The 57,671-nt window shown below is 49.6% G+C and carries 46 protein-coding genes and 1 riboswitch (2 of these 47 cut by a window edge); of the genes, 5 read left to right on the plus strand and 41 right to left on the minus strand.

Annotated elements, in window-relative coordinates; all coding sequences use genetic code 11:
* The 34 genes from pilM to KTH90_RS05445 form a co-directional block, all read right to left on the minus strand.
* Positions 1 to 82 carry the beginning of a type IV pilus biogenesis protein PilM gene (gene pilM / locus KTH90_RS05280; RefSeq protein WP_238726389.1) on the minus strand. It extends 848 nt beyond the left edge of the window, so the window shows 82 of its 930 coding nt (coding positions 1–82); the start codon lies at positions 80 to 82; the stop codon falls past the left edge of the window.
* Positions 83 to 137: 55 nt separating this feature from the next.
* Entirely contained in the window at positions 138 to 1,340 is a 1,203-nt protein-coding gene (locus tag KTH90_RS05285; RefSeq protein ID WP_158350829.1) for a type II secretion system F family protein, read from the minus strand.
* 167 nt (positions 1,341 to 1,507) lie between these two features.
* Positions 1,508 to 2,296, minus strand: a complete 789-nt coding sequence (locus tag KTH90_RS05290; RefSeq protein WP_238726390.1) for a prepilin peptidase — start codon at positions 2,294 to 2,296, stop codon at positions 1,508 to 1,510.
* A gap of 116 nt (positions 2,297 to 2,412) precedes the next feature.
* A complete protein-coding gene (locus KTH90_RS05295; protein WP_238726391.1) occupies positions 2,413 to 2,574 on the minus strand; it encodes a hypothetical protein in 162 nt (53 codons plus the stop codon).
* Between the two features lie 42 nt (positions 2,575 to 2,616).
* Positions 2,617 to 2,886: a prepilin-type N-terminal cleavage/methylation domain-containing protein gene (locus KTH90_RS05300; RefSeq protein ID WP_158350826.1), complete on the minus strand. Its 270-nt coding sequence runs from the start codon at positions 2,884 to 2,886 to the stop codon at positions 2,617 to 2,619.
* 242 nt (positions 2,887 to 3,128) lie between these two features.
* Positions 3,129 to 3,590 (minus strand): type II secretion system protein, encoded by a 462-nt coding sequence (locus tag KTH90_RS05305; RefSeq protein ID WP_158350824.1) that lies wholly within the window; start codon positions 3,588 to 3,590, stop codon positions 3,129 to 3,131.
* Between the two features lie 63 nt (positions 3,591 to 3,653).
* Positions 3,654 to 4,118, minus strand: coding sequence for a prepilin-type N-terminal cleavage/methylation domain-containing protein (locus KTH90_RS05310; protein ID WP_158350822.1), 465 nt, complete (start codon positions 4,116 to 4,118; stop codon positions 3,654 to 3,656).
* Between the two features lie 183 nt (positions 4,119 to 4,301).
* Positions 4,302 to 4,880: a pilus assembly FimT family protein gene (locus KTH90_RS05315; protein ID WP_238726392.1), complete on the minus strand. Its 579-nt coding sequence runs from the start codon at positions 4,878 to 4,880 to the stop codon at positions 4,302 to 4,304.
* A gap of 34 nt (positions 4,881 to 4,914) precedes the next feature.
* Positions 4,915 to 5,211, minus strand: coding sequence for a prepilin-type N-terminal cleavage/methylation domain-containing protein (locus KTH90_RS05320; RefSeq protein ID WP_238726393.1), 297 nt, complete (start codon positions 5,209 to 5,211; stop codon positions 4,915 to 4,917).
* Between the two features lie 2 nt (positions 5,212 to 5,213).
* Complete coding sequence (locus KTH90_RS05325) at positions 5,214 to 5,819, minus strand: hypothetical protein (protein WP_158350816.1); 606 nt, start codon at positions 5,817 to 5,819, stop codon at positions 5,214 to 5,216.
* On the minus strand, positions 5,812 to 14,838 hold the full coding sequence (locus tag KTH90_RS05330) for a type II secretion system protein (RefSeq protein ID WP_158350814.1): 9,027 nt from the start codon (positions 14,836 to 14,838) through the stop codon (positions 5,812 to 5,814). Before KTH90_RS05330 ends, KTH90_RS05325 begins: the two co-directional genes overlap by 8 nt.
* 354 nt (positions 14,839 to 15,192) lie before the next feature.
* A riboswitch (cyclic di-GMP riboswitch) is annotated at positions 15,193 to 15,279 on the minus strand.
* Positions 15,280 to 15,426: 147 nt separating this feature from the next.
* Complete coding sequence (locus tag KTH90_RS05335) at positions 15,427 to 16,491, minus strand: ABC transporter substrate-binding protein (RefSeq protein WP_238726394.1); 1,065 nt, start codon at positions 16,489 to 16,491, stop codon at positions 15,427 to 15,429.
* Between the two features lie 229 nt (positions 16,492 to 16,720).
* Complete coding sequence (locus tag KTH90_RS05340; RefSeq protein WP_238726395.1) at positions 16,721 to 17,728, minus strand: GntR family transcriptional regulator; 1,008 nt, start codon at positions 17,726 to 17,728, stop codon at positions 16,721 to 16,723.
* Between the two features lie 146 nt (positions 17,729 to 17,874).
* Positions 17,875 to 20,307: a pyruvate formate lyase family protein gene (locus KTH90_RS05345; protein ID WP_238726396.1), complete on the minus strand. Its 2,433-nt coding sequence runs from the start codon at positions 20,305 to 20,307 to the stop codon at positions 17,875 to 17,877.
* Between the two features lie 20 nt (positions 20,308 to 20,327).
* Positions 20,328 to 21,197, minus strand: a complete 870-nt coding sequence (locus KTH90_RS05350; RefSeq protein ID WP_238726397.1) for a glycyl-radical enzyme activating protein — start codon at positions 21,195 to 21,197, stop codon at positions 20,328 to 20,330.
* Positions 21,198 to 21,599: 402 nt separating this feature from the next.
* Entirely contained in the window at positions 21,600 to 22,040 is a 441-nt protein-coding gene (locus KTH90_RS05355) for an RbsD/FucU family protein (RefSeq protein WP_158350809.1), read from the minus strand.
* Positions 22,041 to 22,214: 174 nt separating this feature from the next.
* On the minus strand, positions 22,215 to 23,429 hold the full coding sequence (locus KTH90_RS05360; protein ID WP_158350807.1) for an ABC transporter substrate-binding protein: 1,215 nt from the start codon (positions 23,427 to 23,429) through the stop codon (positions 22,215 to 22,217).
* A 101-nt stretch (positions 23,430 to 23,530) separates the two neighbouring features.
* The gene (locus KTH90_RS05365) at positions 23,531 to 24,529 is read right to left on the minus strand and encodes an ABC transporter permease (protein ID WP_158350805.1); all 999 of its coding nucleotides are present in this window, start codon (positions 24,527 to 24,529) and stop codon (positions 23,531 to 23,533) included.
* 14 nt (positions 24,530 to 24,543) lie between these two features.
* Positions 24,544 to 26,037 carry a sugar ABC transporter ATP-binding protein gene (locus tag KTH90_RS05370; protein WP_158350803.1) on the minus strand — a complete coding sequence of 498 codons (1,494 nt, stop codon included), beginning with the start codon at positions 26,035 to 26,037 and terminating at the stop codon, positions 24,544 to 24,546.
* Positions 26,038 to 26,494: 457 nt separating this feature from the next.
* Complete coding sequence (locus KTH90_RS05375) at positions 26,495 to 27,487, minus strand: substrate-binding domain-containing protein (RefSeq protein ID WP_238726398.1); 993 nt, start codon at positions 27,485 to 27,487, stop codon at positions 26,495 to 26,497.
* Positions 27,471 to 29,288 (minus strand): cache domain-containing sensor histidine kinase, encoded by a 1,818-nt coding sequence (locus tag KTH90_RS05380; RefSeq protein WP_238726399.1) that lies wholly within the window; start codon positions 29,286 to 29,288, stop codon positions 27,471 to 27,473. Before KTH90_RS05380 ends, KTH90_RS05375 begins: the two co-directional genes overlap by 17 nt.
* A complete protein-coding gene (locus tag KTH90_RS05385; RefSeq protein ID WP_158350797.1) occupies positions 29,278 to 30,900 on the minus strand; it encodes a response regulator in 1,623 nt (540 codons plus the stop codon). Before KTH90_RS05385 ends, KTH90_RS05380 begins: the two co-directional genes overlap by 11 nt.
* 229 nt (positions 30,901 to 31,129) lie before the next feature.
* Entirely contained in the window at positions 31,130 to 32,056 is a 927-nt protein-coding gene (gene pfkB / locus KTH90_RS05390; RefSeq protein WP_158350795.1) for a 1-phosphofructokinase, read from the minus strand.
* Between the two features lie 8 nt (positions 32,057 to 32,064).
* A complete protein-coding gene (locus KTH90_RS05395; protein WP_238726400.1) occupies positions 32,065 to 33,114 on the minus strand; it encodes an aldo/keto reductase family protein in 1,050 nt (349 codons plus the stop codon).
* Between the two features lie 77 nt (positions 33,115 to 33,191).
* On the minus strand, positions 33,192 to 34,241 hold the full coding sequence (locus KTH90_RS05400) for a galactitol-1-phosphate 5-dehydrogenase (RefSeq protein WP_158350793.1): 1,050 nt from the start codon (positions 34,239 to 34,241) through the stop codon (positions 33,192 to 33,194).
* A gap of 90 nt (positions 34,242 to 34,331) precedes the next feature.
* On the minus strand, positions 34,332 to 35,816 hold the full coding sequence (locus KTH90_RS05405; protein WP_158350792.1) for a xylulokinase: 1,485 nt from the start codon (positions 35,814 to 35,816) through the stop codon (positions 34,332 to 34,334).
* Between the two features lie 27 nt (positions 35,817 to 35,843).
* Positions 35,844 to 36,692 carry a tagatose-bisphosphate aldolase subunit GatY gene (gene gatY / locus KTH90_RS05410; protein ID WP_238726401.1) on the minus strand — a complete coding sequence of 283 codons (849 nt, stop codon included), beginning with the start codon at positions 36,690 to 36,692 and terminating at the stop codon, positions 35,844 to 35,846.
* 228 nt (positions 36,693 to 36,920) lie between these two features.
* Positions 36,921 to 37,925: a LacI family DNA-binding transcriptional regulator gene (locus tag KTH90_RS05415; RefSeq protein ID WP_238726402.1), complete on the minus strand. Its 1,005-nt coding sequence runs from the start codon at positions 37,923 to 37,925 to the stop codon at positions 36,921 to 36,923.
* A 276-nt stretch (positions 37,926 to 38,201) separates the two neighbouring features.
* Positions 38,202 to 38,858 carry a helix-turn-helix transcriptional regulator gene (locus tag KTH90_RS05420; RefSeq protein WP_158350788.1) on the minus strand — a complete coding sequence of 219 codons (657 nt, stop codon included), beginning with the start codon at positions 38,856 to 38,858 and terminating at the stop codon, positions 38,202 to 38,204.
* 291 nt (positions 38,859 to 39,149) lie between these two features.
* Complete coding sequence (locus KTH90_RS05425) at positions 39,150 to 40,169, minus strand: succinylglutamate desuccinylase/aspartoacylase family protein (RefSeq protein WP_158350786.1); 1,020 nt, start codon at positions 40,167 to 40,169, stop codon at positions 39,150 to 39,152.
* Positions 40,170 to 40,212: 43 nt separating this feature from the next.
* A complete protein-coding gene (locus tag KTH90_RS05430) occupies positions 40,213 to 41,424 on the minus strand; it encodes a DUF819 family protein (RefSeq protein WP_158350784.1) in 1,212 nt (403 codons plus the stop codon).
* Between the two features lie 22 nt (positions 41,425 to 41,446).
* The gene (locus KTH90_RS05435) at positions 41,447 to 42,685 is read right to left on the minus strand and encodes a pyridoxal phosphate-dependent aminotransferase (RefSeq protein ID WP_238726403.1); all 1,239 of its coding nucleotides are present in this window, start codon (positions 42,683 to 42,685) and stop codon (positions 41,447 to 41,449) included.
* Positions 42,686 to 42,694: 9 nt separating this feature from the next.
* On the minus strand, positions 42,695 to 43,072 hold the full coding sequence (locus KTH90_RS05440) for a Rid family detoxifying hydrolase (RefSeq protein WP_158350780.1): 378 nt from the start codon (positions 43,070 to 43,072) through the stop codon (positions 42,695 to 42,697).
* A gap of 402 nt (positions 43,073 to 43,474) precedes the next feature.
* Entirely contained in the window at positions 43,475 to 45,277 is a 1,803-nt protein-coding gene (locus KTH90_RS05445; protein ID WP_158350778.1) for an L-fucose isomerase, read from the minus strand.
* A 228-nt stretch (positions 45,278 to 45,505) separates the two neighbouring features.
* Here KTH90_RS05445 and KTH90_RS05450 point away from each other — a divergent pair, with 228 nt between their 5' ends.
* The 3 genes from KTH90_RS05450 to KTH90_RS05460 all read left to right on the plus strand — a co-directional run bounded on the left by KTH90_RS05450 (position 45,506) and on the right by KTH90_RS05460 (position 48,043).
* Entirely contained in the window at positions 45,506 to 46,438 is a 933-nt protein-coding gene (locus KTH90_RS05450; protein WP_238726404.1) for an AraC family transcriptional regulator, read from the plus strand.
* A gap of 9 nt (positions 46,439 to 46,447) precedes the next feature.
* Positions 46,448 to 46,933, plus strand: a complete 486-nt coding sequence (locus KTH90_RS05455; RefSeq protein WP_238726405.1) for a DUF402 domain-containing protein — start codon at positions 46,448 to 46,450, stop codon at positions 46,931 to 46,933.
* Between the two features lie 171 nt (positions 46,934 to 47,104).
* Complete coding sequence (locus tag KTH90_RS05460; RefSeq protein WP_158350774.1) at positions 47,105 to 48,043, plus strand: homocysteine S-methyltransferase family protein; 939 nt, start codon at positions 47,105 to 47,107, stop codon at positions 48,041 to 48,043.
* A 435-nt stretch (positions 48,044 to 48,478) separates the two neighbouring features.
* On the opposite strand, the gene KTH90_RS05465 is transcribed toward KTH90_RS05460, so the two are convergent.
* The 7 genes from KTH90_RS05465 to KTH90_RS05495 all read right to left on the minus strand — a co-directional run bounded on the left by KTH90_RS05465 (position 48,479) and on the right by KTH90_RS05495 (position 55,752).
* Positions 48,479 to 48,964, minus strand: a complete 486-nt coding sequence (locus KTH90_RS05465) for a deoxycytidylate deaminase (protein WP_158350772.1) — start codon at positions 48,962 to 48,964, stop codon at positions 48,479 to 48,481.
* Between the two features lie 46 nt (positions 48,965 to 49,010).
* Positions 49,011 to 49,640: a uracil phosphoribosyltransferase gene (upp, locus tag KTH90_RS05470; protein WP_158350770.1), complete on the minus strand. Its 630-nt coding sequence runs from the start codon at positions 49,638 to 49,640 to the stop codon at positions 49,011 to 49,013.
* Between the two features lie 50 nt (positions 49,641 to 49,690).
* Positions 49,691 to 50,122, minus strand: a complete 432-nt coding sequence (gene rpiB / locus KTH90_RS05475) for a ribose 5-phosphate isomerase B (protein WP_158350768.1) — start codon at positions 50,120 to 50,122, stop codon at positions 49,691 to 49,693.
* Complete coding sequence (locus tag KTH90_RS05480; protein WP_158350766.1) at positions 50,122 to 51,633, minus strand: L-threonylcarbamoyladenylate synthase; 1,512 nt, start codon at positions 51,631 to 51,633, stop codon at positions 50,122 to 50,124. Before KTH90_RS05480 ends, rpiB begins: the two co-directional genes overlap by 1 nt.
* Positions 51,634 to 52,088: 455 nt before the next feature.
* The gene (locus KTH90_RS05485) at positions 52,089 to 53,687 is read right to left on the minus strand and encodes an ABC transporter substrate-binding protein (RefSeq protein ID WP_158350764.1); all 1,599 of its coding nucleotides are present in this window, start codon (positions 53,685 to 53,687) and stop codon (positions 52,089 to 52,091) included.
* Between the two features lie 63 nt (positions 53,688 to 53,750).
* Complete coding sequence (locus KTH90_RS05490) at positions 53,751 to 54,668, minus strand: carbohydrate ABC transporter permease (protein ID WP_158350762.1); 918 nt, start codon at positions 54,666 to 54,668, stop codon at positions 53,751 to 53,753.
* Positions 54,669 to 54,831: 163 nt separating this feature from the next.
* The gene (locus KTH90_RS05495) at positions 54,832 to 55,752 is read right to left on the minus strand and encodes an ABC transporter permease (RefSeq protein ID WP_158350760.1); all 921 of its coding nucleotides are present in this window, start codon (positions 55,750 to 55,752) and stop codon (positions 54,832 to 54,834) included.
* Positions 55,753 to 55,944: 192 nt separating this feature from the next.
* Between KTH90_RS05495 and KTH90_RS05500 the strand changes: the two genes are divergently transcribed.
* Both KTH90_RS05500 and KTH90_RS05505 read left to right on the plus strand, forming a co-directional pair.
* Positions 55,945 to 57,048 (plus strand): response regulator, encoded by a 1,104-nt coding sequence (locus KTH90_RS05500; protein WP_158350758.1) that lies wholly within the window; start codon positions 55,945 to 55,947, stop codon positions 57,046 to 57,048.
* A protein-coding gene (locus KTH90_RS05505) for a cache domain-containing sensor histidine kinase (protein ID WP_238726406.1) crosses the window boundary here: on the plus strand, positions 57,038 to 57,671 show its beginning. The gene runs 1,151 nt beyond the window's last position; 634 of the gene's 1,785 nt are visible here — the first part of the coding sequence; its start codon is at positions 57,038 to 57,040; the stop codon falls past the right edge of the window. The genes KTH90_RS05500 and KTH90_RS05505 overlap by 11 nt, the downstream gene beginning before the upstream one ends.

A 57,671-nucleotide genomic window follows, 5' to 3' on the forward strand; every position in this document is an offset into this window, starting at 1 on the left:
TTTTCACGGATACCTTTGAACGGCTGCCGGAACCGGTCAGGATCTGTATGTTTTGATTTGATAAATAGATGGACGTATTCACGTTATATTACCTCCTGTAGACGGCATAGCTGCTCCACAAGATATGCCATGCTGTACTATGCTCCATAAGTTTCGATAGCGTTGTAGGACTGGAAGATGGGCAGCAGCACCGCGATCATGACAAATCCAATGACCAGGCCCATGATGATGATCAGGACCGGTTCCATCATGGTAACCATCTTGCTCAAAGCCTGATCTGCGTCGAATTCCAGCGACTCCGCGATGGAGTTCAGCATATTTTCCAGGCTTCCCGTCTCTTCTCCCACGAGAATTGTGGAGGACAGCTTAAGTTCCAGCCCGTCCACCTCCCGCAGTGCCTTCGAAAGAGGCTCGCCCCGGCGCACCTGGTCGATCACGGCGTCAAACTGGGCCTCGATGTATCTATTTCCTACCGTCCTGCGTCCGATCTGCAGCGACAGCAGCATAGGAATCCCGCTGCCATACAGGGAGCTTAAAGTTCTGGCAAAGCGGGCGGTATAGATTACCCGCAGCAGTTTACCGACCTTCGGCAGCTTTAGCTTTAACGCATCCCAGCCGTACCGCACCTTCGGCAGGCGAAGAAGCAGATGAACGGCGAATGCTGCTATCACGATAACAGCCACAATCACTGCCCAGCGGTTGATGAACGCATCGCTGCAGGCCAGCACGATTCTGGTGATGAACGGCACCTCATCCAGCATATCGAAGATCGGCTTAAACTGGGGAATGATGTATACCATGACGAAGATCATCACCACCACCAGCAGGAACAGCAGGATAGCCGGGTAAATCATGGCGTTTTTGACTTTACCGTTCATCCGGTGCTCTTTATCATAATGATCGGCCATACGAAGCGCCGTCTGATCGATGCTTCCGCTCTCTTCCGCGGAACGCATCATATGTACCAGCAGGTCGGGAAATACATTTCCCTGGGCTTCCATGGCTTCTGATAACGGAATGCCCTGGCGGATCTGGCGCAGGATCTCGTTGTAGACCTTCTTTATCTTGGGATTCAGGCCTTCCTCCTGGGCGATGATATTTAACGTCCGGACAAGCGTAACTCCGGCGTTAAGAAGCGTGCCCAGCTGCCGGCAGAAATCCGCCAGCACATCGGCTTTCATTCTTCGCTCGCTGTGTTCCCTGGTTACCTCATCACAGGAAACCAGGTATTTATTTCCTTCCCGCAGCTGTTCGTACAGCTCGTCTTCCCCGGGGGCCTCGGCCTCTCCCCGGATTGTTTTGCCGTCCAGGTCCTTGGCCGTATACTTATACCTCGGCATGTTCTCACCTATTTTCTATTTGGATTCGTGGTTTTTCATACTATTCAAATTATTATTTACAGCCTTCTGGGAGGGGACTGGCATCTTTCGGCAGTAAAGCCAAATCTTCAAGTAACTGCGTGGAGAAAGGGGCCTGTCCCCAGATGTTGACTGGAGCAGTAAAGACTCTATAAAAACTGCAGATACCAGTCAATCAGCATCTGGCCGCAAAACATGGCAAATACAACTCCCACACACAGAAACGGTCCAAATGCGAAATGATCCTTCCGGCCCTTTTTTTTGGAAAGCAGAAGATAAGCTCCGTAAGCTCCTCCTGTCAAAACTGCAGCTACAAAGGCCGTCAGGCAGAGCTTCCAGCCCAGGCAGAGGCCGCAGGCGGCCATAAACTTAATGTCCCCGCCGCCGAAGGCTCCGGGAACCAACAGCGTAATCAGGAGCAAAGGCACACTGACCGCGAATATACCGATCAGCCGCTCCAGCCAGCCTGTTTCCGGAAATACAAAAAAAGAAACGAGACCGCAGACGGCAGCAGCCAGGACAAATCCGTTGGGAATCTCCATCGTGTCCCAGTCCACAAATGCTACCACGGTCAGGACCGCCAGCAAGGCAAACGCGGTCAAAAACCGCAGGAATCCCATCCACAGATTCCCTTCCCAGTCAATATATACCGCCATGCACAGCAGGGAGGCCAATCCTCCCAGGATTTCCACAATGGGATAGCGCAGGGAAATGTGCGACTTGCAGTACCGGCATCTTCCACGCAGGAACAGGTAACTGAGTATCGGGAACATGTCCGGAGCGCCAAGCGTATGTCTGCAGTCCGGGCAGAAACTGCGGCCACCCACAAAGGATATTTTCCGCGGTACCCGGTAGATCACAACGTTCAGGAAGGAAAACAATGATGCTCCGAAGAGAAATATTAAAATGGCAATGATTGTCTGTAGTAGTAGTATCATAGGGCCTCTTTCGCAGTTAATGTCACAGGAATATCAGGGTATGGGATTTGTATTGTTGTATTGTATCGATGTATTGTTGTATTTTCATTCGGACGGATTTTCCTGTCAGTTATAATCTACCAGATAAACTCTCCATTTTTAATGGTCCAGCCCTCATTCTCTCCCTCAGGGACATGGCCCTGGGCATAATAGAATGCAGCTTTATTTCCGGACTGGTAGATTAGGCTCTCGATCTGATTCTTCTCGATCTCCAGCTCCGCCAGGGAGTCCGTTTTCATTTCCGCCAGGGCTACGATCTCTTTTGCCAGATCCGTATCTTTTTATGGATCATTGACGCGGAATTTGGAGACGGAGACGTCCTCTTCGTTTCCATAGTGCTCTGCCAGGATGGTTCTGGTCGCAGTCAGGACCATTTGACCCTCGGCCATGACACTTTTTTCCTTCGCTTTGTCGATATAGCCGGTGAGGGTCAGGACCAGGAGCGCGATCAGGATCACGATGATGACCAGAACTACGATCATCTCGGTCAGGGTGAATCCCTTCCGGGAATGGGCAGACATGCCTTTTGTTCTTATCTTGTGGTTGGGCATTTGATTATGCCTCCCTTCAAATCTGGCAGTTGTATGTTAACTTCTGATAATGGTATACCATTTCTGGCGCCCCGTAATATCAGTAATTCATGAACTATGGCGGGGGCGCAGCATAGTTGCTCTATTAGGTATACATACTGGACCTGACTGCTAGATTTTATACTTATATACAAATTCTATGGATAAAACTCTATTTTGTAATTATCTGTAGAAATTATTTTCACTTTTAGATATCATTAGCATTAGCTGCCGTTGATGAGATGATTGAGTTTCGATACATCCCATTGGTTTTCGTTGTTTACTTTCTGGTAGGTTACCATATAGCCGTTTTCTATGTAGAAAAACTGCTCGGGCTGACAGGTGTCGGCGTCCCATTTCAATAGGTAGATATCCCCCTGGCAGTCGGCTGTGGTTTTGACTTCGTTCATAATACCGGGGGCAAAACCGTAGGTTCCGTTTCCATCCTGGAATGGGGTGTTGGTGGCACGGCAGTCCAGGCCTACGGAGTACATGGAGAGTTTAACATTTTTGGCTTCCGCCAGGATGGACCTGGCGGAGGCCTTGTTGGTGTAGTGCAGGGTTATTGGGATAAGCACTGCGATTAGAACCAGGGTTACCATGAGAATGATTAACAATTCTACCAGGGTGAAGCCTTTGGTTGTGGAATTATTTAGTTTTTTTATTAGTTGTGATTTTATTCTCATAGGATCACCATTTTAACTTAGATCAAATAATATGCTTATAAATAATGCAATATACAGACTTCATTAGGGCGTAGCCGTCTTTGCAACTGTCCAGCCCGCAGAGGTATAGGTGGCTGTTTTTCCACCATTAGAATATTCAATGCTCTTTACTTTATACTCTACTATCTCTAATTTAACTATTTTACCTTTTGCTGGCATTTCCGCTAATTTAGCAATTGCGCCTTGATCTCCTCCCGTAACACTGTTATCCACATTTGTATAAGTAACTGTTCCTGGAGCTGCATCTGTAGCATCCGTTAATCCCTTACTCTCGCCGTATCTCTCAGAAGCGACAGTCTGAGCCGCAGTCAACACCATCTTCCCTTCTGCCATCACACTTTTCTCTTTTGCTTTATCAATATACCCAACCAAAGTAGGTACCAGTAAAGCGATGAGAATAACGATAATAACCAGTACAACAATCATTTCTGTTAACGTGAATCCTTTTTTGTTCTCCCTTGCATTGCGCATTTTTTGAATCATTTTCATTTGAAAATCCTCCTTAAAATAATTTTTTTAGTAATTTATTATAAAAGTGATTACTTTTTGTTACCTACTCCGATGAAGATTCCATACACACCGTAACTCCCATTCTCATCTTTACCCTTCACAAAACGCAACCACTGAACATCCTCGAACCTGTCCTGCCACACCTTCCGGCTATCCTCCGGCCTACTTCGTACCAACCGTAATCTTATCCGCCGTCAGATCCAGGCATTCCAGATACCCGGTCACAGTCCGGGAATAATAAGGGCTTGTAACAGTTAAAGTATACTTTATTTTATTGTCATTGTCTGCCCACTTTTCAAATTTCAGTTCCTTCACTTCATTCTTCTTATAGAAACCTTCCCCATAATACCAGGTAGTCGGTTCATACAGGTAATCCTCTGAGTTGGGATACTTGATCCCCTCGTAGTCGATGATCAGCCCTTTCTCTTTATCCGCCCGGAGTGTGGCCGGATTGCCGCTCTTATCGCTGTACTTAATCTGTGAAAATCCTGCCAGATCCGGGTCCTCCAGAATATACAGCCCGCCGGTATCATAACCGGCAGCGTAGGTCAGTTCATTCACGATTGTCTCCGATACGATTCTGACTTCATCTTCCACCCGGTTCATGGCGTTCAGTCTCAGATAGATCTTCGTGTAAGGCGAGATCAGCGCGGTAGCGGCAGCCATGAAGATGGCCGACAGCGCGAAGGCCACGATGACTTCCACCATGGTAACGCCCCTGTTATTCTGCTTTTTCTTCATTCCGCCACCTCCTTCGCACGCTTCGCAATGTCCGCTAATCATTTATATAATAGATCTGTCTGTCCGCGGGCTGATCTGTTTTGGTCACCCCCAGATCAGCTTCACCCATGTCCTCACCGAACATATTGACACGGACCGTCTGATGCATCCCGTCCTGCCCTGTATAATAGGCGTTGGAAGCTGCCTCCGTCTTTTTCCAGATCTCCTCGGCCTTCTGAGAGAGTTTCCCTGAGAACACCACCGACTGCCACATCATAGCCATGCAGAGCATCAGTATGGAGAAGGACACCAGGACCTCCACTAAAGTAGATCCCTCCTGATTTTTCCTCATATTCATTCCCTCCCCGACGGGCTCCATGTACCAAGCCAGTCATCCTTCGTCACAGTCTGGCCCTGTTCCGCAGCCCGGTATGTCTTCTCATATCTGCCGGTGATGCTGTATTGCTGGTCATCCACCTCGCACTTTACGATAATGACCAGTTCACAGTGCAGTTTATCCGGATCGCTGCGGTCAGTGGTCTCCCAATAAATCTGGGTTGATATATTTCCAAACTTCTCATTTACCGGGAAAGCGGGATCGTTCGGCTGCAATACCACATCCGTTTTCTTGATCGTCTCCGACGCCCCGTGTCCCACTGTCCCCGGGTCATAATCCAGCCAGGCCGGATCCTCCATCTGCTGATTGATCTTCGCGCAGAACTGACTGACCGCCGGATCTGTACCCAGCTGTTCCTTCAGCCATTCACTGAAAGTTATCGCCGAGATCCGGCTCTGTTCCTGGGCGAAGGACTGATTCGCCCTGCTGACTATCAGGGTGGCAGACAGCAGGATCGAAAGGGACAGGGCCACGAACAGGCACATCAGACACATCACCACGATCATGGTATACCCTTTTTGACTCTCCTCCCTCCCCTTTCTGTTCTTCCGCTGATTAACCATTTTCATCACCTCCGGCTTCCGCAGATCTGCTCGAAGGGACCGGCTCGTTTATGATATCATAGCCGTCGCCGGTTTTGATCCAGGTACTTCTTTCTAATACATCATACCGGCCGGCATCGTCAGGAACAGCCTGAAGTACAGCCTTCAAAGTCGGCGCGTAAGCCTGCGTATTCTCGTGAATACCGTCTTTTTCATTTCCTGAGGCATCCACCTCCCTGCCGTCCGGCAGCTGCATCTGATAGCTAATGTTCCCGGTGCTGTCCGTGGTAATATAGAGCAGCGCCTGCAGTTTTAATGTATATCGGTAAGTTCCCTGTACTGCGGTATCCGTTCCTGTCAGAGTATTTTCATACAGGCTGAATACCTGGGTCTGGGGTGCGTCGGGCTTGGGCGCTCCGTTTAAACCGGCGCCCACGGATCCGTCCTCATTTAACACATTCACTGCGGTCTTACCATCGCTGTCCACTCCGATCCGGAAACGGTAGGTCTCTTCCTGCGGCACGCTGCCGCTGCTGACGTCTCCTGCTGCTTTTTGCTGCGTAAGTTCCAGATCATACTGTTTCGCAAACCGCACCGGCTGGAATGCCAGCACCGGATGATTGACCCGGATCTTTTCCGTACTGCCGGTCCCATCCGAATCCAGAACTCTGGTTTCACTGTGTTCTATCGTCTGCACCGTCGACGTCCATGCCGGCACATCCAGAAGCCCCTTCGGCAGCTGATAGATCTGCCAACCGGTCCACTTGGAACTCACCTGTCCGTCAGATGCGCTGCGCACCCGCATCCAGAGATATCTCCCCGCATGCTCCGGGCCCAGAGCGGCCCGGTCCGCTCCCGCTGACAGGTTTCCAAAGGTAAGCTCCGATGCGGACAGCGTACCTCTCATCACCGCGGCTTCCGTATCCGTGCCGCCTGGTTCATAATCCGGTGTCTTCCCATCTAAGACCGCATACTCACATTTATAATATCCGTCTCCGGCTGTACCGGTCACGCGGAATTTGAAGCCCGGATTCTCGAATTCATTCAGCGGGATATTCGTGAAGTCCCCCACCTCCTGATCCGCTCCGGAACTATTCTGGTGGTACAGGGCAAAGCCGCTGACCGCCGGAGGCTCCATCCGGGTCGGGACGATTACCGTAACCGCATCGCTTGAGTAAGAATTCTGATACCCGGAGTTGGGCTTCGCCACCGCCGCCACACTGACCAGCAGTGTATCGCCGGCTTTGAACACGGCCAGCTCTCCGCTCTCGATCTGAACATCCTTCTGTGTCGCTGAGGCTCCTGTCGATATGGTTGCCGTGATGGAGGAATCCCCCTGTTTTGTAAAAATCAGATTATATCCCGCCAGAGCGGAGGTATCGGTAAGCCCGCTCCAGGAAATCCGGTATTTTAATTCATCCACGTCCGTCAGGGAAGCCGTTGGCCTCGTTACCGACGGCAGCCGCAGGGTCAGCGGATACACCGCGCTTCCTGTGCTGGACACGGACACTCCCTCCTGCCCGTTACGGGTCACGGTCAGCACCACTCTGCTGTAATTCCAGTTGGTACCGTCGATCTGCAGCAGATTGGTATTCAGTTTTTGCCTGGGGTAGAGGATCGTCTGTATCTCTGCTCCGGCCACACCGCTGTAGCCTGTGAGCATCACCTCATATCCGTTGGGATTCAGATTTCCCTGATCCCACCGGAAACTGTAGAGCGCCCGGCCTGCGGAATCATCTACCGTGTAATCCGCTTCGATCTGCGGCATCGGTTCCTGGCGGGCAGGAAGGCCCTTGGCCGTGTACTCTCCATAGGAACTGTAATCATTTATATGCTCCAACACGGTACTTTGCATCTGGCCGTTTTTCGGATAATAATATTTGGCAATACCGCTCTCCCATGGATAATACCGGATGATTACTTCTTCCCCGGGTTCCCGGTTCATCAGCGCACTGATCTGCTCTTCGGAGGTCAGATCCAGCCCTATATCAGCCAGCGCCCCGTTTCTCTGCAGCGACGCTATACTGCTGGCGATGACGCGTCCGCTGTCCCTGCCGGCCGTTTTATCCCGGATGATCATATCCACCCGGTACACGATGCTTCGATAAGATCCGGTATCCTGCATGCGCATCTGCATCTGGTAATTAAAGTCCTCTGCGGATGTACCGAGGAATGTTCCCTGATCCGTCACGGCCGCTCTCAGAACACTGTTCGGCGACATGATATACTGCATGGAAGAGAACTGGGAACTGTTATAGCCATCCGCACTGGCAACCGCCCGGAATGTATACTCTGACGTACCGCCCTGGGTATACAGGTGGTCATTGTTCTGATTGATGGATCTCTGCCCGGTCTTACCGTCCACCAGCGGTGTGGTGCTGTTGCCGCTGTATACCTCGATCTTCCAGTCCGGAATATCCGCATAATCTTCCGGATTCCGGATCATCAGATTTCCTTCTATCCGTCCGGCGGACTGATAGCCCAGGTATAATACCAGCTCCGGTGCCGGCAGTGTCTTTCTGGCCTTCTGATCCTTCAGGATTATGGTGTCCGACGCCGCATATCTGTCATCATCGCAGACTGCTCGGATGGAAATATCAAAAGAATCACATTCTTCGTCCAGACGGAATTCCATATGGTCCTGCATTCCGCTTGCATATATGGTCTTGGTAAATACAGGCGTGCCGTCCCCGTCCTTTTTACCGGTAATGACGATTTCATAGCGGTCCGTATATAATTGGGTCGCAGTATCCGGCTCCCAGGACACCGTATAGAAATCATCCGTTCCCGGCGTCACTTTTGCTGTCCACGGCATATTCAGCTGTTTCAGGTTCCCTGTCGGATAGGAATACTCCAGGCGATATATATCAAAATCGCCGGTATCCTCCCTGCTTATGGTACTGCTCTGGGAGAAATCCTGTTTCAGCCGTCCTGCGTCATACCCATAATCGGCAGGCAGATACAGATTTTGGAACTGAAGCTTCGCCCACTCGTAATCGTTCGCTTTCAGTGTGAGCTGGGCATGGGGTTCATTTACAGAACAGTTTTTATTATTCCAGACATTCCTTCTGTTGGTATTGTTATAGTAAGACAACTGGTAAGGCGGTCCGGAATTATTCTGTCCGGTTTCATATCCGATGTAATAGTTGTTTTTTCCGTTAACCGCTGACGCCATCTCTGTATTTACCGTATTCAGACAATAATTCATGTCAAAGGTACTGCCGGAAATATCTCCGATTCCATAATAATTTTTACCGGTGGTACCCATACCGTAATTCACGCACCGGTACAGCTTTATATTTAAATTTTTCTTGTTGCCGGCCCCCGCTGTAATCCCGGAAGCCCGTTCGCCTCTGCCGTTACCGATCATGCCGGCATTGTAAGAGTCCGCGATAAACAGGTTCAGCTTGTTCTGGTTCGTATTAAATCCCCCGCAAATCCCGGCCACGGACATATTTCCCGTGTTTCCACCGTGGACATAGCCTTCATTCCCGCAGCGGATCACATTGATCTCCATATTATTCTGATTGATCCACCCGGAACCAACGATTCCGCCGATCGATAACATGGATTTGCCGGCATCGCTGTCATTTCCATTAGTGCTGATCTCACCATAGTTGACACACTCGGCTACCGTACCGCCCAGCTCCCGCCAGTGGCCGACGATTCCGCCGCTGTCACTGTAAGTCGTATTCACGCTTCCCCGGTTGGTGCATTTGGATATCATGGTACCGCTGTTTAACCGGTTGATCTGGCCGCCGACGATACCGCCGGCTCCCCAGCCGCCGTAGACAAAGGCCCTGTTCTCACACTCCAGGATCTCATACCCGGACTGATTCACGCCGGCGATTCCTCCGGTATAATCCCCTTCGGTTTTGCTGTAATTATTGACGATCCTCCAGTCGCTTCCGGTGGAACATCCGGTCAGCCGGCCCGTGGGCGCGTTGATCCCGGTGATTCCGCCCAGGATACCACGGCCATTTTTGTTGGACGCAGAACTGTCACCCAGCCATACCGGGTAGCTTTTATTCTCATAACCAGAAGCCCCGCTGTCAGTGATGGTTCCATAATTATCCCCTGTGATGCCCCCGGCGTAACTGTTAGCTGTCATCAGCCTCACCGTGGAATCGGCGGCACTTTTTAAACCGGAACCCCGGATCACTCCCATTTCTTTGTTTTGGCCTGTGATCCCACCCGCGAACACCGCATCCTGTCCTCTTTCCAGGAAGCCCCCGGATAATTTGCTGTCAAATGTACTGCTGGTTTTTCCGATTACCGTTCCGTCCAGATAGCAGCTTTCGATGACCGCCTCCTGTACATCGCTGCCGTTGATCCCTGCGATACCGCCGATCCCATAGGCAGTTCCTCCCGTGTATATACTCACTGTCCCCGCGAAGGAATAACCGGTGATGGCTCCCAGATTGGTACCGGCAATTCCACCGATATTCCCCTTCAGTGACTGGGTCCCCAGCTCCACCGAAGGGTCCATGACCCTGATTTGGCCGTCAAAGCTGCGGATCTGGGCGCCTGGGCTGTTATAGCCGGATACCCCGCCTATGGATGAGCCGGTCACATTGGACACGATTACCGTGTCTGTAACTTGTCTTGCATTTCCGATCCGGCCCGCGTCCTCGATTACCGCCTGATTGTATCCGGCGATTCCGCCAATATAGTTCTCCGCTTTCGCAGTGATGCTGTTCGATACATTTGTGGCGGTGTCCAGCCAGCAGCCCTTCACCATACCTTTGTTCCAGCCAACGATTCCGCCCACATAGCCAGCGCCCTGTACCTGAACGGTTTCCACGAAACTCTTGCAGCGGCTGGATTCGATCCATGCATTTTCATTATTATGGGCCGCGATACCGCCTACGTCGCCGCTGGCACGGACGATACCGGCATTCGTACAGTTGAGAATCCTCCCGTCATTTTCCGCTGTGATTCCTCCGGACAGTCCGCTGTCCGATTGAACGGTTCCGGAAATGATCCATCCCGATATCTGTCCGGTCTGGTCCTGATACCCGGCGATTCCTCCGGCTCTGCCGGACGTGGCCTGTACCTCATAGTTGATCAGTATCTGATCATCCGAATCCCGGACTCCCTGTATGTACCCCTGGTTATAACCCGCCAGGCCGCCTACGTTATCCGCTCCGGCCACGGCAGGCTTATCATCCGAATAAGCCGCCGTCTCATATATGCGTCCTTCCGGCAGATTCAGTCCTGTGATCCCACCTATATTTTCTCCGGTTCCTGATACGCCGATAAAGCTGCGGATGAAACAGGAAGTGATCGTCCCCCGGTTCTGCGCGGCGATACCGCCCACATTTTTTCCGGTTCCGCGTACCGCGCTGTCTTTGCCCCCGTAGTTCACTCCGCTGTCCCGGATCAGCCCGTCTTTATCATTATAAGCCACCAGGCCTCCCACATCACTGCCTCCGGTAACCTGTCCGGTCAGCGTACATTTCTGTACCGTGCCCTTATTAAGGCCAGCCACAGAACCAATATGATCCGAACCGCTCAGTGTTCCGATATTTCCGCAATTCTCAATCGTTCCCCGGTTTACTTCCGCCAGACCGCCGGTGTAGTATCCTTTTCCAAGTACCTTACCGTTCTCCACATTGCGGCAGTTATCGATGACCATCTTCTGCGTAACGATTCCCGCGATCCCGCCGGCATAGGAAAACGTGACGTCTTCTCTGCTGTCCAATGAGGTATCCCTCACCGCCCTCTGGGCCTGAACGATAGCGCTGTTCTGTATATTCCTGATCTCCATCCTGGTATAAGGCACATTATAGCCGACGACCCCGCCCACATAGAGGGGCGCCGTGACACCTTTCAGCCGGTTGTTATACTCATCGGCTCTTCCCTCGAAGATCAGTCTGGCATCTGTATGGTTTCCCGCAGAGTCCTCCTCCAGAATATCCTCCACCGACCCGACGGTGCTCAACCGCCGGATCATTTCCCCGATCCGGGCGGACGCCGTCTGGTCGTTCCGTGTCAGGCAGGTGTATCCTGCGTAACCGCCGACGCAGGCTCCTTTCTCAGGCTGCTCCGTATCCTGGGATACCACATCCCCCAGAAAATTATTCACGGAACAGTCTATAACGATCTCCCGGTTAGAATCTGCCGCCATGATAAGTCCGCCGAAGGCACCGCCCACATAATAGCTGCCCTCCACCAGATTCGGGTTTGATTGTATCCGGATCAGCTTCCCATCTTTATCCGTGAATAGTTCCGGAGTCGTGTTCAGGCCGATATAGCCGCCTGTAAAATTCTCCCCGCGTATGTACCCGCCGCCCAGCGCGTATCCGGTAATCCGTCCGCTGTAAGCGCTGTCGCTGCCGGACGCGGTATCCTCCGCCTGTTCATTTTCTCCAACGATTCCGCCTACATAATTCCTGCCGCCCACGATACTGCGCACATTCAGATCGCTTTCACCGCTGTCGATGTAGCCGCAGTTATATCCCGCGAGCCCTCCGGCATAGTCCCCGGTTCCTCCCAGTACGTAAGCATCGTCCACCAGATCCTTTCCGTTGTTGGCCGAGTTTACTTTGCTGTAGCAGCTTTTAAGGACCCCCGCGTTGAAGCCGGCGATTCCTCCGGCGTATCCCGGCCGCTCCACATCAGAAGCCATAGGGTCGGTTATGGTGTCATCTTCCACATATCCGCAGGCCGTTATAATTCCCTCGTTGACCCAGCCCCTGACGATCACATCCTGCGAAAAGCGCTTGAGAGGGCGAATCGCCTTCACCTGCTCTTCAAAGTCCGCTGCGGACTGATCGGGTTTGAAGTCCTCCGGAATATCCAGTTCTCCGTTTACGCCGATGATCCCGCCCACATATTCCGTGCCCACCACGTTGGCCTGGTTTTTTCTGCTTCCCGCTACCATGTATTCATCGCCGTCCGCCTCGGCTTTCCCCGCATTGTATCCGGCGATTCCCCCGACAAACCGGTTTCCTATCACATAGGCAGCAGCGTTTTTTTCATTTTCATCCCGATTCACCGTACCGCAGTTCTCGATGTAACCGTGGTCGTTATATCCGGCGATTCCCCCCACAAACATTCCGGTCAGTTTGCTGGAATCCAGGTTTCCTTCCTCATCATAGGGATTGTCGGCAGGCGCGCTGATACATTCTTTTATGGTGCCGCCCTTGTTATAACCGGTGATTCCGCCGATATAAAAGCTGTCCGCTTCCCGGCCTTTCACGGCCGCATAGTTCTCACACTTCTCCGCCCTGGCTCCGGCGCCGGTTCCTGCAGCAGCCTGCGGTTCCATATAACCGGCGATACCGCCCACATAATTACCTCCGGTCACTTTGCCTGCCACGTTGATTCCGGCCAGATTTCCAGAGTTCCGTCCGCAGACGATCCCTACATAATCTTCTCCCGCCGCGTTGGCATTCCGGAAGGTCAGATTCTCCACCGTGCCGGAATTGATCTGGAACAGCCCCAGATACCCGGCCGGTTCGGCCGTCTCCGAAGGAGCTTCATACAAGACGAGTCCGTTAATCTTATGTTTTTTCTGCAGCAGGCCCGTCTCCACTTTAACCGAAGAGTTCCTCTTTAATTCCGGGATCGGGACAAAGGCCGCCGCGGCCCCCTCCGGGAATTCCGGGCTTATGGCGATCCCCACCGGCTTCTGCCCGTTCTCATATACGTATCCGCGCTCCAGTATCCCCTTCTCTCCAGCCCAGATCAGATCTTGGCCCTGGATATAGGTGATCTTCTCGGCAGCTGTCTTTTTCGCATCTTCTGTATACCGTATGTTATTCAGATGCCTAAAATTCTTAACGGTATAAGTTACTTCGCCGCTTTCCTTCTTATCGGTCTTTTTATCTGCAAACAGCGCGTTTTCAGGTCCACTCTGTTTCCACGCACTGGTTTTATATGGTTTTCCGGAAGCCTGTATCCTGGCGTAAATATTTTCAGCCTGCAGGCCCAGTCTGGTAATGCTGAAAGTCTCTTTTTCCGTATTGGAGTCCTGATCCACCTCTGTGGCCGCCGGCGCTTTTAGAGCTGCCAGGTCCAGCGCGTCCAGCACAATGGTCAGGGAATTGTCCTCTTCCCCATACGCATAAAACGGTACGTTCGAAATCACTTTTTGAACATCATTTCCATCCGCGTCATAGAAGTGACAGGTGACATCGCAGGAGATGCGGTTCCGGGTATCTGCGGCCCCCGGCAGGCTGTCCCCATCCGGTTCATAGGCTTTGATCCAGTTATCCTTTTCCGGCTGTCCGGATACATCGGAGTTCACGGCCAGAGACAGCAGCGGCCTCTTTTCATCGCTGTCATAGATATCGATGGAGTAGCTTAAAAAGGAACTCAGATGCTCGAATTCTTTGCTCATGGCCCAATTCAGGGTTAAACGCTCATCATTGATCAGCTGTACACGATTGATCGCGGTCTTTCCCTTGCTGCCGGGAGCGGCGCTTGACATATCCACATTGTAGAATCCGATGGACTTGTCTTTCCTGATTTCTTCGGAACGGTCGGAAATGCCGGTCTCGCTGCCAGAGGATTCCCCATATGTAAAGGCCTGCTGCCTGTCGCAGTAAAGCGCTGAATACACGGTGCCGTCATAGGGATCAAACTCCAGACAGATGGAAGCATCCAGGATGGAGCTGTCGTAAATATAATCGGACAGAAGATCCAATAGCGCCTGAGACGCCTCATCATTTCTGCTCTCATCCTTCGATATCATGAGATAATAGAGACGGTTTTCATATTGATCTCCCGTTATCTCCGGATTCTTTATGCGGCTGATGTCCACCATACCCTTATTGATTCCATTTTTACTCTCATCCTCCATCAGAATCTGAAGATCCTTTAGCTGGCCGTTTGCTTTATAATGGGTTAAGGATGTCTGCGCGGCATAAAAAATCGTCTCCGCGTAATTATTATTTCTAATATAATTCGCGTGACGAATATAAGCCGTGAGCCCCAGGCCCGCGACGGATAATAATATTACCAGAATTATCAGGGTTACGATGGTTTCCACCAGGGTAAATCCGCGATTGTTTTTCGTCATAAGCTTCTTCATAACATCCCTGCTTGCTTTCCTATTCCTGCGAATTTTGTCAGAGAGTTCGCAAGGGAAACTCTCTGCCTGCGGCAATCCGCATCAGCAGTATCTCCCTTTTCGCCGCGGTGTGGTCCCCTGCGTTTTTTACACAATAGGGATACCCCTATTGAATAAAAAATAGTAGCGCTCGAAAGAACCTCGCTGACTATTTTTCATGCTTCGCACGTAAATGCCCAAAATACGGGCATTAAGTGCTCATAGCTATAAAAAAACAGTCCGGCTCATATCATTTCTCTACACCGTCCTGTTTCTCGCAAAATTTCAGTCAAGCACAGTGCAAGTAAACAGTCCCCCTTTATCCGGAAGCTGAAAAGTTGCAACTGGCCGTCATATCTTTTATAAGACGTAGACCCTATAGCTTTGCGTCACTGCCTTTCGACAGTTTTGCCTTTATGAATTTTGTTCAGTTTTGTCTTATTATACACATTCTGCAAGGATAAATCAACCATTTTACACATTCCTAATTTACATAATAATATGCTTTTGTGGTTAAAAAAAGATCCTCCCGGCAGAATGTGATTTTCCTGCCGGAAGGATCTTTTACTATTATTCATATAAATTTCTGGCGATTCTTTCATTCTCCAAATTATCTGCATTTACCCAAACAAAACCGGTGTTTATCTCCGAAGCATTGGGCATACCTGCAGCAGCCCTGGCAGCAGCGATAATTGTCGTATATCCGATAGCGTAAGGTTTCTGTGTTATAAAACCGACCTCACGTCCTTCCTTCACCGCTTCGATCTGCTCCTGCCCGGAATCAAAACCAACGATCTTCAGCTGACTGTCCGGGAGCTTTCCGGCCGCGTTCAGGATGCCGATGCTGGCCGCCTCATTGCCTCCGAAATAGCCGTCCAGCTGCGGATACTGCCGGATCACCTGCTCCGCAATCTCTTCCGCCGTCATATCCTGATCCAGCATATAAGAGACGTTCACCACTTCCACCTCCGGGTAATCCGCCTGGATTTTATCCATAAAACCGTCCCGTCTTTGGACTCCGGACTCCGAGGAATCATCCGCCAGCAGCACCGCCAGCTGCCCTTTACCGCCGATCGCGTCGCACAGCTCCTGAGCCGCCCGTGCGGCCGCTTCATAGTGATCCGTAGCGCAAGTAGCCTGTACGATGTCGCTGTTCTTACCGGAATCAAAAGCAACCACCGGTATATCATTTTCCTGCGCCTGTTCCAGCTGGAATTCACAGGACTTCATGTCTATAATCGCCAGCGCCAGTGCCGCGGGCTGATTCTCCAGTATCTCATCGAGCATATTGATCTGATCTTCCACATCATTTTCCACGTCGGGCGCTTCATAGACCAGTTTGATCTCATCCGATCCCTCATAACCAAGAGAAGCATTCAGATCCTCCACCGCATGTTCCGCGCCGTCTCTGACCGCGTTCCAATACTGGTTGGCATTCCCCTTGGCGATCATCACGATCTCGCTTCCCGGCTCCAGCGTTATGCCGAATACGGACTGGTAATCAATTCCATTGACTGCGATCGGATCGATCCGTTCAATCTCGCTTTCCTCTGCCTGTACCTGAGCCTCGGCGCAGCCGGACAGCAATCCCGCCATCATGCCAAAAGCCATCAGCAAACCTGCAAATTTCTTCATACTTTCCTCCAGTGGCGCATTTACTGCGCTCCCCTTTGAATCCAACAAACAAAATCTGTTATACCACAGGACAAGCCTGATTGTAAAGAATAGATTTATTTCTTGTAAAATTCAAGTTTATCATAGCACGCTTTCTTTGAATTACAAGAGGATTCAAAAAGTTATAAGAAAAATTTAAGAAATTAGTTATTACTGATTTGAGCAAGAACAGGCCAGATACAAACACACTTCACCTATCCAGGATTCCTTTCATTGGATACTCCTTCGCAGTCCAGATCCCCGGATTTTCATTTTGGCTTTTCAGGCACTCATATATTTTCCGGGATATTTCCGGAAAATTCTGTCGGTATGAGATCATTCTTTGCTGTTCCGATCCGGGCACCGCATCAATTACGGCGAGGATTACCGACCGGATATCCATCCGGTCGAACACTTTTGACACCGCGATGCCGATATCCTCATCTGTACACAGTATCGCATCAGGCAGCCGCCCCTGGCCTAAAAGTCCTCCGATCAGTTCCTGCGAACATCGTTCCGCTTCCCTCCTCCGGCTCCAGGGCAGCTCCAGCATCGAATCCCTCTGACACCGCGTCTGCAAGAATGCTTCTTTTCGTTTCCTGATACTGAAGATCTCTTCCCTGTCCCATCCCAGATAGCCGATACTTTCACCACCCTGTGCGCGGATAGACTTACAGAGCTCATGAATGGCTGCCTCATTATCCAGATGGATACAATCCGCATAGGGGACTGCCAGATCCGTATCAAAAAAAACCATATTCATTCCCAGCGCCCGCAGCCGCTTCAACCGCTCAAAGTCCACCTTATTGTCATCCAGCCAGACCACCGCGTTATACAGTCCTTTTTCATACAACCGGTACAGACAGTCCTCAATCGTCCCATTCTCCGCCTTCTGCGCAAACAGCACCAGCGAATCCTGAGAATCCGCATACTTCTGAAAATCCTCAATAAATTCCGAGAAAAACGGACTTCTGGCCGGAGCCGTCAGCGTAACCGTATCCATTGTTCCCCCATGCCCCGTATTCCGATACATGATCCTGGTCCCGCTTCCAACCTCGCGCAGGATCACGTTCTCTTCCTCCAGAAGCTCTAACGCCTTCCGCACGGTCACCCTGCTCACATCCCACTGATCTGCCAGGGTTCTTTCGGGAGGAATCTTCTCTCCTTCTTGATACGTTCCGTCATATATCAATCTGCATATCCTATTCTTAATCTCCACATACAAACTATCCTGATGCATCCGCCTTGTCCTTTCGAGCAACCGGCAACTTATCCACATTCCGGTCCAACTCTACTTATCATATCAACATTAAAGCAGAATATCAACAAAGCCACGACCTGGATAAAACAGTATCATAAAACTCCTTACTCAAGGTACGCTGATCCCGGGTCCAGCCTTTTTATAATATCTTCCTGGATCGCAGGAGACAAATCCAGGAAATTTACGAAAGTCCCATGAATACGCACAATATAGACCCCGCCAGGCGCATACTTCCCAGGATTGGCCAGCACCTTACGCAGCATCTCCGGTGTGGTCACATTCACATATAGATAGAAGGGGGAAATCTCTTCCGTTTTAGGATTATAGAATAAAGGCGCGACGATTTTATTTGCAAACTCCACGCCCTTTTCCTCATATGTACTGCTTCTGAAATGGGAAGGATTGACTCCAAACGAGGATGCCTCCCCACCATTCATCTTTCCATGGGGAAGTTTCATGGAGGACAGGATCCGCAGACCTAATCCTGAATTTGCCTCCCCGTACAGGGGATCGATTCCGTAATTAAGCATCTCCCGTGCCTTCCGGCCATCGGGAGTCGCACCCACCCAGTAGCCGTACAGCAAATGGGTCGACGGCGTGGCATAGTCACAGCGGAAGGGATTTCCCAGATAATTCTTCCTGGAGGCCACCAGATCGGAAACGCGGCTGGCCAGTTTCGCTGCCTCTTTATCAACCTTGTCTATATTATTTCCAAACTTAGGGCACATCAGCAGATACTGGCGCAGCTCTTCATCGTGTTGAAAATTATCAGCCAAAGCGGATAGCAGCCGTTTTGCATCCTGAGGCCGTTCCTCCAGCAGCGTGTCAATGGCCGCAAAGGAATCCGCCATCACGGTCAGTCCGTGGATCAGGCATCCGCTGCCATTATATTTCGTTCCCTGCCGTTTCGTATCCCGGGTATCAATTCCTGTTTCGATCCCACCCATCATGGAGGATAAGAACGGTACCTGCTGGATAGCGACAGCTTCCGAAGCCGCATTGGCAGAGGCCGTCATCTGATCCACCACGCTCTCCAGATTGTGGTAGAAGAGTTCCCTGATATTTTCTACTATTTCCTGCGCATTCTGACAGCCATTTTCCTCATAACTTTTTCCCAGTTTCTTACCCGTGATGGAGGATTTGCCATCATTTAAAATCAGTTCCAATACTTTGGGCATATTCAGCCAGCTATTCGTGGTATTGCCATTGTCCTTGCCCATAATCAGAGGCTCCTGGCAGCCTGCCACAGAGTAATCCTCCAGATCCTCATCAGCGACCCCATTGTTTCTCAAAATCTCAAACATGGCATCGTCATTGAACAGGGATGGGGTCAGACAGCCCGGAGTGAAGAAAAATCTCCCCAGTTCCTCATACAAGCGCTTGGGTGTATTCTTATGGATTTTCACCGATAAGATCGGCTGGGGCAGGTTCATATCATAATAGGCATCCAGCAGCGCGTAAGAGGTTTCATTGGTCATATCCCGCCCGTCATTTCCTTTGCCTCCGATGATCAGGTTCTGAGATATGGCCCAGCTGCGGTCCGCCACATTGAAAAATACCAGCAGGTGCTTGAACAGCGATGCCGCTGTGGCCCGATCTGTATTTCCCGCAGCCCGGTAGGGCTCGAAGATCCGGTCCGCATTTCCTACTGAAAAAGCGAAAGGATTCGGCGTCTGTTCCAGGCACATCGTCTGCCAGATCAGAAGGAAGGACTGGATCGCTTCATACAGATTTCCAGCTCCGTTTTTGGGAACTTTGCGAAGGGTCTCTTCCATGAGACAAAACAGTTGCCTGCTGCTGCCGGTGGCCTGGGCCGCCTTTTCATGGGCCAGTGCTGCGTATCTGTCGGCCAGGACCTCCACCGCGTCCAGAGAGATCCGCATAGCCTCATAATAGTTCTTCTTATCCGGGTCGTCGGTTTTTGCCGCATTTTGAAGAATCTGTCCTTTTAACAGCTTCGTCCCGCCTTTCAGGAACGGACGCACATCGGGGATCAGATGTCCTGTCACCTGTTCAATAAAGAAAACCGCTTCACTGGTACTGTCGCCTGCGATCTCATAAGCTTTCTGAAGCGCATTGGCATAAGCCGTATGATTATTATACTCTTTCAGATCATGGATCCGCTCCTCAGTGATATCCCCCACCGGATCAATATCACCGAATACGGCGGTTGGATCGCAGTAGCCCGAGAAGGAATCCACCGTAAAGGCTGGATTGATCAGTGCATAGGACCGGGCGAAGGAATCATCCTGGGTTCCCGCGAATACATTGTAGTCACTGATCCAAAGCGGAATTTTCTTCATAATCTCAACCTGTGTTTTTGCGATGCGTATGCAATCGGGATCCTCTTTGAATTTTTCATCACAAGCTCTTGCGATCTCTTTCGCCAGAAACCAGCCCTCCAGATGGTCTATTGCCCGTTCCTCCTGGAAGCGTTTCCTGGCCAGCCTGGTTATTTCCTCATTTTCTAAAATAGTTCGGATATCCATCTTCTTACCTCTCGTGATCCTTTCCAAATCATTAGATTTTCTGTTCAAACTGACCGGACTTCTGTTCTTTATGTAGTCTGGTAATTCAGTCCGGCGTCCCGAAACGCCTGCCTTGCCTCAGCTGCTTTCCTGCTGTCAATATGTGCATCCCCCATCTGGTAGTTCAGCCCGCACTGTTCCCATTTATTTTTTCCATATTCGTGATAAGTCAGAATCTCAAATGTCACATTCGGTCCCGCAAGCTTTCGGAAGAATCTGATAAAGTTCTGCACATCCTCCTGTGAGTCGTTCACTTTGCCGATCATAGGGACCCGGATATGAACTCTCGGATGATTGCCAGCGGCCTGTGTAAGATTCTCAAGTATCCGCACATTTGAGATTCCGGTAGCTGCCTTATGCTTATCAGGGTCGATCTGTTTGCAGTCTATAATCAGCTGATCAATAAGGGGGAACATCTCCGGTAATCCCGGATAACTTCCGTTTGTCTCGATGGCCGTATGTATATCCTCCGCCTTAACCGATGCCAGAACTTCCGCCAACGCTTCCGCCTGCATAGTCGGCTCTCCGCCTGTAAAGGTAACGCCGCCGCCATCGTAGAACATGGGGCTGGCAGACAGGATATCCTCCACCGTCTGTCTGGTTTCCTGCTGGACACAGGACAGATATATTCCCTTATTGCGATGAATGGTAAGGCACTCCCTCTGTTCACAGGTAGCGCACTTGGAACGGTTCAGCTTTTTCCCGCTAATCGCTCCATGCGGGCATACCGAATCCAGAAGCCAGTCCGGTTCCACGAACAGGGTGCCGGACGGTGACATTCCTTCTGGATTTGAGCACCAGGGGCATCTCATATTGCACCCCTGCAGATGATAAACCAGACGATTTCCCTGACCGTCCTGTGAATAATTAAATCCTTTCTGAAAAATTCTGATTTTCATATGATCCCCCATATCTTCATCCGGTTTCCGATTCTATCGTTCGTTATTGGTATTATATTATAATACCAATTTAGTGTCAAGATTTTCCTGTACGATAGATAGCATATTTATACTGGAGTCAATATTTTCCTGCGACATAGCATATTTATACTGTCAAGACCAATTACCCTGCCGAATCCGGCTGTCTTAACAGCAGGCATGCCAAGAGATACATGGATATGGCAAATGAACCGGGAAACGATCTGCCCGGATGTTTACGAAAAGGCGCTTTCCATATTTCTTATTTTAAAGGAGTATCCCCTATAGAATAAAAAGATTGAGAACCTGCCTGGCACTTCGGGCAGATTCCCAATCTCTTTTGGCTGTCGGTAGCAATCCTGAAATTCGGGGAAATACGGCAGATTAGTCCGTAACGACCCCTTTTTGCAGCATGATATTCGCATATAGAGCGCTCTCACCTGTAGCGATAATCGCATAAGCCGTTTTAGACTCATCATAGAATTCAAAGCGTTCGATCTGTCCTATGGCATCCGCTCCGCGGCTGTCATGTTTCGCCACGATCTCTTTGTAGGTCTCCCAGATCGGGGTTTCCACGGTATCACCTTTCATGACTTCCATCAGGTTCACGGGCTTTTCCACATAGGTATCCAACGGGAACACCTGCAGGATCGCGTCCAGCAGTTCCGGTACCCCATGTCCGTCACAGCGGATTACGACAGCGTCTTTTCCCATGCTCTCCGCAGGGAAATTTCCATCTGAAATAACCAGCCGGTCGCTGTGGCCCATTTCGCAAAGTACTTTCAGTAATTCGGGAGATAAGATTTTTGGTACTCCTTTTAACATGATGATTATCCTCCTCTTTTATACGATTGTAATCAAACGGGATTGTAACAGGAACCTATTCCCAATTCAGAAATCATTTTGATTCATAGAATTACCTAAATGAAATGCCCCGATGAACGGGGCATTTCGTTTATCCATGCTCAGAAACAATTTCTTAAGCAATTATACCAAATCTTATTCGTACAGGCAAGGTTTTACGTCTTCGGAATCCATGTTTTCAGCGGTGTAGAATAAGCATCCGGTGTCAACATCGTGTACTTCCTGTCCTGTTGCAGCCATGATAGCCAGCTCAACAGCTTTGTAACCGATCTGTACAGGGTTCTGTGTTACGGAACCAGCGAAGATACCATTCTTTACAGCGTCAAGCTGAACTTTACCGGAGTCAAATCCAACACCGATCACTTTGTCAGCGCCCAGAATGTTTAAGTTCTTGTTAGCGGTGATGATGTTCTTAGCCGCGAATTCATTGGAACCATAGATCGCGATCAGGTCAGACTCGTTCATAATCTTGGAAGCAGCGGTCTGGCAGTCAGCGTCTACTACGTTTGCAGGGATACCGATCTCTAAGATAACCTTAGCATCAGCAACTTCTTTTTTGAATTTGTCATGTCCGATGATGGAAACTTTGCCTTCGCCGATCAGCTCAACCATTTTGTCAAGGAATCCCTGAGTACGGTCTACGATAGACTGAGAGTTCGCTTCCTGGGAAACCACACCGATTCTTACGGTTTCAGCGGGATCTGTCACTTTATCTTTGATCAGTTTGTATAACTCATCTGCTGCCAGTCCGCCTGCTGCATAGTTGTCGGTGGAAGCGTTGGCAACGATAGCGCCTTCCGGAGCGTCCGGAACACCAGAGTCAAAACCTACGATCGGAATACCGCTGGTCTGAGCCTGTTTGATAGAATCCAGAACGGATTTGGTATCCAGAGCTGCCAGGCAGATCGCGTCGGGGCTCTTATTGATTGCGTTCTTCACCTGCTCAACCTGCTGAGCGATATCCTGCTCGCTGTTCGGTCCAACGAAGCTGTCAGCGGGATTTGCGGTTAATTTGTAATCTTCTCCAGCTTTCTGTGCGCCTAATTTAACAGCTTTCCAGAAGTCATGCTGGAAACCTTTTGCAACTACCTGCACATTCAGTGCGCTGTAATCTACGCTGGGATCGGGTTTCAGGTCGCCGGTCGCTGCTGCAGGAGCTTCGCTCTCAGCGGGAGCTTCTGTAGCTTCCGGTGCTGCGGTTGCTTCCGGTGCTTTGGTCTCTGCAGGAGCTGCAGGAGCTTCGGTTGCTGCGGGTTCTGCTGCAGGCTCTTCAGTCTTGCTTCCGCAGCCTGTTACCATAGCTGCTACCATGGCTACACATAAAAGTACGCTAATTACTTTTTTCTTCATTCTTTAAATCCTCCCTTGATTTGATAGATTTATAATAACTGCCTGCCCTATTGCAGGACAGTTAATAACACAAGTAGTAAAAAGATGATACTGTTGCTGGATTAGTTACCCTGTTTTTTTCTGTTGGCTACATCGGCAAATACTGCGATGATCAATACGAAACCGGTTATAAACAACTGATAGTGAGGCTGCAGTCCTACGAAAGGAAGGCCGGTTTTCAGGATTGCCATAATAAATACACCGATCAGGGTGCCTGCGATAGATCCAACACCACCGGAGAGAGAGGTTCCGCCGATTACAACACCGGCGATGGCATCCAGCTCAAATCCGTTTCCGGTACCAGGCATCAGGGTTACGTTGATAGCTGCATAAGAGATACCTGCCAGAGCAGCGAACAGGCCGCTGATGATAAATGCAAGGGTTTCCCATTTTACTACGTTAACACCGGATAATCTGGTTGCTTCTTTATTGCTGCCCAGAGCCAGGATATAGCGGCCGGGACGGGTCTTATTTAAAATGATCGCCATGATAATCGCCAGTACGATCAACAGGATGAAACCGGTAGGGATACCTGCCGCCATGTTCTGAGGCAGCCAGTCAGGCTGGAACTTGAAGATATTTTTAAACCATGCGCCTGCCTCATCCCCCATCGGGAAGGATACGGATGCGGTTCCTGTGACGATGGAGCCGAGCCCCCTTGTTATCATCATCGTACCCAGCGTGGCGATAAAGGCCGGCAGCCCCATCACGGATACCATAAGTCCGTTGGCCAGTCCGAACACGCCGCCGATCACGATGATCAGGATCAGGGCCAATGCCATGGGAACCCCTGCCTGGTACAGGGTACCGCCGATCAGGGAACAGCAGATACACAAGGTACCGATGGACAAGTCAATGCCGCCTGTGATAATGACAAATGTAACGCCGATTGCCATGAAACCAATGTAGTAAGCGGAGTCAAATACACTGACAATCGTACTGTATTTGAAGAATCCCTTACCAAATATACTGAAGAATATGAACAACGCTACCATTGCTACAATGGCAACTAACTTCTGTGTTCCCATTGCCCTGGTTTTCTTTTCAACACTTTTTTCCATTTTCTTTTACCCTCCTAATTTCTCAATGTTGCTGCGCGCATAATTGCTTCCTGGCTCGCTTCTTCGATAGAAAGTTCACCAGTCTTTCTGCCTTCGCACATGACAACGATCCGATCGCTCATTCTCAACACCTCTGTCAATTCAGAGGATATCATAATAATGGACTTCCCTTGTGCTACCAGTTCATTCATCAGATGGTAGATCTCACTCTTGGCACCCACATCGATGCCTCGGGTAGGTTCGTCAAAAATCAGGATATCACAATCCCGGACCAGCCATTTGGCAATAACGACTTTCTGCTGGTTACCGCCGGACAGGCTGACTACTTTCGTATCCACGGTAGGCGTTTTGGTCTTTAATTTGTCTACATATTCCACCGCAGCTTCTTTTTCTTTGTTCTTATCTATAAACAACCCATTGGTAAAGTGCTCCAGTGAAGCCATCGTGGTATTTTCCGCAACGGTCTTTTCCACGATGATACCATATCTCTTACGGTCCTCCGACAGATATCCGATACCGGCGTTAACGGCATCCTGAGGGCTCTTGATCACTACCTTTTCTCCGTTTACAAAGATCTCACCGCTGTCGATCTTATCTGCTCCGAAGATCGCCCTGGCCGTCTCTGTCCTGCCGGCGCCCATCAGTCCGGAGAATCCCAGGATCTCGCCTTTTCTCAGATCGAAACTGACGTCCCTTACCATCTTACCGGCATTTAAGTTCTTCACGCTCAGCACCACCGGCGCGTCGTCCGGTACATTGCTCTTTTCCTTCGGATCTTCGTAGATCACACGTCCGACCATCATGTTAATGATATCGTCTTTCGTGCACTTCTCGGTGATCAGTGTTCCCACATACTCACCATCACGCATAACCGTTACCCGGTCTGTTATCACCTTAATCTCATCCATACGATGGGAAATGTAAATGATCCCCAGATTCTTCGCCCGCAGGTCACGGATGATCTTAAACAGCTCGTCGATCTCCGCTTCCGTCAGAGCCGCTGAAGGCTCATCAAAAATAATCACTTTCGCATCTCTGGAAATTGCCTTTGCGATCTCGCACATCTGCTGTTTTCCAACGGTTAAGTTCCCCATCCTCTCCGCGGGATTGATCTTGATATTCAATCGCTCAAACAGCTTTGCCGCTTCCTCGTTCATCTTCTTATCATTAATCAGCTTGCCGTTCATCTTCTCGCGGCCGATGAAAATATTCTGCGCCACCGTCAGATGGTTCATCATATTCAGTTCCTGGTGCACGATGGATATTCCAATATCCTGTGCCTCTTTCGGGGTGGCAAAGTTCACTTCCTGCCCCTCAAAAGTGATTGTTCCGCTGTCCTTGGAATAAATGCCCGTCAACACTTTCATCAACGTGGATTTTCCGGCACCATTCTCGCCCATCAACGCATGAACTTCTCCCTTTCTCAGGTCAAAGTCTACTTCCTTTAGTGCATGGACACCTGGAAAGGACTTGTCTATCCCTTTCATTGTCAATATTACGTCGCCCACTATCTCACCATCCATTTCTCTTCAGAACTCGTTACTGTCTCTCTGATATGTGTCTATTATATGTCTAAATTATGAACGTTTTAATAGAGAATCTTATGGAAAAGGGTAAAAATCTTACGAAGTTGTAGAATATTTTCCCCCTGTCCTCTTTTTCGGGATCTACTTCTGTTTTATGGAGGAAATTACGATTCTTGACATTATTTTCTGCCCGGTCAGATTCTATCGAGTCCTTTAAAGCCCTGATGTACAAGAATTAAGTATTGAAGGTCTGTTATCCCTATTAAGAATTGAACCGTTCTCCTTGAGATATATGCAAGAACATAAAAAAGCAGCGCTCGAAAATACCTCGCCGAAAATTTTCATATATGGCTCATAAGCTCCCATAATACGGCTGCTAAGTTCTCATAGTAAAAAATATATATCTCAAGGAAGAACATTATTATTCGATTATCAAGAACTATTTATCAAAAAATGGGAACAAAAGCTTCTGATTCTGCTCTGTATACATATTCTCTTTCGTGATCAATTCCGAACCGGAGTCAATAACCGGTGGGACATTTTCTCCCTTCAAAACCTTTAACGCTGTTTCTACAGCCAGATAACCCATATTAAAAGATTTTTGAACCACGATAGCCTGAAAAACCCCTTTTTCCAGAAACTTAATCTGTTCTAACGAGTTATCGAATCCGATCACTTTCACCCGTTGGGATACCGCGCCCTGTATTTCGTCAACAGCCCTGGCCGCGCCTACGGCGGAATACTCGTTCAGACCCGCGATATAATCCAGATCCGGATATTTTTCCAGCAGATCCTTGGTAAGCCGGTAGGCCTTCTGATAATTCGAATCACAGTAGACGACTTCCACGATCTGATCTTCGTAAGGGCCAATTCCTGCCCGGAGGCCTCTCTCCCGGTCTATGGCCGTTGATGCGTCTTTTACGTGGCTGACGATGGCGATTTGGGAATCGTCATCCAGACTCTGCTGCATGAATTTCCCCATCTTCATGCCGGCCGCGAAATTGTCTGTGGCGATCAGGGCGTCCGCCACATCCTCGTCCACTCCAGAATCCACGAAAATAAGCTTAATACCGCTTTCTTTTACCTTTTTTACCATCTCAGTTGTATTCGTGTACGAGATCGGAGATACTGCGATCACATCGGCTTTGCTGTCGATAGCATTCTGTATCCGTCTGTTCTGGTCCTCATAGTCGGTCTCGTTGGTTCCGCCATCTATGACCAGATCGATGTCATAATCCTTAGCCGCCATGTTGGCCCCCTCGATCAACGCGGTCCAGAAATCGTTGGTCTCGTCAATGAGCTTCGGGATATACACCATATGGATCACTTTTTTCTCCTTGTGCGTCTGTATATTGTAAATAAGAAATAAAAGGAGACTAAGGCACAGGATACTGCTGACTATGATCAGCCACTTTCTATAGCTCTTCTTCATTTTCTTCCTCCCACGCAGAGTTCGGGATCCGGATCGTTACGGCAGTCCCTACATTCAGCTGGCTTTCATAGGTCAGGCCGTACTCCGGCCCGTAGTAAAGACGCAGACGCTTATTCACATTGCCGGCTCCTACTCCGTTTGACTTCCTGTTCGTTTTCTTTTCAAATACGTGGGCCAACTGTTCTTCGGTCATACCGATCCCGTTGTCCTCCACACGGATCACGATAATAGAACCCAGATTGCGCCCTGTCACCCAGATCATTCCCTTTGTTTCCTTATATTTAATTCCATGGTAAATGGCGTTTTCAACCAAAGGCTGAAGTACCAGTTTTACGATCTTAAGGTCAAGGACATCCGGATCCACATCGATAGAAAATTCCAGTCTGTCCTGATAACGCATCTTCTGGATCGTCAGATAGCTGCGGGTGTACTCTACCTCGTTTGCGATGGTCACGATCTCTTCTTCATTGCTGATGCTCTGGCGCAGAAGTTTCGCCAGCGAAGAGGTCATCAGTACAACCTCACGGTTTTTGCCGCCTTCCGCCATCCAGATAATGGAATCCAGGGTATTGTATAAGAAGTGGGGATTGATCTGGGACTGCAGTGCCATCAGCTCACTCTTCCTCTTCTGTTCCTGCTCTTCCATATTTTGGATCATCAGATGATGGATCTCCTTTGTCATAATATTGAAGGAATTTGTCAGTGCCGAGATTTCATTGTGGCCAACCGTTTTAAGCGTCACATTCTCAAACTGCCCCTGCTCCACCTTTTTCATGGACTTCACCAGGGCCTTCATAGGCTTGGTTATCATACTGGAGAGCAGAATCGCGATCAGGACCGCCGCCACAAAAAGCGCCGCGGCGATCAGCATATAGGTCAGCTGTGTCTCCTTACGGTTTCCCAACAATTCTTCCAGATAGGCTACCCCCACTACGGTCCAGTGGGTGCGGTCGGATTTTGATATGGTATATAATTTACTGTTATCCCCTTCATCCGTAATAAAGGAGTTGGTCTTAGAATTGCGGACTTCGTCCACCCTCTCGGTTTTCAATCCGCTGTACAGCAGATGCTGCTGGGGATGATAGACGATACCCCCGTTTTCCTCCACCACAAAGATATAACCCTTGCTTCCAAGGCTTATTTTTTCGCAGAGATCGTTAATGGAGCTATAGTTAAGATCCACAAAGAATACCCCTTCTACCTGATTACTCACCGGGTTCACTAACCCCCTGCTCAATGTGACCACCCATTTATAATCATTCTGAACCACATTCTGCACATGGGAGCTGGAAATAACCGCCTCTTTATCCGACAGCAGCGCCTTCTGATACCAGTCCATCTCATGATAATCCATATAAGCATTCAGATTGTCCGTTCCATCGTTAATCAGGTATGCACCGTTATTGCTGATGATCCCGATGTTATAAATGTCCTCTCTGGAATCCTTCAAGGTCTTAAATGTATTCAGAAGCCGCTGGGTAATGGCCTCTTTATTATCCTCGCTGTTGTACCGGAACAGATAATTCCTGACATCCACGCTTCCGACCATCATATCGGACAGGTTGTCCATGTAACTGATATAGGAATCAATATCCGCATTCACCTGATCAATCAGCTGCAGGGTATAATTGGAAGAATTATTCAGCACCGTGTCCGTCGTGTAGTCAAGGGACAGCAGCAAAAACACCAGCAGTCCGGATACGATTAACGCAGAGAAAGAAACCAGGATCGTCGTCCGGATACTTCGAAAATGAAACAATGGATTCAGCTTCAACCGCCACTTCTCCTTCTCATCCTGCATAGGATCTCTTCTCTCTCGCATATTCCGTTGGTGTCTTGCCTGTAGTCTTTTTAAAAATACTGCTGAAATAATGAGGGTCGCTGTAACCGACCTCTTCCGCAATCTCGTAAGCTTTCATGGAGGTATTCTCAATGAGTGTTTTTGCTTTCTCCATCCTTTTCCTGGTCAAAGCTTCAATAAAAGTTTCACCGGTAAAATTCTTAAACACGGAGCTGAAATAACTGGTGCTCATCGCCAGATGGGTGCAGACCGAGTTCAGCGACACCTTAGGGTCCTTATAATTTTTATCAATATAATCCAGAGCCCGCAGTGCCTGGCGTTTGCAGTAGCTGTCCCTCTCATCGGACAGCGCCCTGGCAGCTTCCTGGCAGAAATCCAGCAGATGGTGCCCGATATCATCCAGATGCTCTTCCCCATAGATCCGGGACATCATCTCATTTTCCGTGGTGTAAATAGGACTGTCCGCCAGATCTGAATCATCCAGAACATTCATGACAGACATAATAATATTCTGCACATAAATCATACTCCGGTTTTTCGGCACATAAACATCTTTCAAGGCCTTAATAAAATCCAGCACTTCCCTGCGCAGTTCCGACTCATGATTGGACTTCACCGCCAGAACAATACGATCCGCCCATTCATTAATATTGACATTCCCGGGTTTTGACAGATTACGCAGTTCTTTCGCATACAGTACCTGTCCGCCGCCGGCAAGGAACCGGTACTCAAGCGCCATCTTTGTTCCAGAAAACGCTTCGCTCAGGCGGCTCATGGTGCCTACGGTATTGCCAACCCCCAATGTCACTTCCAGTTTCAGCAGCCGGTAAATCGTCTCTTTGACCGTCTCGCAGAATTCTGCGGTTCTCTCTTCCAGATCGCTTTCCGACGCTCCGGCCAGTATCATGATCGTCTTGTCCTCCACATTTTGGAACGCCACACCGTTTCCAAAGCTGTTTACCAGCTCTTCGGTCACATTAAAGATCGCGAACAGGGCCAGATCATTCTTCTCCTCCGGATAATTATCCGTAAACGCGCTTAGATCATCCCCCTCAATCATAACCGTGGTAAAAGCCCGTCCCTCCAGGCAGATACCGAACTCCTCCATTTTATCCCGTATCTCTTCCTTCAGCCGTTTCCCCAGCAGAAGACTGTTCAGAAAGCGTCCTTTCAGAACCGGCAGGTTGCTCATATAAGCTCCCCGTATTTTCTTAATATTCTGGCTCTGGAGGTTCTCCTCATCCAGGCTCTCTTTAATCTTCATCAGCGTCTCTGTGAGTTCAAAAGCAGTAACCGGTTTCAATACATATTCCACCACCTGATACTTCACCGCCTGCTTCGCATATTCGAATTCATCATACCCGCTGATAATAACCACTTTGGTATCCGGATAATTCTCATACACAAATTTCGTCAGTTCCATGCCGTCCATATACGGCATATAAATATCCGTCAATAATAAATCCGGAGGATTCTTCCGGATTTCTTCCATCGCTTCACGTCCATCTTTACAAGCCCCAGCCAATTCAAACCCCAGCTGCTCCCACTTGATGTTCTCCTGAATTGCCTCACGAATCAGAACTTCATCATCCACCAATAAAACCCGGTACATGGCTATCCCTCCCAAGTTTAATCACTTGTCTCTTATTTTACCGGATATATGGAATTTGCGCAAGGGGCCGGAAAGCTTCGCTGGCTATTTCCACGGAGAGGCAGGGACAGACCGGCCCCGGCAGACGAAGAGGAGCGCCGACCAAACCGGTCGGCGCTCCTCTTTGTCTGCCGGGGGCGAGTCTGTCCCTCAGCATCATTCCTGGCACTCCAGGCTCTGCGCAGTTCTCTTACAAAGCCTCAACCTCAACCCGCTCATAAATTTCCCGCATATCCTCAGGGCGGTAATGCCCTGTTGTGGTCGTCAGCGTATTGGCAGCGGAGACCGCGACTGCGTACTTCAGGGCCTCTTCCAGACTGTATCCACGTTCAAAGCCCACCGCAAAGGCGGCTACCATCGAGTCGCCGCAGCCTACGGTGTTGATGGCGTTGACGGCCGGAGGGATCGCTTTGCGGATTCCCTTATCGGATACGCAGACGGCGCCCTCCTTCCCCAGGGAGACTACCACATAGGGAATACCCATATCATGGAGTCTGACGGCTCCCTGGATGATGTCATCCCGGTTGTTTAGGGATATGTTGAGAAGGGTTTCTATCTCATCCGCGTTGGGTTTGATCATGTCAGGCAGAGCTTTGATCCCTTCGGTCAGCGCCGCACCGCTGGTATCCAGGATCACTGTCTTTTTTCTGTCTTTGGCTATGCGGATCAGGGCGGCATAGATATCCGCCGGGGCACCTTGGGGGATACTGCCGGACAGCGTGATCACGTTACTTTTGCCGACAATGGATTCGTATTTTTTCAGGAAGGTGCCGATCTCTTCTTCGGAGACCGGTTCTCCAGGCTCCAGGAATTCGGTAGAAACTCCGTCCTGGGACAGGATGTTCAGACAGTTTCGGGTTTCTTTCGCCGTATGAACAAAGTCGTATGTGATGCCTGCTTTGTCAAGCATCTCTTCCAGGAGAGCACCGGCATGGCCGCCGCAGAAACCGGTCGCCAGTATTTCTTCTCCGCAGATTTTGATTACACGGGCTACGTTTAATCCTTTTCCGCCGGCTGTATTGTTACAGCTTTTCACCCGCATAACGGTCCCTTTTTTTACGTCCTCGACTTGATAAGCCTTGTCTATCGATGTGTTTAGTGTGACTGCTGTTATCATATGGCCTCCTATTTTTGGGTATAGCCGTCCCAGCCCGGAATCTCTCCTCCCAGGTCCCACAGGTCTTCCCAGTCGCCTGCGCCTTCCCAGAGGAATACCTGCCCTTTGATCAGACGGCAGTTTTTGTCCACACCTCTCAGAAGCTCTAATTCTTCTTCGGTCAGAGGATCTTCGAAGCTGCAGCGCAGGTTGCTTATGTATTGGTCCCGGTGAATGGAGAACGGGATCGGTGTGTGGCCTCTTTGTACCGCCCATTTCAAGCATACGATGGCCGGATGCACACCGTGGGCTTTTGCGATCGCCTGTATTTCCGGCAAATCGATGTCCGCGATATCGTCCGGGGTTGTATCTCTGTCCGGACGGGTCGGAGAACCGATGGGGCAGAAGCCGATGATCTCTATGCCGTTTTCTTTACAGAAATCGTAGAGTTCCGGCTGCTGGAAGCAGGGATGCAGTTCCATCTCGTTGACAGCCGGCTTGATACGGCAGTCTCTTAAGATTAACTGGAGTTTCGGAATCGTTACGTTGGATACGCCGATGTGTTTCACCAGTCCCATGTCAACCAAACGCTCCATCTGCCGCCAGCATTCCATAAATTCTTCATGAATGTACGGCCTGGAATTCGGATTTCTGGTGTCCACATCACATCCCGGCGGATGATAGTTGGGGAAAGGCCAGTGGACAAAGTACAGATCCAGATAATCCAGCCTCAGATCCTTTAATGTCTTGGCGCAGGAGAGCAGTACATCTCCTTTTCCATGCATATCGTTCCATAATTTGGAGGTGATAAACAGATCCTCCCTCTTGATACCGAATTTCATAGCGTTTTCCAACGCGATACCTATTTTGTCTTCGTTTCCGTAGCATGAGGCACAGTCGATCAGGCGATAGCCGTATTTTACCGCGTCTTCCACTGCATTCGCTATATCGTCCGCTCCAAACCGGTCGGACCCGAAGGTTCCGATGCCGACTCCGGGCATTTTGGCCCCGGTATACAGGATCCTTTGCGGTACTTCTGCGGGATTGACCGCATCTTCGAGAATTTCATAGTTATCCATTTTACATTACCTCTTTTCTGGTTTGAATTTTAAATAATGAGCTTTTTGCTTCTATTCTTTCGGGCAATTCCCTCATCTTAGGCCTCCGAATCAATTAAAAGCTTTCCTTTAACCTGTCCGGGTACTTTATACATCGCAAACGCCTCGTCAATCTTACTCAGGGGGATTTTCCTGTAAATCAGGGACTCGTCAAATTTAAGCTCCCCCGTTTTAAAGTAATGAGCAGTTAATTCCCACTCCCTGCCCGGGAACGGAGCGCTGTAGGACATCCAGGAACCGGTCAGGGTAAATTCCTTGCGGTTCATATTTTCCCACTCCTTCACTGTGAAGGTCAGTTCTTTCGTGGGCGTCCCGATAAAGCATACTTCCGCCTTGTTCCCGGCGGCTTCAAACGCCATATGCATGGTCGCCGTATTTCCGGCGGTTTCATATACGTAGTCGTATCCTCTTCCGCCTGTCAGAGCCAGCGCCTTATCCATATAGTTCTCGTCCAGCGTGTTGATTGCGTCATCCGCACCCAGCTTTTTGGCAAGGGCCAGACGTTCCTCACTGATATCGAACACGACTGCCTTCCTGGCGCCGAAAATCTTCGCCCACTGCATCGTGAATAGTCCGATGGTCCCGCCGCCCAGGATCGCAACTGTACCGCCTCCCTGGTAATTTACACGCAGCAAGCCGTGAAGGGCCACGGTTGATGGTTCGAAAAAAGCTCCCTGCTCAAATGTCACATTGTCCCCGAATTTCACCGCGTTGCGCTCCGGCACCACCACGTACTCCGCGAAACTTCCGTATTCTCTGGAACCGATGAAGCTGTAATTCCTGCACAGCGAATAATTTCCCTTCTGGCAATCCTCACACTGCATACAGGGAACCAGAGGTACGCCGGATACCCGGTCGCCCGGCTTCACGCTGGTAACGCCGTCGCCGATCTCTTCCACCACTCCGGAAAACTCATGACCCAGCACATTGGGGAAGAAATGGCAGGCATCCCCGTTTACTCTCGGAACATCGGATCCGCAGATACCGGTATATTTTACCTTAATCAGAACCTGACCGGCTTTTGGGGAAGGCATCTGTATCTCCTCGTAACGGATATCCTCTCTTGCATGAACAACTCCTGCTTTCATGATCTAACCTCACTTTTTCGTTTTAGTCATAATTATTAAATAGATAAAATAGGTTTCTCTTACGAAACGCTCCGCCTGGAGCGGGCCGCTTCAGTGATATTTATGGAAGGTTCCCTTCAGATCCTCATATAGTTCCAGGTAAAGCTCCATAGATTTCTGATATAGACGGTGTTTTTCCATATCCGGCTTATGTTCTCTGGTGATGACGATCGTCTCCTTTACCGCCTGCGCGAAGTTATCATACACGCCCACTCCCACGCCGGCCAGTATCGCCGCACCCAGAGTGGTCGCCGTATCCGATGTGGGCACCCGGATCGTTTTCCCGGTTACATCTGCTTTGATCTGGGTCCACAGCCGGCTGTTCGCAGCCCCTCCCATAGCAACCAGTTCCTCTACCCGCACTCCGGTTTCCGCCGCAGTGATAAGATTATGCTGAAGCGCGAACGCCGCACCTTCCAACGCAGCCCGCACCATATGTCCTCTGGTCTTGTCAAATCCCAAGCCATAGAATACACCTTTGGCATCCGGATCCCAGATCGGCGAGCGCTCCCCGGACATATAAGGCAGGAAGACCACACCGTCGCTTCCGGCCGGAATCTTCTCCGCCAGTGCGGTCAGGTCGTCAAAGGAATCACCGGCTCCCAGTTCCTGTTTAAACCAGCGAAGGACTCCGCCTCCGCCTACCGTACCACCCTGAAGAAGCCACAGGCCCGGCACCACATGGGGGCCCAGAATCAGCTTCGGGTGCGGTGTCGCCCGGTCTACACAGATGCTCATCCCTCCCGCCTGGCCGCCCTGCTCCTGCGTCTGGCCCGGCAGGTATACCCCTGCGCCCAGCGTCCCGCACGCCGCGTCCAGACCTCCCGCTACTACCCTGGTCCCGACCGCCAGGCCGGTCTGGGCCGCCGCCTTTGCACTGACTGTCCCGATCACTTCATGGCAGGCATAGAGCTGCGGTACCTTTTCCACGGAAAGCCCCATATCCTTCGCAAGTTCCGCGTCATAGCGCAGTGTATTTATATCGAAAAAATGCAATCCATATCCCTGGCAGACCTCCTGGGACATCACGCCGGTCAGCTTCATCCCGATATAACTGTTGCTCTGCAGAAATTTATCTGTTTTTTTATAGACTTCCGGCCTCTGTTCTTTGAACCAGATCATTTTAGGTGTGGTATAAGCAGGCTCGAATCCATTGCCCGACACCCCGAAAATCCGGTCAAACCCGATCTGCTGCGTCACTCGCCCGGCAATCTCTCTGGCTCTTATATCCATCCAGATAGGTGTGTTATGTAAACATTTTCCCTCTCTGTCCACCGGTATACAGGACCAGCTCTGTCCGTCGATACCGATACCGGCGATCTGTTCCGGCCGTATCCGCGCCGTCCCGATGGTCTCCCGGATTCCTTTGCAGATCGCAGCCCACCATTCCTCCGGATTCTGCTCCACCCAGCCCGGATTCGGATAATAGATCGGATATCCCTGGTTAGACTGGGCCAAAACCTTACCGGACGGTTCAAACAGCGCCACTTTACACGCTGATGTTCCAATATCAATTCCCAATAGTAACTGATCCATCCTAATCCCCCGCTATCGACTTATCTTTCAGGCTTTGCCGTTACATCCGCAGACCTTCATACGGTTCATAACCAGCTGCTTTACATTTTCACGTCCCACGGCACCGTATTTCTTCGGATCAAAAGTTTCCGGAGCTTCTGCCAGTACTTTTTTTACTCCATCGCTGTAAGCGATCCGGAGTTCTGTTGCAAAATTCACCTTGCAGATTCCTCTTTTGATACTTTCCTTTACGGCATCATCGGACAACCCGGACGCGCCGTGCAGTACCAGCGGGATTTCCACTACCTTGCGTATCTCACTTAAACGTTCCAAATCCAGCCTGGGTTCCCCGCTATATACGCCATGAGCGGTTCCGATCGCCACAGCCAGCGAGTTCACACCTGTCCTCTCAGCGAATTCTTTGGCTTCCAGCGGATCTGTATAGCCGCCATTTCCCCCATCCAGATCGTCCTCTTTTCCACCCACTTTGCCTAGTTCCGCTTCCACGGAAACCCGGGATGGCGCGCACGCATCCACCACCCGCTTTGTCACGGCGATATTCTCTTCAAATACGCTGTGGGACCCATCGATCATAATGGAAGTATATCCGACGCGAAGCGCCTGCATGGCCAGTTCAAAGCTGCTGCCATGGTCCAGGTGGATCGCAGCCGGAATCCTGGAGTTCTTCGCCGCTGCCAGCGCACTGGAATAGTAGTAATCCAGGCTGGCATATTTCACTGTGGAAGGGGTCGTCTGCATAATAACCGGAGCGCCTAACTCCTCCGCCGCCGCCAGGACTGCCTGCACCATCTCCATGTTTTCTACATTAAAGGCGCCTACCGCATATCCTCCGTCTCTTGCATCCAGTAACATTTGTTCTGTTGTAACTAATGGCATACTCTTCTCATCCTTTCTTTTTATTCTTCATTAATTTTTACAGGTATATTTATGTAGATAACTACTACGCGGAAATCTTTTTATATTGTATGATTCATATCCTTTGATTTGGTTAATCCGTTAAGCAAATCAGTTAAGCAAATGGATTTATGGCTTATCCCTTTATGCAACAATAACTTATATATAGTGTCGATTTGTATCACATTTTATTTGTTTCCTTGACCTGAATTATTTAATTTCCTTAATGGAATCACCACAGATCAGTTCTGTCTTCAGATGAACACTAACCGGTTCGCCCTCTGTGTCAAATTCCAGGCGTTTCAGCATCAATTCCGCAGCCTGCTCCGCGATCTCATCCATGGGCTGCACCACCATCCATAGTTTGGGACGGATTACCTGGGAAAGCATCATATTATCAAATCCCACAATCGAGATATCTTCCGGAAACTTAACCCCGCTCTCATTTAACGCTACAATCGCCCCCAGAGTAATCTCATAATTACTCAGGAAGACCGCCGTAGGCCGTTCTTCCCTCTCAAGCAGTTCCTTCATTCCCCGGTAACCATGCTGCACAGAAAGTTCTCCCCGCTTGATCAGCCGGTCTTCGATCTTAAGGTTGGCGCTCTCCAATGCCTCAAAGTAACCCCGAAGCCGCTCTCTTGCCGTATACTCCTGATCACCGCCGCAGATCATACCGATTCTCTGGTGGCCTTTCTCAATCAATACTGAAACCGCTCCCCTAACCGCTTCGCGGTTATCGACCAAAACTGTATCGAACATGCCGTTACCGAATGTACGGTCTATTAATACAACCGGCACTTTCCGCTCGACCGCCGGCTGTAAATATTCCGCGTTTCCCGACGTGGGCAGTGTGATAATCCCATCCACCCGTTTATTCAGAAGGAACCGGATCTCCTGCTCCTCCAGTTTCAGATCGCCCCGGCAGTCACACACGATGGTCCCATAATCGTGCTGCCTCAGAATGTCTTCTATTCTGGCTATAATCGTACTGGCAAATATATTATCCAAATGATGGATCAGTACTCCGATCGTCTTGGTCTTGTTCTTGGCCAGCCCTCTGGCCACTTCGTTGACTTCATAGTGAAGTTCACGGATCGCCTGCTCGATCAGTGCCCGGTTCTCCGGCAGTACGTTACCGCCGTTCAGATATTTGGACACTGTAGCCAGGGATAGGCCGGTCATTTTTGTAATATCTCTTATGGTAGCTGCCACCCGAAAGTCCTCCTGTTCCTTGGTTCATGAGCGAACCGGTTCGCTCTATAGGTTTATAATATACCGGGGGTATGGAAATGTCAATCATTTCTTATGGCTTTTTAGTTAACCACAGTTCTCTGTATTTTTGGATTTTCAGGTCTATAATTTGTTGTCAAACCAGAATTCAAAAACTTAATCCTTCCCCTTCACAAAAATAGGGAAGAACCCTGGGAAGCGTGCGGATCCCTTCTCCCAGGGTTCTTCCCGGCCCATAGTAATTGCCCAAGCCAGCTCCTATTTATGATTCCTCAAATGCAGATAAACCGTATTTTTAGACAATCCCAGCATCTCCGCCACCTGCCCGACTCCATCTTTCAGATTGAAGATCCCCCGTTCATTCAGCCGTGAGATAATCTCCTTATTCACATTACTGGGAGAGATATCCTTATCACTGATTACCGTAGCCTTTTCCTGAATCACAGCCTTCTCGATGACCTCGGATACATTTTCCGCAAATGTCTCGGACACACTGTCATTTTTTACATCCGGTGAGAACGCATGAATCATGGAAGACAGCGGCATATCCAGATAGAAATTCATGCACATCAGGCCGATAATCCTGCCGCCCTCGCCGCGGATCGCGATGGTGCTGGCCTTAATGGGCGCACCGTTTTTGTTTTTTGCGAAATAAGTGGCATAAGGCTTCCTCTCGTCCTGGCTTATATTCGCCAGCATATTTAACGCCAGATCCGTGATCGGAGCTCCTTCTTTGCGGCCGGTATAATGTCCGTTTATGATCTTGATAACCGACCGGTCGAGATTCTCCAGACTGTGCAAAACGATTTCATATCCCTCCCCCAGGTAGTCGGAGAGTCCTTCCACATAGGTCTTGAACGCTTCCAGTATTGCACGGTCTGTTTCCGTTAACACGATATTTTGCTCATATTTCATAATGGCTCCTCCTGCCAGATTATCCTAAAATTCATGGAAAAGAGTACAGCCAGCGAAACTCTTTTTCATGAATAAAATATTACCGTACGAAACAGCCTCTTGTCAATTCAGATCTTACCGGCAGTTACCTGTCGTGAACCGCCTGTCTATTGTCTGTAAACACTCTTCGTATACGTAAAAAGAGCTGCTGCTCTATAGATGGCGGGCAGCGGTTTTAAAATCCGCCATCTACTTTGCAACAGCCCCTAAATTTAGTATATTATGAGATGCCTTTGTGCCGCGGCCTCACACTCACTCGACTGCATTCGCGATCACGTAGAGCATATCGCCGGGTTCCACGCCGCCATGCACCACCATATTGGTCATCAGGCCATTGCACGGGCAGATATCCCGGTGTATCACATCGCCGTTCCAATCGATAGTGTAGCCTAATTCCTGGCCCTCATACACCAGATCACCGCTCTTAATGTTAATAAAATGAAGCCCGCCCCTCTGGGCAAAGAGAACGTTGCCGCCGGAGTACACCGTGGGTTCTACCACCACCGGCTCGCCTTCCAGCATACCGATGGATTTCATTACATTTTTCAGAGCGTCACAGGCAAAGTCCACATGCTCCTTCACCAGTTTGCCTTCTCCTCCGATCTCAAAGAACACGGAGGGAATCCCCCTATGATTGGCTTCCGCTACGGCGGAGCCGCGGCCGGGATAGTTGGGCATCTGCGGGATCGTACCCTGGGGTACTTCCCAGATCTTCTCGGACATGAACATTCTGGCCAGCTTCCGGGTCTTCTCATCCACCGGTTCTCCGATGGGCAGGATCTCAATATTCATATCCAGGTCCTCATGCAGCTCACCGCCGTGCATATCCACATGCCAGTCAGCGATCGAGATAAAGGTATGGAAGATCCGCTCCGCCGCTTGTTTCGTAGGTGAAATTCCAAGATGCAGCTGATCTTTGCCGGAATCCTCGCCTTTCTGCTCTCCGGTAGGGAATACCGAATTCATATTCACCCCGTCTAACGGGGAACGGTTCGCATATTTGAACTGCAGCCCCATCACATTTTCCACATGGACCAGGATCAGGGTTCCCGCCACGTCCTTCGGATCGATCTCGTTGGAGAGACGGATCGTCGCTGCCATTCCGATGAGCTCGTTGGGATGAACTCCAGCCGTGACCGCCAGAATCGGGCCGTCCTTGGCACCGTTTATGACAGTAACCGGAACTTCGATCTTGTTGACCGTCATTTCCGCGGCCAGGAAGTTCCATTTTAACTTTGTTCCCTTGGGTATTTCCCGATTATCAATAAACACGAACAATCATTCCTTTCTAAATTAAGCGTTTTACATCTGACACTTATGCGCCAAAAATGGTGCCGATCAGGATTCCGCAGACATTTCCGATCACGTTGCCCAGAGTACCTACCAGGATTCCAGGGACAACCAGGCTGTCCCATCCTTTCGCGATAGCCAGTGCTGCCGCGGTGGAAGCTCCGCCTACATTGGCATTGGATGCAACCATAGCGTCCTCGATACCGAACTTAAGCAGTTTTGTAAACACCAGCGTCACGATAATATTTACTCCAACGATGATAATACAGCATACGAAGAAGATGGGCGCGTCATTTACCAGCAGACGCAGGGAGACCGGTGCGCTCATGGTGGCAAAGAACAAATAGATAAAATAGGTTCCGAATTCCTGCGCTCCCCTGATTTCATTCAGCTGTTTATGGAAAACCGTAGCCGCCACCACCGCAATCAGCGTGATGATCAGATACTTGCTGCCCAGCAGCGCGTTACAGAAATTAAGGAAGAAATTACCGGTGGGGATCGCCGCTGAGAAGAAATCCGCCAGAGGGGTGGACACAGCCACAATGACAACAGAAATGCCCAGCGCCAGTGCGATATCCTTCAGGGAAATTTCCTTACGGGCCCAGTAATTCGCAGCGTTGGTTTTGCCGGTTGCGTTCTGTTCCTCCACGGTTGCCAGCTGATCTTCGATCGGATGGCGGAAATGGCGTTTAAAGAATGCCAGGCTGGGTATAGTCATCAGGGCAAAGAAGAAAAACATCATCGTAATAGCGTCCGCCACATTGGCAGTGGAAACCATGGTTCCGCTGGCTCCGTAGTTCTCCGCCATAGCCACAAAGTTAATTCCTCCGCCTATATAAGAACCAGTAATCATAGCCAGGAATTTACCAACTTCAGGGATAAACCGGCCAACCGTGAAAAATGCAATGACAGAGCCCAGCATGGTACCGCAGGCGCTGAGTAAAAATAAGATTAACAGCCGGCCGCTGTTTTTCGCAATTTCACGTATATTTGCCTTGAACAGCAGCAGCGGCAGAGCCATTGGAACCAGATAAGTACCCACAAATCCGTAAGCAGGCGCATCCTCCGGTATGATACGCAGGTTAGATAAAATCAGTGTCGTTAACAGGACCAGGATACAGCCGGTCAGCTTCGCCGCCCATTTGTACCTCTGTTCCAGACAGATTGCGAGCGCGACAATGCCGCACAGCACCGCCATCAAACCAATATTGTTGTCTACTGAAATCAACGTACTCATGCTTTCTCTCTCCTCCACTTCCTCATTTGCCTAAAAGCGCGTTTCCTTGTTTCACTTCTCTTTCTCCAGCAATCACGGTCATAACTTTCGCGATACGCCTAAGCGCCTGCCGGGCCGCTTCCTCGTCGCCCAGACAGCCGTGGATAATCCGCAGACAGCCTGCTCCCTGGCTGCCGTATGCTTTCCCGTCATTGACTGCCACGCCTGCTTCCCGCAGGATTCTGTCCACGATCTCGGTGGAATCCCCCAGGGCAGATACATCGAGCCAACAGTAAAACGCTGACTCGGGCCGGTACATATGTACGCCCGGCACACCGGACAGCTCTTCCCAGGCCATGTCTCTGCGCCGCTCGAATGCCCGGATATTCTCAGCCAAAAACTCAGGATGCCGAAATGCCTCTATCGCCGCAATCTGGGAGAGGGTATTCGTCGCCCCGAGAACATTTACCGCCGCTCCGTGGAACACATCCATCACCCGGTCGTCCGCAGCCAGATAACCCACACGGAACCCGCTCAGTCCCATTCCTTTGGATATCGAGCATACGGTCACGGTCCGCTCCCACATTCCGGGCAGCGCAGCGGGGGAGACATACTCTATCCCATCGAACACCGAATCCTCAAATGCCTGATCCACGATAAGCGCCAGGTCTTTCTCTACCACAAGCCTGGCCAGAGCCTCCAGCCCCTCTCTGCGGAATACGGTGGTCGTCGGGTTATTGGGATGCGTCAGGACGACAGCCTTCGTTTTCTCCGTTACAGCTCGGGCAAAAGCATCCACATCCAGCTGATATCCCCTGTCCCGGTCCAGCGGTACAGGTACCGCCACAGCACCCAGCAGCTGTACATTCAGGAAATTATTGGGATAGCTGGGATCCGGAACCAGCACTTCGTCCCCCGGCCCTATAAAAGCACTCATAGCAAAAAACAGGCCGGAATCCGATCCCGGGGTAATAATAATATTACGTCTGGGATCCGCAGAAATATGATTGAATTTCTTTAACTTCTTTGCCAATTCCTGCCGCAGTTCAAGAGAACCGATGGGCATGGTATAGTGGGCAGGAAAACCAGTTTTTACCGTATCGATCAGGACCTCTTGAATATGATCCGGAATAGCCGGGTCCGGATAAAATGGATCCGCCCACCCCATCAGCGTGACCTGACCTTCCATCGAAGCAAAGCTGTCACCCACATCAGCCTTCGTCACTTTGGAAAACAATCCGCCTTCCACTCCCCGGTACCTCTCCGCAATCTTAACTGCCATAGCGGGACCTCAGCATAGAGCGATGGCGTCAATCTCCACCAGCGCATCTTTCGGCAACCGGGACACCTCTACTACAACCCGGGCCGGTGGCTCGTCGGGGAAAAAGGTGGCGTAAACTTCATTGATCGCGGTAAACTTATCCATGTCCCGGATAAACAGGCAGCATTTTAAAATCTTTGAGCGGTCTGATCCGCTGGCCTCCAATATCGCAAGTACATTTTTCATCGACTGGGCCACCTGTTCCTCCACTGTCTGCGGCATGACTCCGGTCACGGGATCCAGCGGAAGCTGTCCCGACACACACACGACGCCCGCTCCTTTTGCCGCCTGGGAATATGGCCCGATGGCTCCCGGAGCCTGATCAGTGGATACAATTTCTTTTTCCATGATTTCCTCCTTCCGTGCGCTTTCCCGCACATTTAGGGATGGGGGAGTGAACACTTCGCTCAACTTTCCTCTCCCTTCTTTTCCTCTCTGAATCATTGCAGTGTAGCTGCTTTTATTATAGGTCCCCCTATATAAGATGTCAATTAAATACGTTATTATTTTTTATTCATTGTGCATTTTTTAATAATTTTTTTAGTTTTGCTGAATTTTTTTGCATTAGAATGTTTGATTTTTATAGAATTAATTGTTACGTTAGAATTATTTTTCCCTCAAAAAATACAATCGGAAGGGCCAGGATGGACGAATCGTCACATCCTGGCCCTCATGGGCTTTCCTTTATACAGTTATCTCATAATAAAGACTTATCCTATTAAATAAAGACTCATCTTACTAAATAAAGACTTATCTTACTAATTTGAACTGGGGACCATAGGCAGCGCAGGCTCTGAAGTCCTGTCCTTCTTTGTCCATGCCGAATGCGTTCCAGCTGGCCGGACGGAAGATCTTGTCATCCGGTACATTATGCATAGCTACCGGGATACGGAGCATGGAGCACATAGTAATCAGGTCTGCACCGATGTGTCCGTAGCTGATCGCGCCATGGTTCGCGCCCCAGTTGTTCATTACATCATAAGCGGTCTTGAACGCACCCTCGCCGGTCGTTCTGGGAGCGAACCAGGTACAAGGCCATGTATAGTCGGTTCTCTTCCACAAGATGTCGGTAACTTCTTCGGGAAGGGCTACGGTCCAGCCTTCTGCGATCTGGAGCATCGGCCCAAGGCCTTTTACCAGATTCAGACGGATCATGGTGGCAGGCATTTCCGCTTTGGTTACGAATCTGGATGAGAAGCCGCCGCCGCGGAAATATCCGTTGTCGGCCGGATTCCAGGTAGTCGCTTCCATGATCGCTTTCTGGTCTGCTTCGGTCACATCCCACCACTGTTTCATAACAGCATTGCCATTCTCATCTTTTGCTTCTCCACAGGCATCCAGGCAGGCTGCGCCGGAGTTGATCAGATGGATGAAACCGCCGGCATCTTTTGCAACACCTTCCAGATCATATCCGGTAGCCTTCTTAACCGCTTCCGGACTCCAGTAAGTACGCACGTCAGCGAATATCTGAGGACGGTTGGTCAGAAGCTTCATGAACATCATGCCAAGGCCATTGAGAACGTCATTTTCTGTTGCCAGTACATAGGGCTCTCTCGCTCCATCCCAGTCAAAGGAGGTATTTAACATAGCCTCTGCGAAATCGCAGTTGGGATAGAAATCCGTCCACTGTCTCTGTCCCTGGAAACCGGCAGCCAGAGCGTTGTGTCCGCACATCTCTTCCTCGCGGCCGGCCGGGAGGTTCGGGTTGCCGTTCATCAGGTCTTTGATGATAACCATCATCTTGACTACGAACTCCCAGGCTTCGTCTTTCTCTTCTCTGGTCTTCTGCAGGCCTTCCGGATTCTTGTCGAATCCTTCTTTGCAGTTAGCCTTTGTCCAGGCCAGAGCTTTCTGGAATTCAGCTTCGTCGTAGATACCTTCTGTCATACGGCGGATGATCTCCACCTCATCTACAGATTCTACACGCATGCCGAGATATTCTTCGATAAATGCAGGATCAATGATGGATCCGCCGATACCCATACAGATGGATCCGATCTGCAGATAGGATTTACCTCTCATGGTGGCGCAGGCTACTGCTGCACGGCCGAATCTCAGTAATTTTTCTTCAACATCAGCGGGAATACTGGTGTCGTCCGCCCCCTGCACATCATGGCCGTAGATGCCGAAAGCAGGAAGGCCTTTCTGTGCATGAGTCGCCAAAACGCTGGCCAGGTATACGGCGCCGGGTCTCTCTGTTCCGTTGAATCCCCATACGCCTTTGATGGTATTGGGATCCATGTCCATGGTCTCCGCTCCGTAGCACCAGCAAGGGGTGACAGTTAAAGTAATGTCAACGCCTGCTTTTTTAAATTTCTCAGCGCATGCTGCGGTCTCGCCCACACGGCCGATGGTTGTATCGGCGATGATAACTTTTACGGGTTCGCCGTTGGAATATCTTAAGTTCTCTTCAAACAATTTAGCGGCAGCTTTTGCCATGTTCATGGTTTGATCTTCCAGAGATTCTCTGATCTTTAATGCACCTCTGCGTCCGTCAATGGTCGGTCTGATACCAATCACAGGATAATCACCAATTAATCTGCTCTTTGCCATTTTTTCTTACCTCCATAATATTTTTCTTTCAACGTTTTCCACAATGGATATGTAGAAATCTTTAACCAGATATGCTAATTATACAACATGTCTATAAAAAACACACGTAAAAATTTGTGCGGATATAGACAATTTTTGTGATGTTACTCTGGACTTTTCTATATACTCCTGCTATAATCAAGGAAATATCACCATCAGGGGCCGACACCCGCGCCCGGGAGGTGCATCATGAAAGCATTTCACGAAGTGCGCAGATACGCCACGGAATTCATGGTTTGGCACAAATCTTACAAAGATATCAGTTTTCTGGCGCATTGGCACAAAGAAATCGAATTGATTTATATTCGCTCCGGCAGCGCAAAGTTAAGCGTTACCGATCAGAGTTTTTATGCCAAAGCCGGGGATCTGATCATCTGTGACAGCGGGGATATCCATTACAGCGACTCTTATCAGATGGACAATTGTTTGGATTTCTTGATATTTGATACAAATCTCATCAGCTCCCACTATACAAATTCACATTTTCAGCACCCGTGCGTGACCAAAGAACAGCTGGAAGCATACGGTTTATTTGACATGCTGGAACGGCTGCTGGACCTGATTGACGATGAAATGGAAAACCAGGAGCCCTATTACCAGGACGTGGTAACCGCATCGATCCGCCAGTTCTTTTATCTGCTGAAACGCAATGTCCCCACCAGCGACACCGCCATGCAGAGTCAGAACCGCCGGCTCGTCATGCTGGAAGATTTACAGCAGCTGCTCTCCTATATGGAAGAGCATTATATGGAGAACATCACTCTGGAATTCGCGGCAGGCAGGATGCATTTCAGCGAGAGCCATTTCTCAAAAATATTCAAGAAGCTTACCGGCATTAATTTTGTCATCTATCTGAACATGATCCGCGTGGAAAAAGCTGCGGACCTTCTCAGGACCTCCAACGATAAGATCACTGACATCGCATTCAACTGCGGTTTTAACAACGTCCGGACCTTCAACCGGGTCTTCAAGGAAATGACCGGATATACTCCCACCGAGTTTTCCGCAATGCCCGATAAAGGCGCTTACAACCTGGCATATTACAAACATAAATCAACGGAAAAGCAGTACATGGACAAAGAGCCCATGACCATTATCAAAAACACCGAAATCATGCAGTAAGGAGCGCTTATGGAAATGGAAACCAACCCGATTCTCTACCGGAAACGCCTCATCCCCTCGGAATGTATCGAATTAAAAGAGGATCAGATCCTCTATCGGGATGAGCGCATTATCGTAACGAAATGGAATACCATCCGTCCCAAAAAAGAGCTGGATCACGGGTATTCCTGTTATTTCATGAAAAAGGGATTCAAAGTCAGCCGCTTTTACGACCATGAAAACCAGCACATCTGCTGGTACTGTGACATCATCGATACCACCTATGAGGCGGAACTGAACGCCTATACCTTCACCGATCTGCTGGTGGATGTCATCCTAACCCCCGACGGAAGCATAAAAGTCGTGGATGTGGACGAACTGGCCGACGCCATGGAAAATAAGTTAATCTCACAAGGCATGCTGCTGCGAGCTCTGAGGCGCCTGGACTATCTGCTGTCCATCATATATCAGAACAGGTTTGACGATCTCCAGCGTGAGATCCTAACCCGTGAATAACCAAGTGACTAAAAGGGGACATGTCCAATTCGGTTTGGGACATGTCCATTCCGGTTTTGCCTAAAGGGGACATGTCCATTCCGGTTTGGGACATGTCTCAAACTGTTTGCACATGTACTTTTAACCGGATTTAATCCCGCAAATAAATCTTAAGAAATGTGAGCCTATATTATGGATTTTGAACAGTGTTTTAAGGACTCTCAGACGTTATTAATGGAAGGGGCTCTGGGCGAAAGATTAAAAAGAGAATATGGACTGCCAATCGATGGGCCTGTAGCAATGGCCGATCTCATCTATCACCATTCCGGCAAATCTGCTCTGAGAAAATTATGGACCGAATACTTATCAATTGCGGAAGAATACCATCTGCCTTTCCTTGCCACGACACCGACCAGACGCGCCAATCAATCGCAGGTACATTCCGCAGGCTATCATTCCATTCTTTTATATGATAATGTCGCCCTGCTCAAAGAGATCCAACGCACCGCAAATACTCCCATGTTTGTGGGCGGCCTCATGGGGTGTAAGGGAGACGCCTACACCGGCAAAGACAGCCTGACTTCCGCGGAAGCACACAATTTCCATGCATGGCAGGCCAATACCTTTGCCAAAGCCGGCGCAGACTTCCTGTTCGCCGGAATTATGCCGGTATTGGAAGAGGCCAAAGGCATGGCAATGGCCATGTCAGACACCGGCCTCCCCTATATTATCAGCTTTACAATCCGACAGGACGGACGTCTGATCGACGGCACAACCATAGACAGCGCTATCCGTTCCATCGACCGGCACGTCAACCACCGCCCGCTCTGCTACATGACTAACTGTGTACACCCCGATATTCTATCCCTGGCTCTATCCCACGACTTTAACCGCACCGTGAATGTTCGGTCGCGTTTTCTGGGATTACAGGCCAACGCCTCCCCTTTATCTTATGAAGAACTGGACGGCTCCCAGGATCTGAAATGTTCAGATCCAATCTCCCTGGCGCAAAGCATGTATCATGTAAAGCGCAAATTTAATCTGCGTATATTAGGAGGATGCTGCGGTACAGACGGTAACTATCTGCGAGAGATCGCCAAAACATTAACATCATCCACAAAGACCATGTAACTAACCGAATACTAACGCCGGCGGGCGGATCTTCCTCAGGTTTGGGTAAGCCCTCCGGGTATGGCCGGGGCCAGGGGACGGTATCCCACGCGCTTCCCTGTTCCGGGGGCCCTTTTGTGTCTCCCTGGGAGAGCATAGGGCGGCTGTGCATCCGCTTAGTGGAATCGGAAAGCCGGGTTCAGGATGCTCGGCGGACTTCACGTCCGACGGGCAAGAGCCTCTGAACCGGGAACACATCCTGTGTTCCTGGTGAATAGGCTCGATTCCTGAACCCGGCTTTTCGATTTCACTTAGCGGATGCCAGCGCAAGTCCTCCGCTCTCCCAGGGAGACACAAAAGGGCCCCCGGAACAGGGAAGCGCGTGGGATACCGTCCCCTGGCCCCGGCCATACCCGGAGGACTTACCCAAACCTGAGGAAGATCCGCCCACTTAATTCAAACCGAAAATCTTATCTCCCGGTTCGTTCTCTTATACTGATAATACCGCACCCCTGCCGCATCCAGCATCCGTCTGGAAGCGAGCACCGAAGGCGTATCGGCATATTTGTCACAGTCATAAACGATTGTCTTGATCCCGCTTTGAATAATCGCCTTGGCACACTCATTGCAGGGAAATAAGGATACATAAAGTTTTGCTCCCTCGAGACTGCCGCCCCGGTAATTGAGAATGGCGTTCAGCTCACTGTGCGTGGTATAGAAGTATTTGTTATCCAGCGGCTCGCCTTCCCTGGCCCAGGGGAAATCATCGTCCGAACAGCCTATGGGAAACCCGTTATATCCCATGGAAAGAATCTTATTATCCTGGCTGACGATACAGGCCCCTACCTGGGTACTCGGGTCTTTGGACCGCATCCCCGACAGAATGGCAACTCCCATAAAGTATTCATCCCAGCTTATATAATCTTCTCTTTTATCGCTCATATACCTGCTCCTTTGTCCATAACAAACACCAACGGCCAACTACTGCTTATTTCGTTCCGAATATGCGGTCCCCCGCGTCTCCCAGCCCCGGAACAATATACCCATGATCATTCAAATGGTCATCCATAGCACCGATATATACATCCACGTCCGGATGGGCTTCCTGCATCTTCTTTAATCCTTCCGGCGCTGCGATAATACACATGAACCGGATATTATTCACGCCCTTATCCTTCAGCATCTGGAGCGCTGCCACGGAGGAACCTCCGGTCGCCAGCATGGGATCTACCACGAACACTTCCCTTTCAGAACAGTCCGCAGGAAGTTTGCAGTAATATTCCACGGGGTTTAACGTCTCAGGATCGCGGTACAGGCCAATATGTCCGACTTTCGCCGCCGGAATCATAGTCAGCATACCGTCTACCATACCTAATCCTGCCCGGAGGATCGGCACGATGGCCAGTTTCTTACCCTGCAGTTCCTTTACCGTCGTTGTACAGATCGGGGTAGTGATTTCCACATCCTGCAATTTCAGGTCCCTGGTTGCCTCATAACACATCAGCATGGCGATCTCGCCGATCATCTGGCGGAAATCCTTTGAACCGGTATCCACCTTGCGGATCAAACCGATTTTGTGCTGGATCAGCGGGTGATCCATTATCATTACTTTTGACATGTGTCTCCTCCTGATTGTATATTTTTAAATTATTTTATCTGCCAATTCAATTAGATATCTTCTATCTGCCGGATTCTTCTCATATGGCGTTCATCCCCGGAAAACTCCGTGTTCAAAAACGTATCCACAATCTTAACGGCAAGACCGGGGCCGACGACCCGTCCTCCCATAGCCAGTATATTGGCATCGTTGTGAAGTCTGGTAGCTTCCGCGCTGAAGCAGTCGGAACAGAGCGCCGCCCGTATACCCTTCACCTTATTCGCCGTAATGGAAATACCGATCCCGGTTCCGCAGATCAGAATTCCTTTTTCACATTCCCCGTCCGCCACCGCGTGTGCTACTTCTTTGGCGTATACCGGATAATCGCAGGCCTCCTCATCGTAACTGCCGAAGTCCTTATATTCCAGTTTTTGTTCCTCCAGATAACGCTTAATCTCCTGTTTCAGTTCATAGCCGCCGTGGTCACTGCCCAATGCGATCATTATGGTTCCTCCTCATTCCAATTTTCTACCAACAGGGTAACCAGACGATACAGTTCCTCATAGCATTCCCCATAGTCCGTGAGCGGTCCGCCGTAAGGATCCGGAATGTCGCCGTCCCCTCCTACCAGAGATTTCAGTGTATATACATTTATCGCCTTCGAATAGCCCATTAGTACCTTCTGTTTTTGTTCTTCATCCATGGTAATGATCAGAGTATCATCACCGAAGTCCTCTTCCTCCAGCGGCGAAGACATATGCTGTTCCATCTTCAGTCCATTGCTGATCATCACGGCTTCCGCCTTCTGATTCAGCGGTTCCGGGAACAGAACCACCAGCCCCTTGGACTGGATCACCACCGGAGCCGTTACATGTTTGCTCTTCATGATCGCCTCTGCCATAGGCGCCCTGCAGGTGTCGCTGGCGCAGACAAAGACCACTTTCCGATAATTCCGCAGTTTAATCTCATTTTTTACATTGATCACATGATAGCCGGCCGCTTTTAACAGCCGGTTCATCACAGCCTGTCCCAGTTCCGGCAGATCAAATGCCTCGGAATAGATGCTGCTTACTTCTTCCCGATCAAACTCCCGCAGAATCCGATAGAGATTCCTGGATATGGAGATCTCTTCACTGCGGCTCCCGATGCTCTTTACATCCGCGCCGATATATCTGGCCTTGGTTTCGTCTGTGGCAATAACCCCGATCTTCCCGCTCTGATCCTTGCGGATCAGTTCATTGATCTTGGAGATCACGGCCGCCTCCGATCCCTCCACGATCATCATGTCCGCTTTGGGCGCGTAATGGCGGTATTTCATGCCCGGCGCCTTGGGCTTCCTGTCCTGATCATCACCAAACAGCGTCTTGTCCTCTTCCACCGGCCCGACCACGGTTTCCAGCATTTCTCTATTGATATAACCGGGCCGCAGAATCATAGGCGGCTCCACCGTCATATCCACAATGGTGGATTCGATACCGATTCCCACCGGCCCGCCGTCTATGATCAGATCAATCTTATCTCCAAGGTCCTCCATGACATGTTCCGCCATCGTGGGGCTTGGCCTGCCCGACGTATTGGCGCTGGGCGCAGCGATATAACCGCCCCCTTCCCGGATCAGGGTGAGGGCAACCGGGTGATCCGGCATCCGGACCGCCACCGTATCCAGGCCTCCTGTGGTCTCATAAGGGATCTCCCCGCTTTTATTCAGGATCATCGTCAGCGGGCCCGGCCAGAACGTCTGGGCCAGCCGCACGGCCTTTTCCGGAATATCGCTTACGATCGCCCGCAGCGCCTGAAATTCCGCGATGTGGACGATCAGCGGATTATCCGAAGGCCGCCCTTTGGCGGCATAAATCCTGGAAGCCGCATCCTTCTGTCTCGCATCGGCTCCCAGTCCGTACACCGTCTCCGTCGGAAATGCCACCAATCCGCCCATACGGATCATCGAGCCTGCCTCCCGCATGACTTCCGGATCTAAATTTTGTTTATCCACTTTTATTATCTTTGCTTCCATTCAATTACCTCTGTTTTTGTGCGTACGCCATTCGTTGGTATACGCCATCCTTCGTTATTATACCACTTCATTATCGAAAGGGAAACTATTGATTTTTCCCCAAATCTCCATCGTTACTATTCAAGGCAAAAGGGGCGGAAACATGCGCTTTTTTCCCCTAACAGGCCGGCTTCCGTCGACAGGCCCCTCCCGGTTTTTGCTTCGCTATGCTGCGCAATCCGATAGTTATTCCAAAGTTACCATACAAAGGCATACTTGGCAAGTCACGATTACAGGAGCATCTTATAATTTACAAGGTAATTCTTAAATCAAACATGCTGTCATACGAAATCAACCGAATTCAAAAAGCGCAAGCAAAAAGCACCACACGGCTTTTACTTGCGCTTTTGTTATAAAGTAAACAAATATCTTAATCGTTAAAAATCATCTTACACATCTTACAGGAACGTTACCCTCTACTTACCCGCCATATATTGCTCCGCCTGCTTTTGCATTTCCGCATAAACCTTATCTGCGCCTGCCGCTTTCATCTTCTCTCTCATTTTTTCTATGTCTTTTTCCGGATCATCGGTGAATCCCAGACAGAGCAGCTTATAATCCGTACCGAATATCTCCGTAATAGCGGCAATCTCATTTTTCACGTTTTCGTCATTGAATACGAAGGTGGAGTATTTGAGTGATTTCGCATTGTCTTCCCAGTGCTTTGTCATCTCTTCCAGCCCGGGTATACCTCCGTCTATGGTGCGCCAGTATGCGTCATTCCTTATGCCCCAGTTGCAGTTGCCGTCGTAGGGATAGTTTGCGCTTTCCTCCAGCGACTTCAGATGTTCTTCACCCACAGGCTCCCAATGTGTGCCTTCGATTCCGTAAGAGAACAGGTCATGACACTCCTCATCGTTTCTTAAGTAATCCAGAGCCATCAGCGCCCTTTCCGGATGCTTTGATTTGGAAAATATGCACATACCATTGGCAAGATAGGAATTCACGATACTCTTCGCATTGCCTTCCGCATCAAAGATTCTGATATCCCATTCGGGATGCTGTGCGCTTATATTTGCGTATTCACTTTTTGCATTGTTCACATTCATAAGTGCCAGAGCTGATTTTCCGGCGGCGAAGCTCTCTTTGTTATTCTGCGTGTTGACTGCCGCGCTCTTACTCCAGAAGCCTCTGTCCTTCCAGTCCTTTAATCTCGTAATAACCTCTGTTAATTCAGGAAATTCAGTAAGGCACCGGACTACTTCCTCCGATCCGTCCGTATTAACCCCTGCCATTGCCTGCCAGGGACCTATATTTTCTACTTTGCCCTCCGTTGCCTGCCTCCACATACGGTCGAACATAAATAACGCGTCAAAATCAGAACCGATATCCAGAGGTATCATAGACTTTTCATTCTTTGCAATGGCATCCAGATAGGTCTCCACCTCATCCAGTGAACTTACGGAGGTAATATTATATTTATCCATAAGATCACCGCGCGCGATATATACATAGGAGGTAATTTCCTTATAGTTCATGGGCAGCATATATGCCTTGCCGTTTACCTTAGACTGCTCCCATGCCTCCTCGTACATTGTTTCCGCCGTCATAGGCGCATATTTTTCAAGCGCCTCTTTTGTCACCTCCCAGAAGCCCTGCTTTGTTGCCTGAGCGTTATAAAATGCCCAGTCCGCCGAGAATATAATATCCCAGTCCTCCCCCGATGCAAATACAAGCGGGTATTTCTGCTCGTATTCGCTCCAGCTCATAAATTTAACGTCCAAAACCGCATTGATTTCTTTTTTCAGCTTCTCATTAATCTTATCAAAAACAGCATCAAAATCGGGCGTACGGTCTCCCAGCAGATACATCGTAAGCACTACCTCCTCCGATGTGTCTACGCCCTCCTCTGGCGCCGCCGCTTCCTCCTGCGGCTGTTCCTTTTCCGCGGGCGCCGCTGCCGCACTGTCTTTTACATCCGCCTCCCCCTTTGCACCGCAGCCTGCCATTCCCAGACACATCCCCACAGTCAGGACCGCCGTCATTAATAATGAAACCATTCTCTTTCTCTTCATACTGTAACCCTCCTTATTTTATTATAATTTAAATTTAATTTTTAAAAAATACCAAATTACTATTTAGCCCTTTACCGCTCCGATCGTCACACCCTTTACGAAGTATTTCTGCAAAAACGGATACAGAAGGACAATAGGCCCCGTCGCCACAACGGTCATAGCCAGCTTCATGGCCTCTGTGGGCACATCGCTTGCCGGAATACCGCTGCGCGCGGCTGCGTTGCTCAGCGCCTGCGCCTTTGTCAGTATGCTGTTTAAGTAATACTGGAGCGGATACAGATGCCTTGCGCCCTCATCCAGATACAGCATGGCATCATACCAGTCATTCCAGTAATTAAGCGCTATGAACAGTCCCACCGTTGCCATCCCCGCTTTGGAAAGCGGCAGCGCGATCTTGAAAAATAAAGTAATATCGCCCGCTCCGTCCAGCTTCGCCGATTCATATAAAGCCTCCGGCACATTTCCCATATAGCTTTTCAATATCAGCAGATAAGTCACATTTACCATAATCGGCAAAAGCAGGGATATGATATTGTTATGAAAATGCAGGTACTTTGTATTGAAAATATACCAGGGTACAAGCCCTCCCCCGAATATGGAAGTAAAATAATAAAAGAAACTGACCCCGTAACGGTATTTGAAATCTTTGCAGGACAGTACATATGCCGCCATGCTTGTAAAAAGAAGGCTCAGAAACGTTCCTGCTGCGGTAACAAAAATCGTAACCCCGTAAGCCCTGATCAGGTCACCCGGAATCTTAAAAAGCATCTGGTAGGCCTGTGTCGATATTTCACGCGGTATCAGCCGGTAGCCGTCTACCAGAATCGCATTCTGATCGGAGAATGACCCGCTGAGCACCAGCAGGAACGGAAAGAGGCAAAATAAAGACAGCGCAGTCAGCGTCACAACGGATATGATATTGAATACGATTCTGTCTTTTCCTGTTTTTCTGCCGGAAACAGCTTTTTTCCCTGTAATCATAATAATCAAGCCTTTCTTTACATTTTTCGTCCTGCCCTATGAATAAGAGTTTCGCCTGCGAAACTCTCCGCCTGCGGCGGGCCGCGCAAGCGGCATCTTCCTTTCCGCCGCTGTGCGATCCCTGCGGAGCGTTTTTATTTCATAGGAGCACTTTCCTATGAAATCAGAACAAGGCATGATCCGGGTCCGCCCTTTTCACAAGGCCATTTGCAAGCAGGATAAGCAGGAAGGAAAATACGGACTGATACAGACCTGCCGCACTGGTCATGCCAAATTCCTGCAGGGTCAGCATGGAACGTGTCACATAAGTGTCGATTACATCCGTTACATCCAGCACCATCGGGTTATTGCCCGTCACCTGCCAGAACATCTGGAAATCCCCCTTCATTATCGTTCCGATAGAAATCAGGAACAATATGATGATGGTCGGCTTGATGCCCGGAAGCGTTATGTATCTGATTTTCTGGAGCATCGTAGCTCCGTCGAGATCCGCGGATTCAAACAGCTGGCCGTCAATATTGACCACGCTTGCAAGATACATTACCGTTCCGTATCCGAGATTCTTAAAGCAGCTCGCCGCCACCAGAATAAACGGCCAGGCGGCCTTATTGGAATAGACGTCAATTCCCTCTCCCCCGAAGCTCCTGATAATGGAATTGATTGCCCCGAATTCGTAATTAAAGAGATTATACACGAACGCCCCGACCACTACCCAGGATATGAAATACGGCAGAAACATGAGCGACTGGGTGATCCGTTTAAAATATTTCCCCGCAAGCTCCGATAAAAATATGGCGCATACGATCTGTAAAAAGTTATTGACGATCAGAAACACGATATTGTAAAGCACTGTGTTCCTCGTTATGGTCCACGCCTTGCCCGAATCAAAAAAATAACGGAAGTTCTCAAATCCCACCCAGGGGCTTCCCCATATGCCGTCATGATAATTGTACTGTTTAAAAGCCAGCACAATCCCTGACATAGGGATATAGCACATTAAAATAATGATCACCGCACTGGGGACAAGCATCAGCCATTTGATACGGTTTTTTCTTACATCTGCAAGCAATCCCGGTTTTTTCAAGTCCGCCACCTCCTCTGTGTTCTTATCCTATCAGTCTGTTCCCTGTAAAACAATGCGCTAATATTATGTAATGTGTAATAAATTATGGTCTTTGTGTATATCAGCCAATGGACAGGGGATTTGTATTGATATATCGGGCGTTTTTATATATGATAGAAATGAAATAAGAAAACAGATTGGATGATTTGACGAATGGATTTAAAAATTCTGATTGTAGACGATGAGGCTGCTCCGCGGGATATCCTGGTGAATTATCTTCCCTTTGGGGAATTGGGTATCCAATCGGTAAAAGCCGCCGGGGACGGAGAATCAGCGCTGGCAGAGGTTCCGAACTTTCTCCCCGATATTATAATAAGCGATATCAAAATGCCCCGATTAAACGGCATCGAGCTTGCCAAACGGGTGCGCGGCCTGCTGCCCGAATGCAAGTTCATCTTTTTGAGCGGCTATCCCGATAAGGAATATTTAAAGGATGCCATAAAGCTTAAGGCCGCAAGCTTCGTGGAAAAGCCCATCGATCTGGAAGAAATTACGGAAACGCTGCGCGAGGTCATAAAAGAATGCCGGGAACAGGCGCCCCCTGATCCGCGGCTGCTCTTCTTCCGTGAAACCGCCGAAACGGACCGGCCGCTTAACGATGCCGTCTATAAGCTGTCCAATGAAGACCTGACCTCCCTAAGCTCCAATATCCTGGCAAAAAACAGGCAGGAGGCCATGCTTCTTCTGCACCGGATCATGAACGGACTTACCGTGTGTGAGGGAACCGAACCGGCTTACATAAGACAGATGTTCTGCCAGCTTGTCACGCCTTTTTTGACGGCGGCAAAGGACCGGCACATAACAGAATTTCTGGAAAAGGGTGATTATCTGCTGTATGAGGCGCCCTATACGGCTTACCTAAGCGAATTGAAGACGCTCCTCTACGATACCTGTTCGGAATTCTTCCGGCTATTGGAGGCGGAACGATATGACGCGGTAGAATCCGTCAACCTATATCTGAAGGAGCATTTTGCCGATCCGGAATTGAACGTACAGAAAATAGCCGCAGCGTTAGGCTTTACCCATACTTATTTATGTATGCTGTATAAAAAGAATTCCGGCATAACCATCAACCAGCAGCTAACCGCAATCCGGATCAGGCATGCCCGTACCATCCTTCCCCATACGGAACTGAAGCTGTATGAGGTGGCAAATCAAGTCGGTTATTCGGATTCCAGATATTTTGCAAAGGTATTTTTAAAAGAAACAGGACTTACGCCGAAGGAATACAGGGAGAGACACCGACATGAAGCATAACCGTATCAAGCGCCTTTTCCTGAAGCTGTCCGATATGTCACTCCGCCGGAAGCTTCTCATCACATATTTTGTGCTGGTTATCATGCCTCTGTCCATATTTACGGTGTACGCATTCCTCCGTATCAACAGAGTGATCCAGGAACAGACCTTTACCGCCGCCCAAAAAACCTTTGAGGAATCCTGTGACGGCATGGAGGAATTATTCCAGAATTCGGAAAATGTTCTGGAGAGCCTTGTCATGGACAGCCTTGTATACCAGATGGCCTCCAAAGCTCCCGGAGAAGAGGACGCTGTCTCACAGATGGAAAATACCTACCGCTTATCGGAGATTTTCAGGAAGCTGAAGCAGATGTCCGGTATAGACCAGCTGCGAATATATGTAAAAAGCGGTTTTTTGTATTCCGAGCAGAACAATGACATCTTTTCCATGCAGCATGTGGAAGAAACCGACTGGTACCGCAGAATGATGGCTTCCGACAAAAAGCAGCTCTGGTTTTCCCCGCAGGATCTCCCGCCGGGAGACGGCGCTTTTTCCTTTATGAGAACGATTTATAATCCCGACTCCCTTACGGAGCCGATGGCCATCCTGCGGGCCGACATTATGTCCGGCCGTCTGCTGGACA

It is taken from the genome of Diplocloster modestus (assembly GCF_019042245.1).
Classification (GTDB): Bacteria; Bacillota; Clostridia; order Lachnospirales; family Lachnospiraceae; genus Diplocloster; species Diplocloster modestus.

What these genes read in the sequence shown, in the direction of transcription:
- KTH90_RS05290 (WP_238726390.1), bottom strand. Translation starts at nt 2,296, where the DNA reads ATGATACTACTACTACAGACAATCATTGCCATTTTAATATTTCTCTTC.
- gatY (WP_238726401.1), bottom strand. Translation starts at nt 36,692, where the DNA reads ATGCCATTAGTTACAACAGAACAAATGTTACTGGATGCAAGAGACGGA.
- KTH90_RS05500 (WP_158350758.1), top strand. Translation starts at nt 55,945, where the DNA reads ATGGATTTAAAAATTCTGATTGTAGACGATGAGGCTGCTCCGCGGGAT.
- KTH90_RS05365 (WP_158350805.1), bottom strand. Translation starts at nt 24,529, where the DNA reads ATGGAAAAAAGTGTTGAAAAGAAAACCAGGGCAATGGGAACACAGAAG.
- KTH90_RS05310 (WP_158350822.1), bottom strand. Translation starts at nt 4,118, where the DNA reads ATGAAAATGATTCAAAAAATGCGCAATGCAAGGGAGAACAAAAAAGGA.
- KTH90_RS05355 (WP_158350809.1), bottom strand. Translation starts at nt 22,040, where the DNA reads ATGTTAAAAGGAGTACCAAAAATCTTATCTCCCGAATTACTGAAAGTA.
- KTH90_RS05295 (WP_238726391.1), bottom strand. Translation starts at nt 2,574, where the DNA reads ATGAAAACGGACTCCCTGGCGGAGCTGGAGATCGAGAAGAATCAGATC.
- KTH90_RS05400 (WP_158350793.1), bottom strand. Translation starts at nt 34,241, where the DNA reads ATGAAAGCAGGAGTTGTTCATGCAAGAGAGGATATCCGTTACGAGGAG.
- KTH90_RS05330 (WP_158350814.1), bottom strand. Translation starts at nt 14,838, where the DNA reads ATGAAGAAGCTTATGACGAAAAACAATCGCGGATTTACCCTGGTGGAA.
- KTH90_RS05445 (WP_158350778.1), bottom strand. Translation starts at nt 45,277, where the DNA reads ATGGCAAAGAGCAGATTAATTGGTGATTATCCTGTGATTGGTATCAGA.
- KTH90_RS05465 (WP_158350772.1), bottom strand. Translation starts at nt 48,964, where the DNA reads ATGAGCGATAAAAGAGAAGATTATATAAGCTGGGATGAATACTTTATG.
- KTH90_RS05460 (WP_158350774.1), top strand. Translation starts at nt 47,105, where the DNA reads ATGGATTTTGAACAGTGTTTTAAGGACTCTCAGACGTTATTAATGGAA.
- KTH90_RS05375 (WP_238726398.1), bottom strand. Translation starts at nt 27,487, where the DNA reads ATGAAGAAGAGCTATAGAAAGTGGCTGATCATAGTCAGCAGTATCCTG.
- rpiB (WP_158350768.1), bottom strand. Translation starts at nt 50,122, where the DNA reads ATGATCGCATTGGGCAGTGACCACGGCGGCTATGAACTGAAACAGGAG.
- KTH90_RS05315 (WP_238726392.1), bottom strand. Translation starts at nt 4,880, where the DNA reads ATGAAGAAAAAGCAGAATAACAGGGGCGTTACCATGGTGGAAGTCATC.
- KTH90_RS05300 (WP_158350826.1), bottom strand. Translation starts at nt 2,886, where the DNA reads ATGCCCAACCACAAGATAAGAACAAAAGGCATGTCTGCCCATTCCCGG.
- KTH90_RS05420 (WP_158350788.1), bottom strand. Translation starts at nt 38,858, where the DNA reads ATGAAATATGAGCAAAATATCGTGTTAACGGAAACAGACCGTGCAATA.
- KTH90_RS05305 (WP_158350824.1), bottom strand. Translation starts at nt 3,590, where the DNA reads ATGAGAATAAAATCACAACTAATAAAAAAACTAAATAATTCCACAACC.
- KTH90_RS05435 (WP_238726403.1), bottom strand. Translation starts at nt 42,685, where the DNA reads ATGGCAGTTAAGATTGCGGAGAGGTACCGGGGAGTGGAAGGCGGATTG.
- KTH90_RS05385 (WP_158350797.1), bottom strand. Translation starts at nt 30,900, where the DNA reads ATGTACCGGGTTTTATTGGTGGATGATGAAGTTCTGATTCGTGAGGCA.
- KTH90_RS05455 (WP_238726405.1), top strand. Translation starts at nt 46,448, where the DNA reads ATGGAAATGGAAACCAACCCGATTCTCTACCGGAAACGCCTCATCCCC.
- KTH90_RS05450 (WP_238726404.1), top strand. Translation starts at nt 45,506, where the DNA reads ATGAAAGCATTTCACGAAGTGCGCAGATACGCCACGGAATTCATGGTT.
- KTH90_RS05405 (WP_158350792.1), bottom strand. Translation starts at nt 35,816, where the DNA reads ATGGATCAGTTACTATTGGGAATTGATATTGGAACATCAGCGTGTAAA.
- KTH90_RS05480 (WP_158350766.1), bottom strand. Translation starts at nt 51,633, where the DNA reads ATGGAAGCAAAGATAATAAAAGTGGATAAACAAAATTTAGATCCGGAA.
- KTH90_RS05440 (WP_158350780.1), bottom strand. Translation starts at nt 43,072, where the DNA reads ATGGAAAAAGAAATTGTATCCACTGATCAGGCTCCGGGAGCCATCGGG.
- KTH90_RS05395 (WP_238726400.1), bottom strand. Translation starts at nt 33,114, where the DNA reads ATGGATAACTATGAAATTCTCGAAGATGCGGTCAATCCCGCAGAAGTA.
- KTH90_RS05360 (WP_158350807.1), bottom strand. Translation starts at nt 23,429, where the DNA reads ATGAAGAAAAAAGTAATTAGCGTACTTTTATGTGTAGCCATGGTAGCA.
- KTH90_RS05320 (WP_238726393.1), bottom strand. Translation starts at nt 5,211, where the DNA reads ATGAGGAAAAATCAGGAGGGATCTACTTTAGTGGAGGTCCTGGTGTCC.
- KTH90_RS05335 (WP_238726394.1), bottom strand. Translation starts at nt 16,491, where the DNA reads ATGAAGAAATTTGCAGGTTTGCTGATGGCTTTTGGCATGATGGCGGGA.
- KTH90_RS05485 (WP_158350764.1), bottom strand. Translation starts at nt 53,687, where the DNA reads ATGAAGAGAAAGAGAATGGTTTCATTATTAATGACGGCGGTCCTGACT.
- pfkB (WP_158350795.1), bottom strand. Translation starts at nt 32,056, where the DNA reads ATGATAACAGCAGTCACACTAAACACATCGATAGACAAGGCTTATCAA.
- upp (WP_158350770.1), bottom strand. Translation starts at nt 49,640, where the DNA reads ATGTCAAAAGTAATGATAATGGATCACCCGCTGATCCAGCACAAAATC.
- KTH90_RS05490 (WP_158350762.1), bottom strand. Translation starts at nt 54,668, where the DNA reads ATGATTACAGGGAAAAAAGCTGTTTCCGGCAGAAAAACAGGAAAAGAC.
- KTH90_RS05380 (WP_238726399.1), bottom strand. Translation starts at nt 29,288, where the DNA reads ATGCAGGATGAGAAGGAGAAGTGGCGGTTGAAGCTGAATCCATTGTTT.
- KTH90_RS05430 (WP_158350784.1), bottom strand. Translation starts at nt 41,424, where the DNA reads ATGAGTACGTTGATTTCAGTAGACAACAATATTGGTTTGATGGCGGTG.
- KTH90_RS05325 (WP_158350816.1), bottom strand. Translation starts at nt 5,819, where the DNA reads ATGGTTAATCAGCGGAAGAACAGAAAGGGGAGGGAGGAGAGTCAAAAA.
- KTH90_RS05285 (WP_158350829.1), bottom strand. Translation starts at nt 1,340, where the DNA reads ATGCCGAGGTATAAGTATACGGCCAAGGACCTGGACGGCAAAACAATC.
- KTH90_RS05350 (WP_238726397.1), bottom strand. Translation starts at nt 21,197, where the DNA reads ATGAAAATCAGAATTTTTCAGAAAGGATTTAATTATTCACAGGACGGT.